The sequence below is a fragment of the Methylobacterium ajmalii genome (genome assembly GCF_036448855.1).
Classification (GTDB): domain Bacteria; phylum Pseudomonadota; class Alphaproteobacteria; order Rhizobiales; family Beijerinckiaceae; genus Methylobacterium; species Methylobacterium ajmalii.
In genome coordinates this window covers 1-56,212 of the sequence record NZ_JAZFXT010000063.1, presented here as the reverse complement: position 1 = coordinate 56,212, position 56,212 = coordinate 1, and the positions used below count along the sequence as shown (strand labels likewise).

Sequence of the window (56,212 nt, the reverse complement as noted above, 5' to 3'; positions counted from 1 at the left end):
GATGAGCTGACGCATGAGGTTCCCTCCAACGGACGTCGTTCGCGACGGACCTAGGGCATATGGCCCAGCCTGCTGTTTGGACCAGTTAAAAACGCCGGCCCCTCGCTTCGGCTCCCGTGCGGCGAAAAGAAGCTCTGCCGCGGCAAAGCGCAATCGGACCAAGGTGCGAGGGATGACGACGTCTGGGCGTCGCGATGCCCCTCCGGTAGGGTGGCGGCGAATGACGGCCCGCGAGACAGGCGCCGACCCGAGCCGAGAGGACACGCCATGACCATCGCCTTCCCGCTCCCCGATCCCGCGATCCTCGCCCGCCGCGACGCGATCGTGGACGGCCTGCGCGGCCTGGTGGCGCCGGAGGCCCTGGTGACCAGCGAGGACGAGCGCCGCGCCTTCGAGACCGACGGGCTCACCGCCTACCGCAAGATGCCGCTCGCCGTGGTGCTGCCCTCGACGACCGAGGAGGTCTCGGCGGTGATGCGCTACTGCCACGAGCAGGGCGTGAAGGTGGTGCCCCGCGGCGCCGGCACCTCGCTCGCCGGCGGCGCCATCGCGCAGGAGGACGCGGTGATCCTCGGTGTGGCCAAGATGACCCGGGTGCTCGACGTCGATTTCGGGAACCGCGCCGCCCGGGTCCAGGCCGGCATCACCAACCTCGCCATCAGCGCCGCGGTCGCGCACGAGGGCTTCTTCTACGCCCCCGACCCGTCGAGCCAGCTCGCCTGCACCATCGCGGGCAACATCGCGATGAACTCGGGCGGGGCCCACTGCCTGAAATACGGCGTCACCACCAACAACCTGATGGGCGTGACCCTGGTCATGGTCGACGGCACGGTGGTGGAGATCGGCGGCGACCATCTCGATTCCGCCGGCTACGACCTCTTGGGCCTCGTCTGCGGCTCGGAAGGCCAGCTCGGCATCGTCACCGAGGCGACGGTCAGGATCCTGCGCGCAGCCGAGGGCGCACGCCCGGCCCTGATGGGCTTCGGCACGGTCGAGGATGCCGGCGCCTGCACGGCGGCGATCATCGGGGCGGGCATCATCCCGGTGGCGATCGAGTACATGGACCGCGAGGCGATCACGATCTGCGAGGCCTTCGCGCATGCCGGCTACCCGCTCGACGCCGAGGCGATGCTGATCATCGAGGTCGAGGGCTGCAAGGAGGAGTGCGACGCGATGCTTGACCGCATCGTCGAGATCGCAAAGCCGTTCAACCCGACGAGCCTCAAGGTCTCGCAATCCGAGGCCGAGAGCGCCGCGATCTGGAAGGGCCGCAAGTCGGCCTTCGGCGCGACGGGCCGCATCTCGGACTACATCTGCATGGACGGCACCATCCCGACCGGGCAATTGCCGCGCGTGCTCGAGCGCATCGGCGAGATCACACAGTCCTACGGGCTGCGCTGCGCCAACGTCTTCCATGCCGGCGACGGCAACCTGCACCCCCTGATCCTGTTCGACATCAACACACCCGGCGAGATGGAGAAGGCCGAGGCCGCCGGCGAGGAGATGCTGAAGCTCTGCGTCGAGGTCGGCGGCTGCCTCACCGGCGAGCACGGCGTCGGCATCGAGAAGCGCGACCTGATGAGCTACCAGTACAACCCGGAGGACCTGCACCAGCAGATGCGGGTGCGGGCGGTGTTCGATCCGGCCTGGCTGATGAACCCCGCCAAGGTGTTCCCGCTGGAGGGGCGGATCGCCGCGTGAGGGGCAAGCGGGGCGGCCAGGCGGGCGCCGCGCCCACTCTGCCGGACGAGGCGACGATCAAGGCGCTCGCCGACCCGAAGGTGTTCGAGCGCGGCCGCGCGGTGCTGCGCTCGGGCGCCGTCTCCGCCCTCGTGCGGCGGGGCGAGGAACTCACCGCCGCGGTGGCGGGCAGCGAGGATGCGCCCTACCGGGTCGCGATCCGCCTGAAGGACGGCACCGTTGCCGATCATCGCTGCACCTGCCCTTACGAGTGGGGCGGCGCCTGCAAGCATGTCGTCGCCACCCTGCTCGCCGCCGCCGTGCCCGGCGCCGTGGCCGAGCGGCCGACCCTGCGCACCCTCCTCGGCGATCTGCCGCGCGAGGCCCTGGCGGATCTCCTGGTGCGCCGGGCCGCGGCCGATCCCGACCTCGCCGGCTGGATCGAGGTCGAGATGGCGACGGTCCCGGGCCGGGGCGCCGTCGATCCGGCGCCGGTCGCCGCACAGGCCCGCACCCTCCTCGCCCACCAGGCGCGGCGCGGCTACTGGGACGACTACGAGGCCCACGGCCCGGCCGACGCCCTGAAGGAGCTGGTCGGCAAGGCGGTGCCGTTCCTGGAGGCCGGCGACGGGCGCAACGCGCTCGCGATCCTGGTGTCGGTGGCCGAGCCGTTCGTCGAGCAGTGGCTCGGCGAGATGGCCGAGACCGACGAGGAGATGGACCTCCTGTTCGACGACCTCGGGCGGATGATGGCCGAGGCGGTGCTGACGAGCGATCTCTCGGAGGAGGAGCGCGACGACCTGTTCGAGACGGTCGAGGGCTGGCATGCCGAACTCGCCGAGTACGGGCCGGAAGGCTTCTCGATCGTCACCGCGGCGCTCGCCGCCGGCTGGGACGCGCCGTGGCTGCGCGCCGTGCTCGCGGGCGAGGCCGGAGCCGCGCCGCCGCGGGCCGAGCGGGAGTCGGGCCTCGTCGCGGTGCGCCTGAGGGTGCTGGCGGCGGCCGGCCGCACCGATGCCTACCTCGCCCTCGCCCGGGCCGCCGGGGACGAGGCGGCCTGCGCCGAGATGCTGGTGCGCCTCGGCCGGATCGACGAGGCGGTGGCCCACGCGGTCGAGCGCATCGCCGATCCCGACGCGGCCCTCGCCCTCGCCCGCCGCCTGCACGCCGCCGGGCATCCCGATCCGGCGCTCGACGTGGCGCAGGCGGCGTTGCGCCGGGCGGCAGCACCGCGCGGCGGCCCGGCCCTGTCCCTGGCGCGCTGGCTGCGCGACGAGGCCCATGCGCGCAAGCGCCGCGACCTCGCGCTCACGGCGGCCCGCGCCGCCTTCGCGCAGGGCCTTACCCTCGCCGATTACGAGGCCGCCCGGACGGTCGCCGGCAAGACGGGCTGGGACCCGGTCCGCGACGACCTCCTGGCCCTCCTCGCCGGGGCGGATCGCGCGCGCGACCGGATCGAGATCCTGCTGGAGGAGGGGCTGGTCGGCGACGCGATGGCGGCGGCCGAGGCCGGCCGCGACGGGCGGGGCGACGAGGCGGTGCTCCTGCGCCTCGCCGAGGCGGCGCTCGACCGCGACCCCGCCTGGGTCGTCGACTTCGCCGAGGCGCGGGCAAAGCCGCTCCTGACGGAGGGACCCGACACCTACGAGCGCGCCGCCGCCTGGCTCGCCCGTGCGAAGCGGGGCTACCTGGCGCAGGGCCGGCAGACGGCGTGGTCCGCGCGGATCGGCGACCTGGCCGCCGAGAACAAGCGGCGCCACAAGCTCAGGCCGCTCTTGGAGGCGCTGCGCTGAGCCTCAGGCCGGCGGCCCGAGCGCCGCGCAGCGGAAGGCGCCGTAGCCGCCCTGCGCCAGGCGCTCGGCGAGCGCCGGCAGGACGGCGTCGGCCTCCTCGCGCAGGGTCCAGGGCGGGTTGACCACGATGAGGCCGCTGCCGCTGAGCCGCGCCGGGTCGGGCCGGTGGACCAGGAGGTCGAGGCGCAGGGCGGGCCGGGGCAGGGCGGCATCGAGGGCGGCGGCCATCCGGTCGACCGCGGCGACGTCCTTGATCGGGTACCAGGCGAGGTAGGTGCCGGTCGCCCATTTCCCCACCGCCTTGAGGAGGTCGCGGCCCAGCCGCTCGATCTCGCCCGGCACCTCGTAGGGCGGGTCGATCAGGACGAGGCCGCGGCGCTCCTTCGGGGGGATCAGGGCGGGGAGCGCGGTCCAGCCGTCGAGGGCCAGCACCTTCGTGCGCGGGTCCTGGTTGTAGCGCCCGTGCAGCACCGCGCCGTCGGCCGGGTGCAGTTCGACGAACACTCCCTGGTCGCCCGGGCGCAGGAACTCGCGGATGATCGCGGGCGAGCCCGGATAGATCGTGTCGCCGTGGCGCGCCCGGACCGCCGCCACCGCCGCCCGGTAGGGGGCGAGCAGGGCCTCGACCGGGTCCGGGAAGGGCGCGTCGAGCCGGCCGATGCCGTCGTGCCACTCGCCGGTGCGGCCGGCCTCGTCGGCGGTCAGGTCGTAGAAGCCGAGGCCGGCATGGGTGTCGATCGCCCGGAACGGGGTCGCCTTGCGCTGGAGATGCGCCAGCACCCGCGTCAGCACCCAGTGCTTGAGCACGTCGGCGTGGTTGCCGGCGTGGAAGGCGTGGCGGTAGTTCACGGCGCTCGGGTCCTCGTCCCGCCGTCGCGGCGGTGCGCGTCCTTACCCCATCGCCCCGGCCGGGGGCGAGGGGGCGGGGCCGTAGCACCCCTCGCGCGATCTTCGATCGCGCCTCCCCCTCGGGTGAGGGGAGGCGCGCTTTGTTTCCGTTCGTGCGAGCCAGGCGGAGCCGGGGTCAACCCGCCGCCCTCCGCCCGTCCCGGATCGTCGGCCCGGTCTCGGCGAGGTCCCAGAACAGGCCGGCCATCAGCCCCAGTGCCTCACGGGTCGAGGGGCCCAGCAGGTGCTCGTCGGGGGCGTGCTGCGAGCAGGCCGGGTAGGAATGCGGCACCCACAGGGTCGGCAGGCCGAGGATCTCCGAGAAGGCGTCGTTCGGCAGCGAGCCGCCGAGATTCGGCAGCAGCGCCGGGCGCTTGCCGGTGCTGGCCTCGATCGAGGCGAGCGCCCAGCCCACCCAGGGGTCCTCGACCGGCAGCCGGGTGGCGCGAAACACCTCGGTGCGGGTCGCCCGCACCTCGACCATGGGGTAGCCCGCCGCGTCGAGGTGGCGGCGGATCGCCGGCACGACGCCCTCCCAGTCGGTGCCGACGACGAAGCGCAGCTGCATCGTCGCCTTGGCCGAGGGCGGCACGGCGTTCTGCGGGCCATCCGGATCGCCGCACTTGAAGGCCAGCACTTCGAGGGTGTTCCAGCCGAAGACCCGCTCGGCCGGGCTCAGGCCCGGCTCGCCCCAGCCCTCGTCGATCGCGGGCGCGTTCGGGTCGCCCCCGACGGTGATGTCGGCGAGCGCCGCGCGCACGCCGGCGGGGATCGGCGGCGGGCGCAGGGCGTCGAGGAGGATTTGTCCGCGCCCGTCGACGAGGCTCGCGATGGCGCTTGCCAGCACGGTGCCGGGGTTGCGCAGCAGCCCGCCCCAGTTGCCGGAATGGTGGCCGCCCTCGCGCAGGTCCGCGACGAGCTCGAAGGTGACGCCGCCGCGCGAGCCGAGGAACAGCGTCGGCCGCCCGGCCTCGATCCGCGGCCCGTCGGAGGCGATGAGGAGGTCGGCGGCGAGCGCGTCCTTCTCGGCGCGGCAGACCGCGTGCAGGCCCGGCGAGCCCGCCTCCTCGCCCATCTCGACCAGCAGCGTGACGTTAAAGCCGAGCTGTCCGCCGCGGGCCTGCATCACCGCCTCGAGGGCGGCGAGGTTGATCAGGTGCTGGCCCTTGTTGTCGGCGGTGCCGCGCCCGTACCAGCGCTCGCCCTCGACCACGACGTCGAGCGGGTGCAGGCCGGCGCGCCACTGCTCGGGGTAGTTCCGCACCGTGTCGCCGTGGCCGTAGGTCAGCACCGTCGGGAGGTCGTCGCCCTCGTGCCGGGTGGCGATCAGGAACGGGCCGCGGCCCGCCTGCGGGTTGTCGAGGAGGCGGGTCGCGAAGCCGAGCCGCGTCACCGCCGGGATCACGAACTGCGTGAGGTAGGCGGCGAGCGCCGGCCCCTGGTCCGGGGCTTGGCTCTCGGTCGGCAGGGCGACCGCCCGGCGGAGCACGGCGAGGAAGCCGCCGTCGTCGTAGTGCCGGTGGGCCAGCGCGATGGCGTCGCGTCGCGACATGGGAACTCTCTTTGGTTCTGAGCGGGCGGAGAGACGGCGCCCGCGCACCACCCACCCGCACGCGGCCGGTTTCGATCGTCCGTAGCGGCGTCGGGCCCGCCCGGTCGAGGGCTGCGTCCGTCCGCCTGGGCGCGTTGCCGCGACTTGCACCATGCCAGGATGTTGCGCAGATCCGGTCGCAGCAAGACGAATTCGGCGATGGCTCCGTTGCCGAGACGGCAAGGCACGGCGATGCCGACCACGGCGTTGCGCTGCGTCCCGACTGCGCGCGCGGCGGCGCTGCCGCCGGTCGGGGAGCGGGGAGCCACCCCGGACCGCGTCGAAGCTCTGGCCGCGGCGGGGCGGTCCTGCCTGCCGCGCGCCGTCGCGTGGCGGCCCGCATAGGCCGGACGTTCTAGTCTGTCCGTCGATCGAGCCATTTTTTTGAGCTTGGATTAGGCGGTATAAGGACTATATCCACGATCATTCCAAAACAAACATAGTTTCTTTGAGCAAATAAAAACAAAATTAATCTTCGTTCGACGATAGGTCGGGCCGATAGAGGAACTTATGCCTATTTTTGTCCCGGAGATGCGTCGGAAGCGGCGCCGGCCGGGCTTCTTGCGCCGCAACGGAGACCGATTCCCCATGCTCGCCCAGCTCCCGCACCTGCCCGCGATCTCCCTCGCCGTCCGCAGCGGCGCGATCGGGACCCTCGTCCTGGCGTCGGCGGTCGCCGTCCTTGCCGGGATCACGATGCAGGACGTGGAGGCGGAGATGCGGCATCAGGCGGCGAGCGCCCTCGACGGTGGCCTTCGGCTGCTGAAGCAGACTCTCGTCGACGAGGGCGGCTCGACCGTCTTCGCGGTGCGGGACGGAGCGCTGACGGTCGGCTCCCACGTCGTCGGGGCCGCCGAGCCCGCCGTCGACCGGGTGCGCGCGGTCCTGGGCGGCACCGCGACGGTGTTCCTCGGCGACATGCGGGTCGCCACCACCATCACCAATCCCGACGGTTCGCGGGCGGTCGGCACGCGGCTCGCGCCGGGGCCCGTCCACGAGGCAGTGCTTGGCCGGGGCGAGACCTATCGCGGCGAGGCCGCGATCCTCGGCGTCCCGCACCTCGCCGTCTACGAGCCGATCCGAGACGCCGGCGGGCGCGTCGTCGGCATCGTCTATGCCGGGGTGAAGAAGAGCGAGTACTACGCGCTGATCGACCGCATCCGGACGAAGTCCGCCGGGCTCGCCGCGGCGCTGGCCCTGGCCGGGGCCGGCATCCTCTGGCTCAGCCTCAGGCGGGCCGTGGCTCCGCTGCACGCACTCGACCGCGCCATGCGCCGGCTGGCGGCCGGGGACGTCGCGACCGCCATCCCGGGCGCGGGCCGGCGCGACGAGATCGGCACGATGGCCGCCGCCGTCCAGGTGTTCAAGGACGGCCTGGTCCACGCCCGGGCGCTGGAGGCGGAGACGGTGCGGACGCGCGCTTCGGCCGAGGCCGAGCGCCGGGCCGGCATGCGCCGGATGGCGGACGCCTTCGAGCAGGCGGTCGGCGGCATCGTCGGCCGGGTCTCGGCCTCGGCCACCGACCTCCAGGCCACCGCCCGGGCGATGTCCGCGACCGCGACGCAGACCGCCGCGCAATCGACCGCCGTCGCGGCGGCGGCCGAGGAAGCTTCGTCGAATGTCGGCACGGTGGCGGCGGCGGCCGAGGAGCTCGGCGCCTCGGTCCAGGAAATCGGCCGCCAGGTCGACGGCTCGGCCCGGCTCGCCCGGGTCGCCGTGGCGGAGGTCGGCGAGAGCGCGGCCCGGGTCCGCGCCCTGACCGAGGCGACCGCGCGCATCGGCGACGTGGTCGGGCTGATCGCCTCGATCGCCGCGCAAACGAACCTGCTCGCGCTCAACGCCACCATCGAGGCCGCCCGCGCCGGCGTGGCCGGCCGCGGCTTCGCGGTGGTCGCCGCGGAGGTGAAGGAACTCGCCGGCCAGACCGCCCGGGCGACGCAGGAGATCACCTCGCAGATCGCCGCGATCCAGGCCTCGACCGGCGAGGCGGCCGAGGCGATCGGCGGCATCACCGCGCGGATCGAGGAGATCGCGGGCGTCGCCACCTCGATCGCCGCGGCGGTCGAGGAGCAGGGCGCGGCGACCCAGGAGATCGTCCGCAACGTCTCCCAGGCGGCGGCCGGCACCGGCGAGGTCACCGGCACCATCGCGGGCGTGGCGGGCGCCGCCGAGGAGACCGGGGCGGCGGCCTCCCAGGTCCTCGCCTCGGCCTCGGCCCTGTCGCGCCAGTCCGAGCACCTCTCGGCCGAGGTGGCGCGCTTCCTCGCCACCGTCCGGGCGGCGTGAGGCGCGAGGCCCGGATCGGCGCGGAGCGCGACGGCGGCGATGCCGCAAAGATGTCTCGGGCGCGGGCGAGTCGTGCGCGATGTCGTCGTCGGCCCGGCGACGGCATCTCCGCCGCGGCGGAGTTGACGTGCCCCACCCGCTTGACGATGATCGGAGCCACGGGCCGCCGGGATGCTGGCGATGCGCCCGGCGAACCGGCGCCGCGTGCCGGGCTCGACTGGGCGGACGGTTTCCGCCCGGCGCGATCGACGGGGTTTCGCTTGGTCTCCCATCCGTTCGACGAGAGGCGCGCCGTACGGACGATCGCGCGCCGATGACCTCGATCGCCGGGCTGCCCGATTTTCTCGTCTATCTCGGCACGGCCGCGCTCCTGACCGGCCTCTATCTCGTCGTCTACACCTTCGCCACGGCGCATAACGAGCTGGCGCTGATCCGGCGGGACGTGACCGCGGCCTCCGTCTCCCTCGGGGGCAGCCTCGTCGGCTTCGCCCTGCCGCTGGCGGTGGCGATCTACAACGCCCGCTCGGTCCTCGACTGCCTGGTCTGGGGCCTCGTCGCCCTGGTGGTGCAGGTCGGGATCTACTGGCTGGTCCGCCTCGCCCTGCCGGACCTGTCGCGGCGGATCGAGGAGGACCGGATGGCCGCGGCGGTGCTGCTCGGCGCCGCGTCCCTGGCCGGCGGCGTCGTGAACGCCGCCTCGATGACCTATTGAGGCGCGCGATGGGCGACGCACCCGGCCGGGATCCCGGCAAGGACGCCGAGGCCGAGTCCGTCCGGCGCATGAAGCGCTCGGCGACGATCTCCCTGGTGCTGGTCGCAGGGGCGGGGGCGGCGGCCTTCGGGCTCGCCCGCCTCGATCCCTCGCAGCGCGAGGAGGACGCCCTGGTCTACGGCACAGTCGGTGCCTGCATCGCCGAGGGCCGGCGCAAGCCCGAGGATTGCACCGCCGCCGAGGCGGCGGCGCGCCGGGCCTACGCGGCGACCGCGCCGCGCTACGAGACCCTCGCCGATTGCGAGCGTCACCACGGGCGCGGCGGCTGCGTGCCGGGCGCGACGGTGACGGCGGAGGCGCAGGACCGCTCCCTGCCGGCGATGGCCGCCTTCATGCTGGGAGCGGAGGGGCAGGACCTGCTGGCCCAGCCGCTCTACGCCCACGCCCCCGAGGAGGAGCGGGAGGCGCAGGGTGGCGCCCATGGCGGCTCCCACGGCGGGCACGGGTTCGGCTACTGCACCGGCACGGGCGCCCGGATCGTGCCGGTCTCCGGCTCCTCGCGGGTCCACGTCCCGTCCACGGTCGCCCGCGCCCCGGCGACGGCCCCGCGGCTGATCGCCCGCGGCGGCTTCGGCGGCACCGGGCGGGCTGTGGCGGCCGCGGGCGGGCACGGGACCGGCCACGCCGGCGGGTCCGGCGGCTGATGCGCCGCGTGGCGACGCCCGAGCGGCCCGACTGGCGCACGCACGCGGCGCGTGCCGGCTTCCACTTCCACTCCTTCGACGGCGCGCCCTACTGGGACGAGAGCGCCTACTACGCCTTCGGCCTCGCCGAGATCGAGGAGGAGATCGAGGCGCCGAGCCGTGCGCTGCACGACCTCTGCCTCGCCTTCGCGGCCCGCGCGGTCGAGGACGAGCGCATCCTCGCCTCGCTGCGGATCCCCGAGCATGCCTGGGACGCGATCCGGGCGAGCTGGCGCCGGGGCGATCCGGCGCTCTACGGGCGGCTCGACCTCTCCTACGGCGGCACCGGACCGGCCAAGCTCCTCGAATACAACGCCGACACGCCGACCGCCCTCTACGAAAGCGCGGTGTTCCAGTGGCTCTGGCTCGAGGACGGGCTCGCCCGTGGCCGCCTGCCGGCGGGGTCCGACCAGTTCAACGCCCTGCACGAGCGGCTGGTCGCGCGGCTCGCCGCCATCGGGCGCCGGCTCGGCACGTCGAGCCTCGCCTTCACGTGCTTCGCCGACGCGCCCGAGGACCGCGGCACGGTGGCCTACCTGCAGGATTGCGCCCTCCAGGCGGGCCTCGCCGCCCCGTTCCTGCCGGTCGAGGCGATCGGGCTCGACGGGGACCGGTTCGTCGACGAGGCCGGAGCCCCGATCGACGCCCTGTTCAAGCTCTATCCGTGGGAATGGATCTTCGCCGATCCGTTCGGCCGGGCGGTCGGCGCCGCGCCGACCCGCTTCATCGAGCCGCCCTGGAAGGCGGTGCTCTCGAACAAGGGGCTGCTCGCCCATCTCTGGGCGATGGCGCCGGGCCACCCGAACCTGCTGCCGGCCTATTTCGAGGAGGACCCGGACAAGGCCGCCCTCGGCGCGAGCTTCGTGAAGAAGCCCCTTTATGCCCGGGAGGGCGCCAACGTGCTGATCGTCGAGGACGGCGCGGTGGCGGCCCGGGCCGAGGGGCCCTACGGCGCCGAGGGCTTCGTCCGCCAGGGCCTCGCGCCCCTGCCGCGCTTCGAGGGGCGCCACGTCCTCGTCGGCAGCTGGATCGTCGGCGACGAACCCGCCGGCCTTTGCCTGCGCGAGGCCGACGGGCTCATCACCACCGACCGCGCCCGCTTCGTGCCGCACGTCATCGACCCGTGATCCGGCCCGTGCCCGTACGCAACGCCCCTCGGGTGGGCGCCGCCGCCTCGGACTGGTCGACCCCTCTCTCGTTCTGATCCCGACGTCGTCACGCCCGCAATCATGGATTTTTCTCCGCTCAACGACGCGCCGTGATCGATGGGATCGTGTCTGGGTTGTTGGGAAAGACTTCCTGGTTTCGCATCGTGGCGCAATGACTGCCGGACCAGTTCCATTGGGTTCGGCAACGGCGATGAGGCTACGGCGATCAGGCTGCGCGCGGCTCCGCGGCGGTTCGATCGGTGCGGGTGATGGCGACCCCGGCTATCGCGCGCGTACTCCCGATCAGCGAATCGCACCAAAACCGGAACCGCCGCGCGAGATGCGGCGTCGAAATCGGCGTTCTTTTATATGATCCGATTGAAAATCAACGTCATAGAATATTTTATAAAAACTAATGTATCTTCTTAGATATCAATTACTCATGGAGCCTGTTCGACTTGCGACCACATAACCGCAAGGGGGGCTATCCCGCCTTCTACCTCATCCTGAGGTGCGAGCGCAGTGAGCCTCGAAGGAGGGCTCCAGTGGTCTCAGAGGCTTGCGGAGCCCTCCTTCGAGGTCAGTCGATCGATGATCGCGTGTGATCTCCGATCGCCAACACCTCGGGATGAATTTGCCGATGGGATAGACTACGTCGATCGGTCGAATGGGCTCATAATTCCTCGTCGATGGGATAAGTCTGTGTAAAAAAATCGAAAATCATCATTCGCAATCTAGAAAGGCCCTGAGACCCGGAAGCGCTGAGGTGAGCAAGAATCGCCCGATTGCGCCGTCACTCCCCCTCCAGTGCCTCGACCCGTGGCACCCCGCCGCCCGCCCGCATGAACGGGCTCGCCGGCGCCCGCGGCGCGAAGCGGAACAGGCCGGTCGGGGCCACCTCCTCCAATTCGCCCGCCTCCAGGTCGCGGGCGATCACCACCAGGAAGGCCGGTACGTCCTCGCCCGGCCGGCCGAAGGGGCGGGGACGCGAGAACAGCGTGCCGACGCTCTCGACCAGCAGCGGTCGGTCGGACTCGAGCGCCGGCACCAGGCCCTTGAGGCGAAGCAAGCGCTCGCCGAGGTGGCCCGCGAGGTTGTCGAGCCAGGCCGCCAGATCGTCGTAGGGGAGGGGGGCGGACGGCCGCGCGAGCCAGACCGCGACGCGCGGATGGGCACCGGCGGGTTCCGCCCGGAGCAGCGCCGGATCGAGACCGGCGCCGGGCAGCGGCGCGAAGGCGGCCGCCACCGCCGCGCTCCGGTCGGGATCGGCCACGATCGCGGCGAGCGGGTTGAGGCCCGCGACCGCGGCCCGGGCCTGCGTCACGCGGCCGGGCGGTGCCGCGTCGAGCTTCGTCACGACGATGCGGTGGGCGGCGGCCCATTGCGCGGCGGCCTCGGCGAAGGCCGCGGAATCGGGCCCGCGCAGGGCATCGTAGGTGGCGAGGACCGAGACCCGCATCGGAAAGCCGGCGAGGCCGGCCAACTGACGCAGGACCGGGCCCGGCTTCGACAGGCCGCTCGTCTCCAGCACGATGCGTCGCAGCGGCCCCGACGCCTCCGGCCGCTCGGCGGCGAGCAAAGCCTCGACGGTGCGGGCGAGGTCGCTGGTCATCTGGCAGCAGACACAGCCATTCGCCAGCATCGTCATCGGCACGTCCCCCCCGCTCTCGCGCAGGATCAGCCCGTCGAGCCCGATCTCGCCGGCCTCGTTGACGATGATCGCGGTATCGGCCGCCTCGGGACGAGCCAGGCAGTCGCGCAGCAGCGTCGTCTTCCCCGAGCCGAGGAAGCCGGTGAGGACGACGAAGTCGAGGACGTCGCTCACGGCGCCGCCTGCGGCGAGGTCGCGTATTGCGCCGGCACCGCCTCGTCCCAGGTCGCCTTCACGAGCGCGCGCACGTCGGCGAGCAGCTCGGCGGTGTCGTAGATCACCCCGTCCTTGATCGTGTACTTCAGTCCCCGGTGCCAGGTGGCGCCGTTCGTCGCCTCGTCGAGGCGCAAAGCTCCGGTGCCGTAGAGCAGCTTGAAGTCGGTGAGCGGGTTGTGGTCGTGGACCAGGAGGTCGGCGCGCTTGCCGACCTCGACGGTGCCGATCTCGTCCTCGAGCCCGCACAGGGCGGCTCCTTGGGAGGTCGCGGCGCGCACCACTTCGAGCGGGTGGAAGCCGGCCTCCTGCAGCAGTTCCAGCTCGCGAATGTAGCCGAAACCGAAGATCTGGTAGATGAAGCCCGAATCCGAGCCGGCGCAGACCCGGCCGCCGCGGTTCTTGTACTCGTTGATGAACGCCATCCAGAGCCGGTAGTTCTCCTTCCACTCGATCTCGTTCTGGGTCGACCAGCGATACCAGTACGAGCCGTGGCCGCCGCGCTGCGGCGTGAAGTAGTCCCACATCGACTTCCAGGTATACTCCTTGTGCCAGTCGGCCTGGCGCGCCCGCATCAGGTCGCGGTTGGCATCGTAGATCGTGAAGGTCGGCACGAAGGTGAAGCCGAGCTCCAGGAACCGCTCCAGGGTCTCGTTCCATTTCTTCGATCCCGGCTCGGCGCCCTGGCGGAACATCTGGCCGGAGACCGAGAAGCGGAAATACTCGTCGTTGTAGTCGTAGTCGAGCGGGAAGTTCTGGACGACCCGGTCCTCGAACAAAGCCTCGGGCAGGCCGTAATAATGCTCGGCGCTGGTCAGCCCCCACCCGGCGGTGGTGAGCGCGTTCATCCGCGTCACCGCCATCTGGGCGTGGTGGCAGCCCGACTTCAGCCCGAGCTTCGCGCATTCGTCCAGCGCCGCCTCCATGATGGCGGGGGGCGCCCCGAAGAACTTCACCCCGTCGGCGCCGCGCTCCTTGAGCTTGCGCAGCCACACCCGCCCCTCCTCGGGGGTGTGGATCAGCTTCAGCATGTCGTTCACGGCCGGGAAGTAGCTGTAGGCCAGGAGCCGCGGCGCCGCGATCTCGTTGGCCTCCGCGCGCGTCTTCTGGTCGAGCATCCAGTCGAGCCCGTTGAACGAACCCATCTCGCGCACCGTCGTCACGCCGTGGGCGAGCCAGAGCTTGTAGACGTACTCGACCGGCGGCACCCAGCCGTTGGCGGCGTGGTAGGCGACGCCGGCATGGGCATGGCAATCGACGAAGCCGGGCGTCACCCACTTGCCGCGGCAATCGATCTCGTGGTCGCCGGGCGCGGGCCGGTTGGCGCTGTTGGCGAGGTTGCCCGCGACCTTCTTCAACTGCACGATGCGGCCGTTCTCGACCACGATGTCGGTCGGGCCGATCGGCGGCGCGCCGGTGCCGTCGATGACGGTGGCGGCCCGCAGCACCAGGCGCTTGTGCGGCCCGATCCCGCGGTCGCGGGAGGTCGAGGGCACCAAGGGCGGCTGGCCGGCCCTGGCCCGCTCGGCGGCGAGCTCGTTGCCGGCGAGAATCGGGGCGTCGCTCATGGTGTCCTCCCGCGTCGTCGTTGGATCTATCGGGCGTAGCGGCGGCCGAGCAGCGCGGTGCCGAGCACCGTCAGCACCAGGGTCGCGGCGAGCAGGATGAAGGCCAGCGCCGCGCCGAACGGCCAGTTCATGCCCTTCGAGAACTGGTCGTAGACGGCGGGCGCCATCATCTTGAACTGCGAACCCCCGAGCAGCACCGCGGTCGCGTAGGTGTTCATGCACAGGATGAAGACGAGGACGCAGCCCGCCACCGTGCCGGGGAGCGCCAGCGGCCACACCACCCGGCGAAACACCGTGAAGGCGCTGGCGCCGAGATTGGCCGCCGCCTCCTCGACCGCCCGCGGGATGCTCTCGATCACCGAGGACAGGGTCAGGATCATGTAGGGCAGGACCACGGCGATCGTCCCAATGGCGACCGCGCCCGGCGTGTAGATCAGCGGCAAGGGGCCCGCGGTGAGGTGCAGGCCCCGCAAGGTGGCGTTGATGAGCCCGTCATTGCCGAGGAGCCCGAGCCAGCCCGCCGCCCGCACGACGTTGCCGACCAATAGCGGGATCAGGGTCAGCACGGTGACGAGGCTCTTCCAGCGGCTCTCCATCCGGGCGAGCCGGTAGGCCGCGGGAAAGCCGAGCGCCAGGGTCAGCGCCGTGCAGGTGAAGGCCATGACGAGCGTCGTGCCCATCACGCCGCGGTAATACGGGTCGGCGACGGCGTTGAGGTAGTTCTGCGCCGTCGCCGCCTCGACCATCAGCTGCGTCGGGCTGTATTCGTTGAGCGAGATACGCGCCAGCAGCACCATCGGGCCGACCAGGAGCGCGGCGACGACGAGGAAGGCCGGCAGGATGAGAGCGAACACGGGCGGAAGTCTCGATCTGAACTGTTCGGCTGAGTTCCATCTCATCCCATCCGCGACCTCGTCCCGAGGTGCCGGCGATCAGAGATCGCGAGTGAAACGAGCTGCGAACGAGGGCTCCAGAGACCACCGGGACTTCTGGAGCCCTCCTTCGAGGTCAGCCGATCTTCGATCGGCCGACACCTCAGGATGATGTCGTGGAGTGGATGAAGCGGGGTGTCGGCGAGGCCGCGCGGCCGATCCGATAGCCTACCCCTTGAATTCCTTGTTCCAGAAATCCGAGAACGCCGCCTGCTGCGCCTGCATCGTCGCGTAGTCGAGCGGGCGGAGCTTGGCCTGCTGGGCCTCCGTCAGGCTGATCTGCTTGGCGAGATCATCCGGGAGCTTGGCGTCCTTGACGGTCGGCACGTAACCCATCTTCTGCGCGAAGGCGACCTGGGCCTTCGCATCGAGCATCGCGTTCAGGTACTTGAAGCCGCTGTCCTTGGCCCGCGAGTTCTTCGGCACGCCCGCCTCGAACAGGATCGGCAGGGCGCCCTCCTCGGGGATCGCCATCTCGACCGGGATGCCGGCCTGCTTCCACATGAAGCCGCGGGCGAGCCACATCAGCGAGATCCACACCTCCTCGGACTTCAGCGCCGCGGCCAGCGTCTCGTTCGACGGGTAGACCTTCGGCGAGAGCGCCTTCAGGTCCATCAGCGCCGTCTTGCCCTTGGTGAAGTCGGTCGGGGTGCCGCCGGCCCCGATATTGGCGCCGGCCATGTTGAAGTTCCAGAGGATGTCGGAAAATCCGACCCGGCCCTTGTACTTAGGGTCGAAGATGTCGGCGTAGCGGGTCGGCGGGATCGTGACCTTGCTCGGATTGTAGAGGATGACCATGGCCGAGTAGATGTGCGGGATCGAGTGCGGCTTCTTGAACACGTCGATCACCTGCGACAGGCGCGGCACCTCGGCGGCCGGCACGGTCTCCAGCACGCCGAGCTGGCTCAGCATGTAGCTGTCGATGTCGTTGATGCAGGCGACGTCCATGCTGCCGCGGCGGCTGGTACGCTCGGCGATCAGCTTGGTGCGGCGCGGGTCCTGGTTGGCGATGTCCTGCGACACCTCGATGCCCTGCGGCTTCATCAGCGGGACGTCGATGTTCTGCTGCAGCAGCGCGCCGTAATCGCCGCCCCAGGTGCCGACGACGATCGGGGCGGACTGGGCCCGGGCGGGCAGCGTGCCGGACAGGCCGAGGGCGGCGCTGCCGGCCATCAGGGTGCGACGGGTGATCATCGGGCGGGGCTCTCTGCTGCGGGGATGACGCGGGCGGCGTCGGGAATCCAGGTGATGCGGACGGGATCGCCGGCCGCGAGGCGGCGGCGGGGGTCGTCGGGCAGCGGCGTCGGGCTCACCGCGACGATCGCCTCGCCGGCGAGATCCAGGTGGTACTCGGTGCGCGCGCCGAGATAGGTCACGGCCCGCAGCCGCCCGGTGCCGGCGGGATCGGGCGCGACGGCGATCCGCTCGGGCCGGATCGCCAGCTTGCCGCCCGCCGCCGCCGCGTCGGGCGCGCACGGCACCGCGGCGCCGCTCGCCAGGCGAAACACGTCGGCGCCCTCGCGCGTGCCGTCGAGGAGGTTGCAGCGGCCGACGAAGCCGGCGACGAAGGTGTTGGCCGGGCGCTCGTAGAGGTCTTCCGCACTGCCGACCTGGAGCACGCGGCCGTGCTCCATCACCACCAGCCGGTCGGCCATCGCCAAGGCCTCGTCCTGGTCGTGGGTGACCATCAGGGTCGTGAGGCCGAGGCGCTTCTGCAGTTCGCGGATCTCCAGCCCCACCTCGGAGCGGAGCTTGGCGTCCAGGTTCGACAGCGGCTCGTCGAGGAGGAACACCGCCGGGCTCACCACCAGGGCGCGAGCGAGCGCGACGCGCTGCTGCTGGCCGCCCGAGAGCTGGCGCGGCAGCCGGTCGGCGAGCGCGTCGAGGCGCACCAGCCGCAGCGCCTCGGCGATGCGCCGGTCGCGCTCGGCCTTGCCCACCTTCCGCATCTCCAGGCCGAAGCCGACATTGTCGGCGACGCTCATGTGCGGGAACAGCGCGTAGGACTGGAACACCATGCCGGTGTCGCGGGCATGGGGCGGCAGCCGCGTCACGTCGCGCCCGCCGATCACGACGCGGCCGGCGCTCGGCTCGATGAAGCCCGCGACCATGCGCAGCGTCGTGGTCTTGCCGCAGCCCGACGGTCCGAGCAGTGCCACCAGCTCGCCCTGGCGGATGTCGAGGTCGACGCCGGCGACGGCGGTGGCCTCGCCGTAGCGCTTGGTGAGGCCGTCGAGGAGAAGCGTGCCCATCAGACGATCCGCGAGAGCTTCACGAAGCGGTCGGTGACCAGCATCAGGATCGTCACCATCAGGATCTGTGCGGTCGCGACGGCGGCCAGGGTCGGGTCCATTCGGAATTCGAGGTAGCTCAGCATGGCGACGGGCAGGGTGGTGCGCCCCGGGCCGACGAGGAGGAGGTTGAGTTCGAGGTTCTCGAAGCTCGCCACGAAGGAGAACAGGGCGGCGGCGACGATGCCGGGCCGCAGCATCGGGAGCGTGATGCGGCGGAAGACCGTAAAGGGCCGCGCCCCGAGATTGGCCGCCGCCTCCTCCGCCGCGCGGTCGAGGCCCGCCAAGCTCGCGGTGACGAGGCGCACCGTCCAGGGGATGGTGATCAGCACGTTGGCGGCGACGAGGCCGCCCAGCGTCGCCTTGATGTCCATGTCGAGCCAGTCCTCGGCCCGCAGGGTGAACATGTAGAGGGCCGAGCCGGCGACGATCGCCGGCACCGCCAGCGGCGCGAGCAGGAAGGTGCCGAGGAGGCCGCGCCCCGGAACGGTCGAGCGCACCAGGGCCAGCGCGGCCGCCGTGCCGAGCGGCACGCCGATCGCGGTGGCGGCGAGCGCGATCTGGAGCGAGGTGAGGAAGCCGCGCGCGAAATCGCGCTGCGCCCAGGCGTTGAGGTACCAGCGCCAGGTCAGGCCCTCGGGCGGGAAGGTCACGATCTCCTGGTCGAAGAACGAGGTCGCGATCACCGTCACGATCGGCGCGAACACGATCGCGTAGGCGAGGACGACCGCCGCCAGGAAGGCGAGGCGGCCGAGACGGGCCGACGGGCCGGGAGAGAGGGAGGCGACGCTCATGCGGTTCACGGGTTCGAGGGCGACGGCGTCCGGATCATAGCTGACCTATTTGTAAGACAGGTGTTCGGCCTTGTGGCAAGATGGGTGCCAGGCCGCAATCCGCGCTGCGCGCCCGTCACGCCACCGCCTCGCGGAAGCGGGCCCCGGCGAAGGCGGCGTCGCCCGCCGGTCCCGCGATCAGGAGCGGCAGCACCGCCTTCCAGGTCTCGATCAGGTCGCGATAGTAGTCGGGATCGGGCCGCAGCACGGTCTGCACGCCCATGCCGCGCATCAGGTTCACCGTCAGGTTGAGGATGATCCGGGCTTCGCGCGGCGGCCGGGCGTCGGAATCGCAGAACTCGACCCAGATCGCGTCGAGGGCGGCGTGGAAGCGCTGCACCACCGGGATCAGGCACTGGCGCAGCTCCGCGTCGGTGCGCGACTCGTTGATCAGCTCCATCGAGAGATGGAAGAACCGGCCCGAGAAGAGCGGCCACAGGAACTCGACGAAGTCGCCGAGCGGCAGCGCCCCCGAGCGCACGTCCTGCGAGACCGCCTTGATCTCGGCCGTGCCGTCGGCGAGCACCGTCTCGAGCGCGGCCAGCACGAGGTCGGCCCGGGTCGGGAAGTGGTGCAGCAGCGCCCCGCGGGAGACCTGCGCGCGCTCGGCGATCTGTTGCGTCGTCGCGGCGTGGTAGCCGACGGCGTAGATCTCGTCGATCGTCGCGCGCACCAGCCGCTCGCGAGTCGCGAGGCTGCGCGCCTGGGGCTGCCGTCCGGTCTGCGCCACCGATCCTCCCGGGCCTGAACGCCTGAATAAAAAACAAGCTTGCCTGTTTTTTTCTCGCTGTCCAGTGTGCCGCCACGCCCGCGCGCCCTGATCCCCGGGCCGCCTCGCACGACAAAGGGACTGCCCGCATGAGCGCCGACCTCGTCCTGTTCCGCAACGCCCGGGTCCTCGACGGCACCCACGACACCGCGCTCGACGGCCACGACGTGCTGGTCGAGGGCGGCACGATCCGGGAGGTGTCGGACAAGCCGCTGAAAGCGGCCTCGGCCCGCGTGATCGACCTCGCCGGCCGCACCCTGATGCCGGGCCTGATCGACTGCCACGTCCACGTCATCGCGACGATCCCCGACCTCGGCGCCAATGCCGAGCTGCCGGATTCGCTGGTGGCGCTGCGCACCGCCAAGATCATGCGCGGGATGCTGATGCGCGGCTTCACCACCGTGCGCGATCTCGGGGGCGCCGATCACGGGCTGGTCATGGCGGTGCGCGAAGGGCTGATCGACGGCCCGCGCCTGGTGATCTGCGGCAAGGCCCTTTCGCAGACCGGCGGTCACACCGACTATCGCGGCCGCTATCACGCCCGCGATGTCGGCCATTACGGCACCAAGCTCGGCGCCATGGGCCGGGTCTGCGACGGGGTCGACGCCGTGCGCCGCGTCGCCCGCGAGGAGATCAAGGCCGGGGCCGACTTCATCAAGATCATGGCCAATGGCGGCGTCTCCTCGCCGACCGACCCGATCGCGTTCCTGGGCTACTCGGTGGACGAGCTGCGGGCGATCGTCGAGGAGGCGGAGAACGCCCAGACCTACGTCGCCGCCCATCTCTACACCGACGCGGCGATCCGCCGGGCGGTCGAGTGCGGGGTGATCTCGGTCGAGCACGGCAACCTCGTGACGCCAGAGACCGCGCGGCTGATCCGCGACAAGGGCGCCTACGTGGTGCCGACCAACGTCACCTTCGACGCTCTCGCGAAGGAGGGCGCGTCCCTGGGCCTGCCGCCGGCCTCGGTCGCCAAGATCGAGGACGTGCGCGAGGCGGGTCTCCACGCCCTCGAGACCCTGCGCGACGCCGGCGTGATGATGGCCTACGGCACCGACCTCCTGGGCGAGATGCACCGCCACCAGTCGGAGGAGTTCGTGATCCGCGGCCGCTGCCTGCCGGCGATCGAGGTGATCCGCTCGGCGACGATCAACGCCGCCAAGGTCGTGCGCCTGGAGGGCAAGGCCGGCGTGGTGGCGCCGGGCGCCTTCGCCGACCTGATCGTGGTCGACGGCGATCCGCTGGCCGACCTGTCGCTGCTGACCGGCCAGGGCCGGCACATGCCGGCGATCATGATCGACGGGCGCTTCGTCAAGGACGCGCTGGCGGCCTGAGACGCCGTCCGGGCGGCCGCGCTCCGAGACCATGCGCCGACGGGGCCCCGGCGGAGGCCGGGCCCCGTCGGCGTCCGGCGCGGTTCAGCAAACCCGCGACTTGGCGCTGCCGCAGGTCGGGGCCCGCGGCGGGCAGGCCGGAGCCGGCGGGGGGCACGGCGTCGGGCAGGCGGGCAGGCAGCAGCCGCCGGCGACGGTGCCGAGGGACTTGGCGTCGAGCTTCTTCATGATGCCGTTCTCTGGTGTTTGCAGCCTTGTCGGTCGGCTGCGAATTCAAATTGAACCCTGCTTCGAATGCTGTCCATTGCCATGGATATATTGTTACATTGAGAAAAAATCGAGAAACATGAGATTTATTTTCTCCGCAATGACTTGAATTGTTAGATCATAGATTGCGTACGTATTCTTGAGCCGGGATCCGGCCGGCCGGATCGGCGAGGCCGGGCGTTCCCGTCCGCGAATGGCGGCCGCGTCGAGGCGGGCAGGTCGGGATCGGCTGCCGCAAGACGGCGGCCCGTCAAGATCGGGGACCGGCGCGGCGACGACAGCCATCCGTCCCGCCCGGCGATGTATCCGGCCGCAAGGTGAGCGGATTTCTCTCGTGGCACCGGCCCGGATCGTCAGAAACGGCGAGATGGGCCGGCCGCATCGACCGCTGCCCGGCAATCCCGTCGGCGCGCCAAAAAGGCTCGGCCACCCAGGAGATCGCCCGCAACGTCGCCGAGGCCGCGACCGGAACCGGCGCGGTCACCGGCACCGTCGCGACCCTGGCCGAGGCCGCCGGGGAGACCGGAGCGGTCGCAGCCCAGGTGGTCGGCGCCGCCTCCGAGATGCCGCGCCGGTCCGAGCACCTCTCCGTGGAGGTCGCGCGCTTCCGGGCGACGGTGCGGGCCGCCTGAACCGGTGGTCCGGGGCTGTCTATCCCGCCGCCCGCACCACGCGCGCCCCGGCGCCCTCCGCGTCCGCGCATTGCGCGTCCGTGACGCCCGCGTCAGTCACCAGCGTCCAGCGGCCGGGCAGGGGCGCCCAGGCGCCCTGCGTCGCGCGGCCGAGCTTGGAGGAATCCATCAGCACCACCACCTCGGCCGCCTGCTCCATCATCAGCGACTTGAGCGAGACCTGCTCGAGGGCCGCCTCGCACAGGCCGCGGCCGGCCACGAACCCGTCGCCGCTCACCACCGCCTTGTCGGCGGTGAGGCGGCGCAGGGCCGCCTCGGCGAGGGGGCCGAGCGTACTCATGCTGCCGGGCCGCACCGCCCCGCCGAGCACCGTGAGGGTGAGGCCGGGCGCGCCGGCGAGCACGCCGACCAGCGGCAGGTTGTTGGTGACGATCGCGTGGCGCCGCCCGGCGAGGCCGGCCCCGAAGGCCGCTACCGTCGAGCCGCCGTCGAGGATCAGGATGTCGTCGTCGGTAAGCAGCGAGAGGGCGGCGCGCGCGATGGCGGCCTTCTCGGGCCGTGCCTGCGCCTCGCGCTCCGGCAGGCTCGTCTCGGGGAGCGGATGGGCGATCACCGCGCCGCCATAGGTGCGGGTGATCGTCTTCTCGCTCGCCAGCCGTTGCAGGTCGCGCCGGATCGTCGAGGCGGAGACGCCGAAGCGCTCCGCCAGCTCCTCGACCACGACCTCGCCGGCCTGGAGCGCCTCCAGAAGCAGCGGGTGACGGTGCCGGCCGCGGGTCATGGCCGTCAGACCGCCTGGCGCGGGGCCAGATCGACGGCCTGGCGCAGGGCCTCGACCAGCGAGCCCTCGTCGGCGATGCCCTTGCCGGCGATGTCGAAGGCGGTGCCGTGATCGACCGAGGTACGGATCACCGGCAGGCCGACGGTGATGTTCACCCCCGCCTCGAGGCCGAGAACCTTGATCGGGCCGTGGCCCTGGTCGTGGTACATCGCCACCACGAGGTCGTAGTCGCCCCGGCCCGCCAGGAAGAACAGCGTGTCGGCCGGCAGCGGCCCCTCGACCCGCCAGCCCTTCGCCCGGCAGGCTTGAACCGCCGGCGTGATCTTCTCCGCCTCCTCGCCGCGGCCGAACAGGCCGTTCTCGCCGGCATGCGGGTTGATCGCGCAGACGCCGATCCGCGGATTCGCGAGTCCCGCCTTGACCAGGGTGTCGTGGCCGCGGGCGATCACCCGCTCGACGAGGCCCGGCTCGATCCGCGCGATGGCGTCGATCAGCCCGATATGGGTCGTGACGTGGATCACCCGGAGCTTGGGCGAGACCAGCATCATCGAGACCTCCGGCGTGCCGGTGAGGGCGGCCAGAAGCTCGGTATGGCCCGGATACTTGTGGCCGGCGGCGTGCAGCGCCTCCTTGCTCAGGGGCGCGGTGCAGATCGCCGCGGCCTCGCCGGCCTGGACCACCCGGACGGCGCGCTCGATGTAGCGGAACGCCGCCTCGCCGGAGACCGGCGAGACGCGCCCGAACGGATGGTCCTTCGGGATCAGCCCGAGATCGACGCAGGCCACGGTGCCGGGCGCGTCGGTCGCTTCACGGGGCGAGGCGACGGCCTGCACCGTCAGGTCTTTCCCGACGATGCGGCCGGCCTCGCGCAGGCGCTCGGCGTCGCCGATCACGACCGGCCGGCAGAGCGCCGCGATGTCGGGCCGGGCGAGCGCCTTCATGATGATCTCGGGGCCGATGCCGGAGGCATCGCCCATGGTGATCGCGACGGTCGGTCGGCTCATGTCGGAGACCCTTCGTGTCTGATGGCCCGGAGGTGGTGGACGGCGCGCAGGAGCGTGTCCTCGCTGCCGAAGGCTCCGGCCTTGGTGACGATCGGCACGCGGAGGCGGCCCCGCGTCACGCCGAGGGAGACGCCGGGCTCGATCTCGTCGACCAGCGCCAGGCCGTCGACCCCGAACCGCGCCAGGAGCGCCGCCGCGGTCTCGCCGCCGGTCGCCACCAGGGCGCCGAGATGGGGCGCGGCCGGGGCGAGGAGCGCGCCGAGCGCGGTCGCGAGGCGAGACCCGATGGCGAGATCGGGCGCCTCGCCCATCGCGACCTCGACCAGCACGTCGTCCCCGACGGCGAGGCGCGCCGCGATCGCTTCGCACCAGCGCCGCCGCTCGGCCTCGCCCGCCTCGATGAGCCAGTCGGGCGCCACCGGGACGTGGCGCATCCGCGGCTCGGCCGCCAGCTTGCGGGCCGCGGCGCGGGAGACCGCCGCGAGGCTTCCCACCACCACGAGCGTGCCGCCCGGGCCGCTCGCGACCGCCCGGGCGGGGGCGGGCGAGGGAGCGTCCGCCGCCGCCAGGGCGTGGGCGAGGCCGGCGCTGCCGACCCAGGCGAGGCCGGCCGCGTCGAGGGCGAGGCCCGCCCGCGCGATCCGGGCGAGGTCGTCGTCGTCCACCGCGTCGAGCACGGCGACGGCGAAAGCCTGCGAGGCGGCGTGAAGCGCCGCGCGCAGGGCCTCGCCGCCGGCCCGCACGGTGGCGAGCGGGATCGTCGCGCTGGTGAGCCCGGCCCCGTCCAGCATCGCGGGAAGCGCGTCGGCCGGGTAGGTGTGGTCCCGGCGCCAGAGCTCGGTCTCCGCGAGCGGCCGGCCCGCGACCCGGATCCGCCCGTCCTCGGTGGTGCGGCCGGTCGCCGGGAAGGCCGGCGCCAGGATCGCGAAGGCCCCGCCCGTGCGCCGGCGCAGGACCGCGAGGGTGGCGGCGAGCTCGGCCGCCGGCTGCCCGCGCAGGGTCGAGTCGATCTTCTTGAACACGGCCCGGTCCGGGTCGTGCAGCCGCTCCGCCAGGGCGGCGTGGCGGGCGGCCGCGGCATCCGGGCCGAGCTGGCGGCTGTCGGCATCGTGCGACAGGACCGCCTCGTCGGCCCCGGGTCCCGCCTCGCCCCATTGCACGCAGGCCGTGGCCCCGCGCCGGGCGAAGGCGATGGCGCAATCGGCCGCGCCCGTGAGGTCGTCGGCGAGGATGAGCCAGCGGCGCGCCATGGCTCAGGCGCGCTCCGGCACGGGCGCGGCCTCGGCGGGCTCGGCCGCGCCGTCCGCCGGTTCGCCGAAATGCTTGGCGGTCCAGGCGGTGGCGAGCGGCGTCAGGATCGCGGTCACCACCACGGTCGCGGCGACCAGCACCGTCGCGGGGGCGGCGGCGTCGGCATAGGCCGGGTTGGCGGCGGCGATGATCGCCGGGACCGCGGCGGCGTTGCCGGCGGTCGAGGAGGCGGCCACGCCCGCCACCCCGCTGCCGCCGGTGAGCCGGTCGGCGAAGAAGAGCGGGATACCGGTGAGCACCGTCACGGCGACGCCCAGCCCGAGGCCGAGCAGACCCGCCTGCCAGATCTTGGTCAGGTCGAGCCCGGTGCCGAGCGCGAAGGCGAAGAACGGGATCATCACCGGCACGGCGCGGCCCAGGAAGGCGCGCATCTCGCGGTCGAGGTTGCCCAGCAGCATGCCGACGAGCAGCGGCAGGATGCTGCCGACCATCGTCTGCCAGGGGAACGCCGACAGGCCGGCGACGCCGAGCGTCACCATGGTGAGGAAGGGGCCGGATTCGAGGCACATGATCGTGTAGGCGCCGACGTCCCGCGGGCGGCCGTACTGCCCCATCAAGGCCATGTAGAGCCCGCCATTGGTGTCGTTCATGGCCGCCACGATCGCCAGCGTCGAGAGGCCGGCGAAGAGCCCGGCCCCGATCGGCGCCTCGCCGAGCAGGCGGCCGAACACCACCCCCAGGATCATCGCGATGCCGACCTTCACGACGAGCAGCGTGCCGCCCTTCTTGACGATGTAGGGCGTCGCCCGGAAGTCGATGCTCGCGCCCATGCAGACGTAGAACACCGCCAGGATCGGCAGCGCGCCGGTGAACAGCGCGCCGGTGAACGAGCCGAACACCTTCGGGGTCGTCGGAAATAGGGTGGCGATCACGGCTCCGACGAGAAGCGGCACCACCATCATCCCGCCCGGCACGCGCTCGATCGCCCGCTTGATGCGGATTCCGCCCAGGTTCTTGTCCGATTCCATCGCCATGCGCTTCTCCCCCGCGGGGATCGCGCATCGAATAGCGCGACTGCCCGCTTGTTATTGCTTGAAGAGCGCAGAATGGTGGGGGAGTCAATCGCCGTATTGCGTGATATGCGCAGAACGGGCGAACGGAGTGCGCGGGACGGGCGGGATCGGAGCTCGGGTAGCTGACGACGCCGTCATTCCCCGCCGTCGTTCCACCGGGACAAGGTGCCGTCAGTCCCAAGCGCGGGATCCCCTCTCCCTGCGGGCGGGGAGAGAGGATCCCGGGCCTTGTTCTTCCGACCAGCCCTATGCGGGCAGGAAGAGGGCGAAACCTCGCGCTCGACGTCGAAGCGATGGTGCCCCGCCGGCTTGCGGCCGGCGGGGAGACCGGCCTCGCCTCAGGCCGCCTTGCCGGTCGGCACCGCGACCGCTGCGGGGGCCTCGGCCGTCTCGTCGGTGCCCTCCTGCATCTCGCCCTGCCAGCGGGCGACCGCGGCGGTGGCGAGCCCGTTGCCCAGCACGTTGGTGACGGTGCGGCCCATGTCGAGGATCTGGTCGACGCCCATGATCAGCAGGATGCCGGCGGCGGGCAGGCCGAACATCGGCACGGTGGCGGCCACCACCACCAGCGAGGCGCGCGGCACGCCGGCGATGCCCTTGCTGGTCACCATCATGACGAGCAGCATGGTCAGCTGCTCGGTGACGCCGAGATGGATGCCGAAGGCCTGGGCGATGAACAGCGAGGCCAAAGCCTGGTACATCATCGAGCCGTCGAGGTTGAACGAGTAGCCGAGCGGCAGCACGAAGCCGGTGACGCGGGGCCGCACGCCGAATTTTTCCAGCACCTCGACGGTGCGCGGGAAGGCGGCCTCGCTGCTCGCGGTCGAGAAGGCGACGATCATCGGGGTGCGCAGCAGGCGCAGCAGCCGCACGACGCTGTGGCCGAGCACGAGCCAGCCGGCGCCGATCAGCAGCGCCCACAGGACGGCCAGCCCGAGGTAGAACACGGCGATGAACTTGCCGTAATCGATCAGCACGCCGAGGCCCTGGATGGTGACGACGGAGGCCATGGCGGCGAAGACCGCGAGCGGGGCGACCTTCATCACCGCGTCGGTGACCTTGAACATCACCGCGGCCAGCCCGTTCAGCATGTGGACCATCGGGTCGGCGTAGCGCCGGTCGATCGCGCTGAGGCCGAAGCCGAAGAACACCGAGAAGACCAGGATCTGCAGCACCTCGTTCGTCGCCATCGCCGACACGATGCTGGTCGGGAAGACGTGGGTGATGAACTCGCGCAGGTTGATCGAGGCCGCCTTCAGGCCGGTCTGGGCCGCGGCGTCCGGCAGCGGCAGGCCGAGGCTGGCGCCGGGCTGGAAGATGTTGGCGACGAGAAAGCCGAGCGACAGCGAGACGATCGAGGCGGTGAGGAACCAGCCCATGGCGAAGCCCGCGACGCGGCCGACCGTCTTGGTGTCGCCGAAGCTCGCGATGCCCGACACGATGGTGGCGAAGACGAGCGGCGCGATGATCATCTTGATCAGCCGCAGGAAGATGTCGGTGCCGATGGTGAAGTAGCCGGCGATCTCCTTGGCCTCGGCCGGGCTGCCGGCCACGCCGTGCAGCACCGCGCCGACCGCGACGCCGAGCGCCAGGCCGATGCCGGTATAGAGGGTCAGCCGGCTCGACGAGCGTCCGGTCGATTCGACGTGGGCCATGGTTTCGTGTTCCTCCCAAGGGTGAACGGATGTGCGAAAAGACCCCGGGCGCGATCTGGCGCCCCCGGGTTCGTCCGCGAATGTCTGGCGTTTCCGTCCGGTGCATGCCGGCGATCCGGACGACCGCGGCGCGTTCGGGCCACGGCGATCGCGGGATCGCGGCGATCTGTTAGATCGCCGTGAGGGCCTGCGGGCGCGTCAGCCGGTCGGGCTGGAGCACCCTGTCGAGCTGGTCCCGGGCCATCAATTGCTTCTCGAGCACGAGGTCGTAGACGCCCCGGCCCGTGGCGTGCGCCTCCATAGCGACGGCGGTGGCGTTGCGATAGCCGATATACGGGTTGAGGGCGGTCACGATGCCGATGGAGTTCTCGACGCTGGCGCGCAGGCGCTCGCGGTTCGCCGTGATGCCGCGCACGCAGTTCACGTCGAGGGTGCGGCAGGCCGCCTCCAGGTGGGCGAGGCTGCGAAACAGGCTGTAGGCGATCACCGGCTCGAAGGCGTTGAGCTGCAGCTGGCCGGCCTCCGCCGCGAAGGAGATCGTCACGTCGTTGCCGATCACCTCGAAGGCGACCTGGTTGACGACCTCCGGGATCACCGGGTTGACCTTGCCGGGCATGATCGAGGATCCCGCCTGGCGCGCCGGCAGGTTGATCTCGTTAAAGCCCGCCCGCGGCCCGCTCGAGAGCAGGCGCAGGTCGTTGCAGGTTTTCGACAGCTTGACGGCGACGCGCTTGAGCACGCCCGAGACCTGCACGAAGGCACCGCAATCCTGGGTGGCCTCGACCAGGTCCTCGGCGGTGATCAGCGGGATCTCGGTAATGGTCGAGAGCCGCTCGCGCACCAAGCCGGCATAGAGCGGGTGGGCGGTGATGCCGGTGCCGATCGCGGTGGCGCCGAGGTTGATCTCGCGGATCAGCAGCTCGGCCTCGCCCAGCCGCGCCTCGTCCTCGGCGAGCATCCGGGCGTAGGTGCCGAATTCCTGGCCGAGCGTCATCGGCACCGCGTCCTGGAGCTGGGTGCGGCCCATCTTGAGGACGTCGTGGAATTCCTCCGCCTTGGCCGCGAAGCTGCCCCGCAGGGCCGCCATGGCGTCGACGAGGCGCCGGATCGCGCCGATCCCGGCGATCTTGAGCGCCGTCGGGTACACGTCGTTGGTGCTCTGCCCCATGTTGACGTGCTCGTTGGGATGGAGCCGGCCGTAATCGCCCCGCGTGGCGCCCAGCAGTTCGAGCGCCCGGTTGGCGATCACCTCGTTGGCGTTCATGTTGGTCGAGGTGCCGGCCCCGCCCTGGATCTGGTCGACCACGAACTGGTCGTGGAGCGCACCGGCCCGGATCTCGATGCAGGCCGCCACGATGGCGTCGCAGCGCGCGGCGTCGAGCAGGCCGAGCTCGTGGTTGGCGAGCGCCGCCGCCTGCTTGATCGCGGCGAGCGCCCGGATCAGGTCGGGGCAGGTGGCGAGCGTGGTGCCGGTGATCGGAAAGTTCTCGACGGCGCGCAGGGTGTGGATGCCGTAATAGGCGGCCTGCGGCACCTCCCGGTCGCCGAGTAGGTCGTGCTCGATGCGGGTTGCGATGGCGGTCAAGGGAAGGCTCCTCGCGCGCGGCCGCGTTCCGGCGCGCCCGAAGGCGTGCCGGGGCTCGAGCCCGCGTCGGATGGATGGATCGAGGCCGGGATCGGGCGGGGCGGTTCGAGGTGAACCGCGGCGCCGTCAGCGGATGGCGGCGGAATAATCCCGCAGGCGCGGCCCGGCCAATGCTATGTTTGCCATGAACTATTCCGCATCCGAATAGTTTGGCGGGTCCTCCGCCGCGACGGCCCAGACCTCGTCGAGGAAGGAGCGGTGGCGCTCGGCGCTGCGGTAGAGCCGGATGTCCATCGGCATCTCGCGGCCGAGCACCGTCAGCGCGCCGGCCCGGATCTCGGGGGCCACCAGGCTGCGCGGCAGCCAGGCGATGCCGTGGCCGCCGAGCGCCATCGAGCGCAGCGCCTCGGCCATCGAGTTCTCGTTGGTGTGGACCGGGTAGGTCGCCGGCGCGTCGTCACCGCCCTGCGCGATGCCGGCCAGGCGGCCGAGGAACGAGCCGCGGGAATATTGCAGCAAGGGCAGGCGGCCGCGGGCATCCGGCACCAGCCCGCGGGGCGCGGCCACCGCCGCCAGGCTGTCGCGGCCGACGATCCGGCAGGGATAGCGCTCGGGATCGAGGGGGATCGGGATGCCCGGGTGGTGGTAGGTCAGGAGCAGGTCGTAGCCGCCCTCGACCAGCGCCTGGACGCAGATGTTGAAGTTGTCCGGCAGCACCCGGCTCGCCACCGGCCCGAGCGCGTCGCGGATGCGCCCGAGCCAGCGCGGCAGGAACGACAGGCAGAGCGAGTGCAGCGCCGTGATCGTCACCACCGGCAGCCCGGCGCCGTCGCTGCGGGCGCGGAAATCCGCCCGGCTCAGGGTGAGGAGCCGCACCACCTCCTCGGCGGTCTCCAGGAACTGGCGGCCGTCGGCGGTGAGCGTGATCGGGTAGGTGCTGCGGTCGAGGAGCGCGGTGCCGAGCCAGACCTCAAGCGAGCGGATGCGCCGGCTGAACGCCGACTGGGTGACGGCGCGCGATTCCGCCGAGCGCGAGAAGCTGCGGGTCTCGGCGAGGCTCAGGAAGTCCTCGATCCACTTGAGTTCCATCGCGCTCGTCCGGGTGGGCGGGGAGGAGCGGGCTCCCCGTGCCGCGTCAGTCGCTGCACCTTACGGGAAGCGGCCGGGCAAGGCAGCCGGCCGCGTTTCCGGCGCCGTCACGCCTCCCGCAAGCCGGGTTTCAGCCCGGGCTCGAAGGTGAACGCCACCCCGGACGCCTCGAGCGCGCGCCGCACCGCCAGGAGCGTGTCGGCGCGCGGCCGCACCGCCGAGCCGGGCGCCTCGAGCCGGTTGACGGTCGAGACCGAGACGTTCGCGAGTGCGGCGAGTTCCTCCTTCGACAAGCCCGCCATGGCGCGGGCGCCCCGGACCTGGGCGGGGGTGAGCGTCTCGTCGGCGGCCGGCGCGGCGCGGGGCGCCGCGGCCGGCGCCTCGGACGGGGCGGCGCCGTAGCGGGTCCGGCCCGGGACGCTGAGGCAGACCCCGACCCATTCCCGCACCGAGCCGTCGCGGTCGAGGACCGGGGCGCCGCGGGCGTTGAACCAGCGGTAGATCCCGTCCGCGCACAGGACGCGGTAATCCGTGTTGTAGGGCGCCGTGTGCTCGACCGCCGTGGTCCAGGCCGCGAGCGTCCGGGGACGGTCCTCGGGATGCACGGCGTCGAGCCAGCCGAAGCCCTGCATCTGCGCGTGGGTCTGGCCGGTCAGGGCCATCCATTGCGGCATCTCGCTGGGCTCGCCGTTGGCCTTGTTGACCCAGAACACCGAGGCCGTGGCGGCGATCAGGGCGTTCAGCCGGTCGTGACGCTGCAGCAGCGCCCGCAGGGCGTCGTGCTGGGCCGTCACGTCGAACACCACGCCCATGCCCTGGCACGGCACGCCGTCCGGGCCCAGGATCGCCTCGGCCTGGTGCAGGATCCAGCGCTGGGTCCGGTCCGGCCGGACGATGCGGAACTCGCGGCTGACCGACTGGCCGGAGCGGAGCACCGCGATCTGGTCGCGGTGCGTCGCCTGGTCTTCGGGATGGATCATGTCGAGCCCGAAGCCGAAGGTCAGCTCCATGGCCGGGTCGAGCCCCAGGATCCGGTACAGGCCGAGCGAGGCGCTCAGCCGCTCGGTGCGCAGGTCGGCCGACCAGAACCCGACCTTGCCGGTCTCCTCGATGAGCTTGAGGAAGTGGCGGGACGAGAACGCGTACGGCACGGCGTTCGCCTCGGGCGTCGCGGGCGGTCGCATCAGGGCATGCGTCGGCATGCGTCGTCCTCGCCATGGTCGATTCGATCGGTGGACGGTTTTATCCCATTCGATCGGTTAACCGGGCATTCCATGAGCCGATGACCATCATGGGCGACGCCGCCGCCCGCCCGCCTGGACCGGCGGCGCCGCGGCGGCGATCGTGCCCTATGACACGAAACCGTTCATGGCGGGGCGCCCTTCTCTCCGGGATCGGGGAGATGGCATGAAATCGCCGTCGAGGATGGTGGCATACGCTTGCTTTCGCCGGCCCCCGTTGAGGGCGTGGCAGTCCTGCGGTTCCATCCTGTAAGACGATGGCGCCATGCCGCCATCCGGGGACGAGAGCGCCGAAGCGCCGCGTTCCCGGGATGACGGGGCGAACGCCCCGCTCGACGATGGAGGGCGACGATGCTGCTGGGACACAACGCATTCAAGGCCAGGCTGGCCGCGCTGGACGCGTCGCAGGCCCTGATCGAGTTCGACCTCGACGGCACCGTCGTCACGGCCAACGCCAGGTTCCTCGCCGCCCTGGGCTACCGCCTGGAGGAGATCCGGGGACGGCACCACTCCATGTTCGTCGATCCCGCCGAGCGCGACGGCGAGGCCTACCGGGCGTTCTGGGAGGCCTTGCGCCGGGGCGAGTTCCAGCAGGCCGAGTACAAGCGCCTCGGCAAGGGCGGGCGCGAGGTCTGGATTCAGGCGAGCTACAACCCGATCCTCGGGCGCAACGGCAGGCCCTGCGGCGTGTTCAAATGCGCGGTCGACGTCACCGCCCAGAAGCTGCGCAATGCCGATTGCGAGGGCAAGCTGAACGCCCTCGACCGTGCGCAGGGCATCATCGAGTTCGACCTCGACGGGATCGTCCTCACCGCCAACGCCAACTTCCTGGCGGTGGTCGGCTACGCGCTCGACGAGGTGCGAGGCCGGCACCACCGGATGTTCGTCGATGCGGCGGAGCAGGACGCCGGCTACGCGCGCTTCTGGGAGGCCCTGCGCCGGGGCGAGTTCCAGCAGGCCGAGTACAAGCGCCTCGGCAAGGGCGGGCGCGAGGTCTGGATCCAGGCGACCTACAATCCCGTCTTCGACGCCTCCGGCCGGCTCCTGAAGGTGGTCAAGTTCGCCGTCGACGTCACCGCGTCGGTAACGCGGCGGCGGCGGCGGGAGGAACTCCACCACGGCATCGACCGCGACCTCGACGGCATCGCGGCCTCGGTCTCCGAGACCTCGCAGCAGGCGGTGAGCGCGGCGAGCGCCGCCGAGCAGGCCACCGGCAACACCCAGAGCGTCGCCGCCGGCGCCGAGGAGCTCGCCGCCTCCGTCGGGGCGATCAGCCACCAGGTCGTCCGCTCCCTCGAGGTGACGCGGCACGCCGTGGCGCAGGCCGACGCGACCTCGGCGGTGGTGGCCGGCCTCGCGGCCGCGGCCCAGCGCATCGGCGAGGTCGTGGAGACGATCGACCAGATCGCCGGCCAGACCAACCTGCTGGCGCTCAACGCGACGATCGAGGCGGCCCGCGCCGGCGAGTCCGGCCGCGGCTTCGCGGTCGTCGCCGCCGAGGTAAAGAGCCTCGCGGCCCAGACCAGCCGGGCCACCGAGACCATCGGCCGTCAGATCGCCGAGACGCAGGCCGCCGCCAACCAAGCCGCCGCCGCCATCGCGGGCATCGGCGCCACCGTCGGCCAGGTCGACGAGATCTCCTCGTCGATCGCGTCCGCGGTCGAGCAGCAGGCGGCGGTCGCGCGGGAGATGTCGTCCAGCATGCAGGCGATGACGGAGGCGGTCGGCGCGATCAGCCGCAATCTCGGCGTCGTCGCGTCCTCGACCCGGCAGATCGACGCCGCGGCCCGCCTGGTCCGCGACGCCTCCCGCAGGATGGCCGGCTGAGGCGGTCCGCGAGAGACGCACCCCCGATCCTCCGGCCCGGGCGGGACCGTCCGGGGAAGGGAGCCGGGACCGAACGCCTGTCGTCGGAGCGCCCGGGCTTCCGGGCGAGCCGCCGGGGTCTCGGCGTGGCGCCCGGAGGAACCGACGCTCCGCTTCCGACGCGGGGGCGCCGGCCTCAGGCCGAGCGGCGCAGCGGGTAGGACGGCATCGGGACCTCCACCGGCGTCCGGTCCTGGGCCACGATCACGTCCGGCACGCCGGCCGCCTCGGCGGTGTCGAACAGGCCGACCAGGCGCGGGTCGTCGGCCTCCGCGTTCGAGGCGATCACCACCGCGTCCATCCAGGCCGCCACCGCGCTCACCAGCGTCCGGGTCTCGGCCGAGAAGCCGTCGCCGACCGAGGCGATCACCCAGTCGTAGGCCTCGCCGAGGGCGTCGAAGGTCAGCCCGAGGGCCTCGCCCCCGGCGGCCAGGGTGCGGGTCTCGCCGCGGCCGCGGCCGATCAGGTTCAGGCGCGGGCCGGCCTCGCGCCGGATCGCAGCGGTGAAGTCGGCCCGGCCGGCGACGAGGTCGGTGAGGCCCGGATGCGCGTCCGCCGGGCCGTCGAGGCGCACCAGCAGGGCGCGGCCGTGCAGGGCGGCGGCACGGCCGAGGCTGCGGGCGAGGTCGTCGAGATCGGTGCCCTCGCCGGTGCCGACGAGGAGCACCCGCCGGCCGGCCCCGGCGGTCTCGACCGCGTCGAGCCGCGCCACCAGGACGTCGAGGTCGTAGCGCGGCTCGGCCGGCGCCTTCGCGGCGGGGGCCGGCGCGGCCTGCACGGGCGGGGTCTGGGCGAGCGGGATCTGGGCTGGCGGGATTGGGGCGGTCGGGACCTGTGCGGACGAGGCGGCGACGGGCCGGGCCGGATCCGTCGCCGCGACGGCCGGATGCGCGGTGGGGGCCGGGTCCGCCGCGACGACCGGGGCGGGCATCGCCTCGCCGTCCGGCTCCGCCGCGAGGGCGGCCGCGGCCTGGGGTATCGGCACGGCGCTCGGCGCCGCGACGGGGGCATCGGCCTCCGTCTCGTGGCGGCGCAGCGGCGGGCGGCCGCGGCCCCGGCCGGGCGGATCGCCGGCGAGGAGCGCCTTGGCGACGATGCCGCCGACGGCGAACAGGAAGGCGATCACCGTCGCGAACAGGACGATCGGCAGCTTCTTGGGGAAGGACGGCAGGTCGGGCACCACCGCGCGGGAGACCACCCGGGCATCCGCCGGGGCGGCGCTCGCCTCGTCGCGGGCGGCGGCCTCGCGGAAGCGGCCGAGGTAGGATTCGAGCTGCTCGCGCTGGGCCTTGGCCTCGCGCTCCAGCGCCCGCAGCGCGACCTCGTCGCCGTTCGCCTTGGCGACGATGGTGCGCTGGGCGTCCACCGCCGCCTGCAGGCTCTCGACCCGGCTGCCGGCGATGCGGGCATCGTTCTCGAGCGTGCGCACCGCGCGGTCGGCGGCGGCGCGGATCTGCGTCTCCAGGCCCTCGAGCTGGGCGCCGAGCTCCTTCATCCGCGGGTGCTGGGGCAGCAGCGTGCGGGTTTCCAGCGCCAGCTGCGCCTTGAGGCCGATGCGCTGCTCGACGAGGCGGCGGATCAGCTCGTTGTTGGCGACGTCCGGGATCTCGAAGCTGCGGCCGTCCTTGAGCAGCTCGCGGATCAGCTTGGCCTTGGCGCCGGCATCGGCCTGGGCGGCGCGGGCCTGGGTCAGCTGGGTCGAGATCTCGGCGAGCTGCTGGGCGGCGAGCGGCTGGTTGGCGGTGCCGCCGCTGCCGATCAGGCCGTTGCGGGCCCGGAACGCCTCGACCTTGCCCTCGGCCTCGGCGACGCGGCTGCGCAGGGCCTCGATGTTGGAGCCGAGCCAGGTCGAGGCGTAGCGCGCGGTGTCGACCTTGGCGGCGGCGAGCGACGAGAGATAGAGATCCGAGATCGTGTTGGCGGCCTTCGCGGCCAGCTCGGGATCCTTCGAGCGGAACTCGATCGTCAGGATGCGCGACTTGCCGGCCGGGTAGACCAGCAGCCGCTCGAAGTATTTTTCCAGCACCCGGTCGACCGGCTCGCGGTCGAGGGGGTTCTGGGCGAGGCCGAGCATCACCAGCACCTGCTGGAGGCCGCCGACGCCCTTCACCATCGGGTCGAATTCGGAGTTGCCGACGAGGCCGAGGCTCTTGATCGCCTCGCGGGCGATGTCGCGCGACATCACCACCTGGACCTGGCTCGCCACCGCCTGCTCGTCGATCGGCTGGGGCAGCTCGCCCCGGTCCTGCTGCAGCCGCGTCAGCGCGCTGTCGCGGCTCTCGAGCAGGAGCTTGGTCTCCGCGGTGTAGCGCGGCGTCACCACCTGGACGAAGACGACGGCGAGCCCGAAGGCCGCGAGCGTCGGCAGCAGGATCACCAGCCAGCGCCGCCGCAGCAGGCGGCCGACATCGGCGAGGGTCAGGCCGTCCGGGGATCCGCTCTCGGTCTCGTCCCGGGGCGGAAGGTCGGGGCGGGATTCGTCCTGGCCGTTGCGGCTGCGCCCGGCCAGGCGGTCGGGCAGGCGGGCACGCGACCGCTCGGCGAAGGGGAAGACGCGGGGCATGGCGGACCGTCTGTCAGGACGCGGGGAGAGACGGCCCTGGTCCGGGCCGCGGCCCGATAACACCCGATTAAGGTTGCCGACGAGTTAAGGCGCTGGCGGGGCGGGCGATCCGCTTGCGCACGTCTCGCCCGACCTCGCGCCCGGGTGAGACTTCATTAACCATGCCGCCCTAGACCTCGGTGCATCAGACCCCGCCGACACGATCTGGACTGGCCGGAAGCGATGAACCGACGCGCCCTCCTCACCGGCATGGCGACCACCGTGGCGACCACCATCGCGCTCGGGGGCTGCCTGCGACCGGAATACCGGACTGCCCTGCTCGACGAGACTGGAACGGGCTCGGTCGGCGCCGCCTATTCCCTGGCGGCCGGCGACAAGCTCCGGGTGATCGTCTTCGGGCAGGACAATCTCTCGAACATCTACGCGGTGGACGGGGCCGGGCGCATCGCCCTGCCGCTGATCGGCCCGGTCAAGGTCGCGGGCGGCTCGACCGCCCAGGCCGCCCGCGCCATCGAGGCGCGCCTGCGCGACGGCTACGTCCGCGAGCCCCACGTCACGGTCGAGGTCGAGGTCTACCGGCCGTTCTTCATCCTGGGCGAGGTCACGACCTCGGGCCAGTATCCCTATGTCAGCGGCATGACGGTCGAGACCGCGGTGGCGATCGCGGCGGGCTTCGGGCCCCGCGCCGCCCGCGACTACGCCGTCGTCACCCGCGAGGGGCCGACCGGCCTCGTCTCGGGCATCGTGCCGATGACCTACCCGGTCCGCCCCGGCGACACGATCGTCGTCAAGGAGCGCTGGTTCTGAGCGTCCCGCCGGCCGACCTTCTCCCGTCCCGCGCGGCGCAGGTCTCGGTCCTGGCGGGCGGTCCCACGGGCCTCGACTTCCACCGAGACTTCCACTGACCTCCGGTTAACCACACGCCCGTCGATCCGGGTACGGACTCAACTTTCGACCGGACTTTAACCGGCCGGGTACGGGCCCGGGGCGAGATGGAGGCTGCCGCGCGCCGCGGCGCCGTCATCGAGCCTGAGGACACGCCCGTGGCCGCCTCCCCACTCCGCCTCGTCGCCGATCCCGCTCCGCGGGACGCCGCGCCCGTCGCCGCCGCCGCGCCGCGGGAGCGGATCGTGCACGTCTTCCGGGCCCCGGTCGGCGGCCTGTTCCGCCACGTCGTCGACGTCGCCCGGCTCCAGGCCGCGGCCGGCCACGACGTCGGCCTGTTCTGCGACGCCAGCACCGGCGGCGCCCGGGCCGAGGCGGCCCTCGCCGCTCTCGCCCCGCACCTGACGCTCGGCGTCACCCGCCTGCCGATGCGCCGCAACCCGCATCCGAGCGACCTCTCGGCGCTCGCCGCCCTGTCGCGCCTCGTGCGCCGCGCCGCGCCGACCGTGCTGCACGGGCACGGCTCGAAGGGCGGCCTGTTCGCCCGCCTGGTCCCGGTCGGGCCGGCCTTGCGCCCGGTGCGGGCCTACACGCCGCATGGCGGCAGCTTCAACTACCGTCCAGGCTCCGCGCTTCACCGCCTCTACATGCAGGCCGAGCGCGTGCTCACCGCCCGCACCGACGTCTTCCTGTTCGAGAGCGACTTCATCGCCGGGCGCTACCGGGCCTATGTCGGTCCGACGAGCCGGCTGGTGCGGATCGTCCACAACGGCATCGCCACCGAGGAATTCGCCCCGATTACCCGGGCGCCGGACGCCCTCGACCTCGTCTATATCGGCGAGTTGCGCGAGGCGAAGGGCGTCCCGGTGCTGTTCGAGGCGCTGGCGCGCCTGCGGCGCGAGCACGGACGGCGCCTGACCCTGCTGGTGGTCGGCTCGGGACCGGACGAGAACACCCTGCGCACGCGGGTCGCGGCGCTCGGCCTCGCCGAGGACGTGCGGTTCGAGCCGCCCCAGCCGATCCGTGCCGCGCTGAGCCGCGCCCGCGTGATGGTGGTGCCCTCCCTCGCCGAATCGCTGCCCTACGTGATCCTGGAGGCGGCGGCCGCGGCCCAGCCGATGGTCTCGACCGATGTCGGGGGCATCCCGGAGATCTTCGGGCCCGCCGCCCCCGCCCTGGTGCCGCCGAACGACGCCGCGGCCCTCGCGGGCGCGATCCTGCGCAAGGTCGACCAGGATCCCGAGGCGCGTCGCGACGAGGCGGCGGGCCTGAGCGCCTTCATCCGCTGCCGGTTCTCGATGGACCAGATGGCCGAGGACGGCCTCGCCGGCTACGCCGCCGCCCGCCGACGGATCGCCGGGGGCTGAGACGGGCCGGGTCCCGCCCGGCCCCGACTCGCTCGATTTTTAGCGATTCGATCGTGGGCTTCTTAATCCTTCCGTCAGTGCCGACGGGCGACATTCCCCTTTCCACCTAGATCGATGCGGGGGCCCTCTCCGCGAGCCGTGACCGGAACCGTGCCATGAGTGCGTTCGACGTCCGCGACATCCTCAAGACCGTGGCAGCCGACCAGGGCGGCCCGCTCGGCCGGCCCGGCCACGAGCGCGAGGCCGTGCCTCCCGCCGAGACCGTGGCGCCGGTACGGCCGGACCCGGCGGTGTCGCCGGTGGTGTTCACCGGCTGCGTGCGGGCGGTCGAGTTCGTCCTCGTGGCGCTCGCCGGCCTGTGCGCCCAGCGCGGGCTCCTCGCCGGCGTGGTGCCGCTGCATCTCGGCTACGTCGCGGCGATCCTGGGGCTCGCCGGCCTCAACGTCCTGGTGCTGCAGGCGCTCGGCGCCTACGGCATCCGGGCGTTCCGGGCCTTCTTCAGCGTCGGCGCCCGGGTGGTGCTCGGCTGGTCGCTGGTGATGCTGCTCGCCGCCACGGTGCTGTTCTTCGCCAAGCTCGGCGACAACTACTCGCGCCTGTGGCTCGGCACCGTCTACGGCGGCGGGCTGGCGCTCCTGGTCGTCGGGCGGCTGGTCCTGTCCCTGGTGGTGAGCGCGCAGATGCGCCGCGGGCGCTTCGACCGGCGCGTCGCCGTCGTCGGCGGGGGCGAGCCGGCCGAGGCGCTGATCCGGGCGATCGAGGCGCAGGGCGATTCCGGCCTCAAGGTCGTCGGCCTGTTCGACGACCGCACCGACGGCCGCTCGGCCGACGTCGTCGCCGGCTACCCCAAGCTCGGCACCGTGAGCGACCTCGTGACCTTCGCCCGGCGCACCAAGGTCGACCTGATCGTGTTCACCCTGCCGATCTCGGCCGAGGCGCGCATCCTGCAGATGCTGGCCAAGCTCTGGGTGCTGCCGGTCGACATCCGCCTCTCGGCCCACGCCTCGAAGCTCCGCCTGCGCCCGCGCAGCTACTCCTATCTCGGCTCCGTGCCGGTGCTCGACGTCTTCGACCGGCCGATCGCCGACTGGGACGTGGTGGTCAAGGGCGTGTTCGACCGGGTGGTCGGCGCCGTGCTGCTGATCCTGCTCTCGCCAGTGATGCTCGGCGTCGGGCTCGCCGTGAAGCTCACCTCGCACGGCCCGGTCTTCTTCCGGCAGAAGCGCCACGGCTTCAACAACGAGATCATCGACGTCTACAAGTTCCGGTCGATGTACACCGACCAGTGCGATTACACGGCGAGCAAGATCGTCACCAAGGGCGATCCGCGGGTGACCCCGGTCGGCCGCTTCATCCGCAAGAGCTCGCTCGACGAGCTGCCCCAGCTCATCAACGTGGTGAAGGGCGACCTGTCGCTGGTCGGGCCGCGCCCGCACGCCCTCCAGGCCAAGGCGGCCAACACCCTCTACGACCAGGTCGTCGACGGCTACTTCGCCCGACACAAGGTCAAGCCCGGCATCACCGGCTGGGCCCAGATCAACGGCTGGCGCGGCGAGACCGACACCAACGAGAAGATCCAGCGCCGCGTCGAGCACGACCTGTACTACATCGAGAACTGGTCGGTGTTCTTCGACCTACAGATCCTGGCGATGACGCCGCTGGCGCTGTTCAAGACCGAGAACGCATACTGACGGAAGACGACGGTGTGCGGCAGGGGCGGGGCCGGGGAGAGGGCAGACCTCTCTCTCCGGCCCCGTCCGTTTTGCAGCGTCACTCCGCCGTCGCGGTCACGGTCAGGCGGTCGAAGATCTTCCCCGGGCTCGGCGCGGTGCTGAAGTCGATCAGGCCGAGCCCGGCCGGGTCCTTGGCGGCGGCGCTGACCGAGAGACGGCCGGGCTTGACCACGAAGCGCGACACCGCCTGGCCGAGCGCCTTGGCCGACGGCGAGCCGCCGAGCACGGCGGGGATCCCCAGCATCGCGGCGGTGCCGTATTCGCGCTGCAGCTCCTCGGGCTTCAGGCTCTGGGCCTTGGCCTGCTGGTCGACGAAGCGCTGGAACAGGCCGCCATTCTCGAGCGTGAGCGCCAGCGACTTGGCGCTGGCGCCGAGCAGCGCCAGGGACGAGACCATCGGCTCGGGATCGAACACCTCCTTGCCGATCCCCCCGATCGTGCCGGTGATCCGGGCGGTGCCCATGTCCTTTCCGGTCAGCGTCACGTCCTTGAAGGTCAGCTCGCGGGCGGCCTCGTCCCAGCGGGCGTCCACGGTGCCGGAGAGGTCCAGGCCGGTATAGCCGAGGCCGGCGAGGTCGGAGAGGAGCGGCGCCGTGGTGTCGGGCGGCACCGCGCCGGTCAGCCCGTCGATGGTCAGCCGCGAGGCGGTCGGCACCCCGTCGCGCACCTCGCTCATGGCGAGGCTCCCGCCGCGCAGGGCGAAGCGCAGCGGCCCCGAGGCCTGCCGGAGCGGGTCCGCCCCCGGGCCCTGGGCCGGCGACCCAGGGGTCGGTGAACCTTGAACCGGCGAACCTTGGGCCGGCGAACCTTGGGCCGGCAGGTCGACGTCGAGGCTTTCCACCGCGATGCGGGCGAGCGCCGGGGCGTAGCGGCGCATCTCGGCCGGGTCGAGCGGCCCGGCGGCGGCCCGGCGCAGGCCCTCCAGCACCGGCTTGAGCGACAGCCCCGACAGGGTCAGCCCCTTGAGCGCGACGCGGCCGGCCGGTGCCTCGACGGCCAGCCCCTCGGCCCGCATCTCGCCGAGGCCGGGCTGGCCGGCTGCGGTATTGCCGGCTCCGGGTTTGGCCTCGCCCTCGGGCCCGTAGGTCAGCCGCGCCAGGCTGGCCAGGACCGGCTTCGCGCCGGGTCCCGCGGCCGGCCCGCCGGGCGACGCCAGGGTCAGTCCGCTGATCTCGAGGCCGCCGATCCCGAGGCCGTCGATCAGGTCGGCGGCGAGGCCCGCCATGCGGGAGCGCTCCGGCGCGTCCTTCCGGCCGGCACCCTCCGCGAGCGCCCGGACGGTCTCGCCCCACGGGATCGTGGTCGGCCGCCCGGTGAGGTCGCGGGCATCGATGCGAGCGATGCGGAACGCCGCCCCGTCGGGGCCGGTCAGCGCGATGTCCTCGGCGGTGACGCCGGCATAGACTCGGATCGGCGCCGCATCGGGCCCGCCGGGCTCGGTGAGGAGGCGCGCGAGGCCCGGCAGGTCGAGCTCGCGGGCGCTCAGGCGGCCGTAGGCGCCGGCCGCGTCGGGGCCCGGCCCCTCGACCGTCAGGGTGGCGCCGCCGGCCTCCAGGATGCCGATCCGGCCCGCCGTCACGTCCCGGGCGACGACGTCGTGGTAGACCGCGACCTGCACCCGGCCGCCCGCGGGCTGCTCGACCCGCAGGACCGGGATCACGATCTCGCGGGCGCTCAGGCGCTCGAGCCGCGTGCGCCACGGGGCCGGCCCGGCCGGGTCCAGGATCGCCCGCGCTTCGTCCCGCGACAGGGCGGTGCCGCGCAGCTCGAGCGTCGGCGCCTTGAGGGTGACGGGGCCGAGCGGCAGCACCACCGCATCGAGGGCGACCGTGGCGGTGGGGGCAGGGGGCTGCTGCGCGAGCGCCGGGCCGGCGAGGAGGGGCACGGCCGCCGGCAGGGCGGCGGCCAGCGTCGCGCAGGCGACGACACCGAGCGCGGCCCGGGCCACGCCCGTTGTCAGAGAGCGGGTCATGGCGGAACGTCCCGGAAGGATGGCTGGCGAGATTACAGGGAGAACGAGGTGCCGCAGCCGCAGGAGGCGGTGGCCTGCGGGTTCTCGATCTTGAACGACTGGCCGATCAGGTCGTTGACGAAGTCGATCGTGGCGCCCTCCATGTACGGGAGGGAGGTCGGATCGACCAGGACGGTCGCGCCGTCGCGCTCCACCGCGAGGTCGTCGTCGGTGCGATCCTTCGCGATGTCGAAGGCGTACTGGAACCCGGAGCAGCCGCCGCCATTCACGCTGATGCGCAGCATCGAGCCCGGGGGCTCGGCGCCCATGATCTCGTTGATGCGGCGGGCGGCGCGGGACGTCAGGGTGATCGGGGTCATCGACGGCTTCTCGGGTGGGGGTCCGGCGTGCGATGGCAACATAAGAACGGCGGCCCCGGGCCGCAACTGCGGCGCGCGGGCGGATGAGGGGGCACGGGACGTGAGACGGACAGGCGAGCGCTGGCGGGCCCCCTACGGCAGCGATCCTGCCGCGTCGCGCGGGCGGCTGATCGCGGAACCCGGCTCGCCGACCCGCAGCGACTTCCAGCGCGACCGCGACCGGATCGTGCACTCGGCCGCCTTCCGGCGGCTCAAGCACAAGACGCAGGTGTTCGTCCATCACGAGGGCGACCATTACCGCACCCGCCTGACCCACACCCTGGAGGTGAGCCAGATCGCCCGGGCGCTCGCCCGCGCGCTCGGCCTCGACGAGGACCTGGCCGAGGCGCTGGCGCTGGCCCACGACCTCGGCCACACCTGCTTCGGCCATACCGGCGAGGACGCGCTGCATGCCTGCATGGCCGAGCATGGCGGCTTCGACCACAACGCCCAGGCCCTGCGGCTGGTGACCCGGCTCGAGTGCCGCTACGCCACCTTCGACGGGCTCAACCTGACCTGGGAGACCCTGGAGGGGCTGGTCAAGCACAACGGCCCGCTCCTGACCCGCGACGGGCGGCCGACGCCGCATTACGCGACGGGCGGCATCCCGGTGGCGATCACCGAGTACAACGCGATCAACGACCTCGAGCTCGCGACCTTCGCCGGGCCCGAGGCCCAGGTGGCGGCGCTCGCCGACGACATCGCGTACGACGCCCACGACCTCGACGACGGCCTGCGCGCCGACCTGTTCGGCCTCGACGACCTGAACGAGGTGCCGTTCCTCGCCGGCCTCCTCGACGAGATCCGGACCGCCTATCCGGGCCTCGAGCGCTCGCGGGTGGTGCATGAGCTCGCCCGCCGGGTCATCACCCGCTTCGTCGAGGACGTGATCGCCGAGGCCGAGCGGCGCCTCGCCGCCCTGCAGCCGGCGAATGCCGCCGCGATCCGCCACGCCGCCGCCCCGGTGGTCGCCTTCTCGGAGCCGATGGCGGCGGCCGACCGGGACATCAAGACCTTCCTGTTCGCCCGGATGTACCGCCATCCCGGCGTGATGGCGGTGCGCCGCCGCGCCGCCGCGATCGTCGAGGACCTGTTCTCGACGTTCCGCCGCGACCCGACCCGGATGCCCGAGGAATGGAGCGCGGGCCTCTCCGGTCCCGACGACCCCCGCACGCCCCGCCGCGTCGCCGACTTCATCGCCGGCATGACCGACAACTATGCGGTGAGCCAGCACCGCCGGCTCTTCGCCGAGACGCCGGACCTGCACTGGGTGATCTGGCCGGGGCGGGAGGGGGGAGGGGCGTAGCCGGGCGCGACGGGCCTCACGCCGGCGCGATCACCCGCTGCAGGCAGACGGCGTTCGTGTCGCGGTAGCCGAGATGGTCGTAGAACCCGAGGACGCCGTCGTTCTCCCGCCGGACCAGGAGCTGCACCTTCCAGACGCCGCGCGCGGCGAGCCACGCCTCCGCCGCCTCGACCATGACGCGCCCGAGCCCGCCGCCCCGACGCTCGGGCGCCACCGCCACGTAGTAGAGCCAGCCGCGGTGCCCGTCCTCGCCGGCCATCGCGGTGGCGGCGACCGACCCCTCGATCTCCGCCACCAGCACGGTGCCGTGCGGCCCCCGCCGGGCGAAGGCGATGTCGGTGGCCGGGTCGTTCCAGGGTCGCGCCACGCCGGCCGCGTGCCAAAGGGCGATCACCGCCGGTATGTCGGCATCCTCGATCGGGCGGATCGTCGGCGTCATCGGGGTTCCTTGTTCCATGGTCTCGTCTCGGGGGCGTGTGCCGGAGTTTCCTTGCCCGAGTTCCCTTGCTCGAGTTCCCTTGCCAGGATCGTGCGACGGGAGGATGCAGGTCGCCCGACCCGCGCAGGAGCCCCCGGAATGCCCCGATTGATCGACCTCTCGATCGCGATCGAGAACGACGTTCCGGCCGACCCGCCGTTCCAGCGGCCGACCGTGACCTACATGGACCACGCGGCCTCGGCTCCGATGGTCGCCGCGCTGTTTCCGGGCTTGAAGCCCGAGGACCTGCCGGACGGCCAGGGCTGGGCGGTCGAGAGCGTGCAGCTCACGACCCATAACGGCACCCATCTCGACGCGCCCTGGCACTACCACCCGACCATGGACGGCGGCGCCCGGGCGATCACCATCGACGAGGTGCCCCTCGACTGGTGCTACCGGCCCGGCGTGAAGCTCGATTTCCGCCACCTGCCCGACGGCCACGTCGTGATGCCCGACGAGATCGACCGCGAGCTCGCCCGCATCGGCCATGTCCTGAAGCCCTTCGACATCGTTCTGGTGAACACGGGCGCCGGCGCCCGTTTCGGGCAGGCCGACTACGTCGATTCCGGCTGCGGCATGGGCCGGGCCGCGACCCTGCACCTGACCGGGCAGGGCGTGCGCGTCGTCGGCACCGATGCCTGGAGCTGGGACGCGCCGTTCTCCCACACCGCCCGCCGCTACGCGGCGACCGGCGATGCGGGCCTGATCTGGGAGGGCCACAAGGCCGGGCGCGAGGCCGGCTACTGCCAGATCGAGAAGCTCGCCAACCTGGAGGCCCTGCCGGCGACCGGGTTCACGGTCGCGTGCTTCCCGGTGAAGATCAAGGGCGCCTCGGCGGGCTGGACCCGGGCGGTGGCGATCCTGGGGGAGTAGGGTCGGGCCCTGCGCCACCCCCGGGACCGCCTCAGCCCCCCGGTGCGAACAGGTCCCGCTCCGCCTCGACCACCGCGTAGATGTGCTCGGCCACCGCCCGGATGCGGGCGAGGTCGCGGCTGTCGGCGTGCATCATCAGCCAGAAGCTGCGGGTGAGCGACACCGCGTCCGGCAGCACGCAGGCGAGGTCCGGGCGCCGGGCGGCCATGAAGCAGGGCAGCACCGCGACGCCGAGGCCCGCCACCGTCGCCTGGAGCTGGGCGTTGAGGTTGGCGCTGCGAAGCCGCGCCCCGGCCCCGGGGGCGACCTGGTGCAGGTAGTCGAGTTCCGGCGAGTAGAGCAGCTCGTCGATGTAGCCGACGAAGCGGTGGCCCTGAAGGTCGCGCCGCTCCCGGATCGGCGGATGCCGGGAGAGGTAGGCGGGGGCGGCGTAGAGCTTGAGCGCGTAGTCGGTGAGCTTGCGCCCGACGATGCGGCCCTCCGGCGGCAGGCTCAGGCCGATGGCGATGTCGGCCTCGCGCTTCGAGAGGCTGAACAGCCGGGCCGTCGCCACGAGCTCGATGTCGAGCTGAGGGTGGCGCTCGATCAGGCCGGTCAGGCGGGGGGCCAGGAAGGCGCTGCCGAAGCCGTCCGGCGCGCCGATCCGCACCGTGCCGACGAGCTGCGAGGCCGCCCGGCCGATCGCCGCCTCGCCGTGGATGATCGCCGATTCGATCCCGTCGGCGGTAACGACCAGCGCCAGCCCGGCCTGCGTCGCGGTGTAGCCCGAGGCGCGGCGGTGGAAGAGCTTCTCGGAGAGCCGCCGCTCCAGCCGGTCGATCCGCCGGATCACCGTCGCGTGGTCGACCCCGAGCCGGCGCGCCGCCGCCGAGACCGTGCCGGCCCGGTGCACCGCCAGCACGAAGCGGTAATCGTCCCACACGTCGCCCCGCGTCCCGTCGCTGCTCCTGGCCCCATCGCTCCTGGCCCCGTCGCCCCGTATCCCGTCGTCCTCGGCCCCGTCCGGTTCCCGCATCCGCGCACACCCGTTCCGCTCTCCTGCCCCTTCCGTCATGCGGATCGCCAGGGCAAGGTGCGTCCAAGACATCTGATCCAGGGAGGATCCCTCATGGCGCGCGAAGTCGGGCACTTCATCGGCGGCGAGCACGTTTCCGGCCGCTCGGGCCGCTTCTCGGACCTCTACCAGCCGATGACCGGCGAGGTGATCGGGCGCCTGGCGCTCGCGAGCCGGGACGAGATGCGCGCGGCCATCGAGAACGCCGCCAAGGCGCAGGTGGCTTGGGCCGCCACCAACCCGCAGCGCCGCGCCCGGGTGATGATGCGCTTCCTCGACCTCGTCGCCCGCGAGATGGACAGCCTCGCCGACCTTCTCGCCCGCGAGCACGGCAAGACGATTCCCGACGCCAAGGGCGACATCCAGCGCGGCGTCGAGGTGGTGGAGTTCGCCTGCGGCATCCCGCACCTGCAGAAGGGCGAGTACACGGAAGGGGCGGGTCCCGGCATCGACATCTACTCGATGCGCCAGCCGCTCGGCGTGGTCGCCGGCATCACGCCGTTCAACTTCCCCGCCATGATCCCGATGTGGAAGTTCGCCCCCGCCATCGCCTGCGGCAACGCCTTCATCCTCAAGCCCTCGGAGCGCGATCCGGGCGTGCCGATGCGCCTCGCCGAGCTGATGATCGAGGCCGGGCTGCCGGCCGGCATCCTCAACGTCGTCAACGGCGACAAGGAGGCGGTCGACGCGATCCTCGACGACGACATCATCCAGGCGGTCGGCTTCGTCGGTTCCTCCGACATCGCCCAGTACGTCTATGCCCGGGCGACCGCGACGGGCAAGCGCGCCCAGTGCTTCGGCGGCGCCAAGAACCACATGATCATCATGCCGGATGCCGACATGGACCAGGCCGTCGACGCCCTGATGGGCGCCGGCTTCGGCTCGGCTGGCGAGCGCTGTATGGCGGTCTCGGTGGCGGTGCCGGTCGGCGAGAAGACCGCCGACGCCCTGATGAGCAAGCTGATCCCGCGGGTCGAGAGCCTGAAGATCGGCCCGTCCACCGACCCGAGCGCCGATTACGGCCCGCTGGTGACCAAGGCGGCGCTGGAGCGGGTGCGCAACTACGTGGAGATCGGCGTGAACGAGGGCGCCAAGCTCGCGGTCGACGGCCGGGGCTTCAAGATGCAGGGCTACGAGAACGGCTTCTACATGGGCGGCTGCCTGTTCGACCACGTCACGCCGGAGATGCGCATCTACAAGGAGGAGATCTTCGGCCCCGTGCTGTCGGTGGTGCGGGCCAAGGACTACGCCGAGGCCCTGCGGCTCCCCAACGAGCACGAATACGGCAACGGCGTCGCGATCTTCACCCGCGACGGCGACGCGGCCCGCGACTTCGCCGCCAAGGTCCAGGTCGGCATGGTCGGCATCAACGTGCCGATCCCGGTGCCGCTGGCCTACTACACCTTCGGCGGCTGGAAGCGCTCGGGCTTCGGCGACCTCAACCAGCACGGGCCCGACGCGGTGCGCTTCTACACCAAGACCAAGACGGTCACCCAGCGCTGGCCGTCGGGGGTGAAGGAGGGCGCGCAGTTCTCGATGCCGGTGATGCAGTAACGCCTGTCAGGCGTGCGGGAGCCATCCGGGCTTTACGCGAGTGGCACGGGTTTCCCCTCTCCCCGCGGGCGGGGAGAGGCCTTCACCCCCCTTGTCGGGGGTGAAGGGAGCCCACAGGGCGAGGGTGAGGGGGTGGTGCCGGAAGAGTTTCATCCGGAAACACCCCCTCACCCTCGCTCCGGCTAAGCCTCCGCTTGCTGCGTCTCCTGAACGGAGACACAGCCCTCTCCCCGCCCGCGGGGAGAGGAGAAACCCGCCCCATTCCAAGGCCGGGCACAGACAATAGTCGACACAGAACGGGAGGAACCGCCGCCATGACCCTGTTCACCCTCCCCGAGGACCAGGTCGCGATCCGCGACATGGCGCGCAGCTTCGCGGCCGAGCGGATCGCGCCGCACGCCCTCGACTGGGACGAGCGCAAGCATTTCCCTCTCGACGTGCTGCGGGAAGCCGCCGCCCTCGGCATGGGCGGCATCTATGTTTCCGAGGAGCATGGCGGCTCGGGGCTGACCCGGCTCGACGCCGCCCTGATCTTCGAGGCGCTGAGCCTCGGCTGCCCGACGGTTGCGGCCTTCCTGTCGATCCACAACATGGCCGCCTGGATGATCGACCGGTTCGGGTCGGAGGGCCAGCGCGCGCGCTTCCTGCCGGGCTTGTGCCGGATGGATCAGGTCGCCGCCTATTGCCTGACCGAGCCGGGCTCGGGCTCGGATGCCGCGTCGCTGCGCACCACCGCGCGCCGCGACGGCGACCATTACGTCCTCGACGGCGCCAAGCAGTTCATCTCGGGCGCCGGCGCGGCGGATTTCTACGTGACGATGGTGCGTACCGGCGAGGCGGGACCGAAGGGCATCTCGACCCTGGTGGTGCCCGCCGACGCGCCCGGCCTGTCCTTCGGCCCGAACGAGCGCAAGATGGGCTGGAACGCCCAGCCGACCCGGGCGGTGATCTTCGAAGGGTGCCGGGTGCCGGTCGAGAACCGCCTCGGCGAGGAGGGGATCGGCTTTCGCATCGCCATGGCGGGACTCGACGGCGGCCGGCTCAACATCGGCGCCTGCTCGCTCGGCGGCGCGCAGGCCGCCCTCGACAAGAGCTTGGCGTACATGGCCGAGCGCAAGGCCTTCGGGAAGCGCCTCGACGAATTCCAGGCGCTGCAGTTCCGCCTCGCCGACATGGCGACGGAGCTGGAAGCCGCCCGCGCGCTCCTCTACGGCGCGGCGGCGGCCCTCGACCGCAAGGATCCCGACGCCACCCAGCGCTCGGCGATGGCCAAGCGCTTCGCCACCGATACCGGCTTCCGGGTCGCCAACGAGGCGCTCCAGCTCCACGGCGGCTACGGCTACCTGTCGGAATACGGGGTGGAGAAGATCGTCCGCGACCTGCGGGTGCACCAGATCCTGGAGGGCACCAACGAGATCATGCGGGTGATCGTGGCGCGGGGCCTGGTGGGGAGCTGAGGCATGACCGCGTCAGACGGGGCGCGCCGCGAGGGCCCGACTGACCCCCTCGGGATCGTGCGCGATGACCGTCAGGTAGGCCTGGGCGGGCTGATCCGGAACCGTGCGGCCCTGCTCCCAGTCCCGCAGGGTGCCGAGCGGGATGTGATAGCGCGCTGCGAATTCTTCCTGGGTCAGCGCGAGGGCCCGCCGCAGCGTGCGGATTCGGGGCAGGCGCCGGGCGCTGGCCGCGCTCTCCGGGCTCGTCGGGCGCGCGTCGGGATCCGCCGCCGCTGCGCGCGCGACCTCCTCATCGCTCATCGGCCGCAGCGGTGCCGGTGCGAACGGCGTCTCGCTCCCATCCGGGTGGCACCGCACCACGCTGCCGTCAGGCCGAATTCTCGCGGAAATAACGGTCTCGCTCATGTCGCTCTGCCCGTCGCGCGGAGATCAGGCGGATCTCCTCCCCGCGTTCCGTATAGGTCACGAACAGGATGACGCCGTCACACATGCCGAGCATGTTGATGCGCTCCTCGCCGTAATCCCCCCTGTCGTCGATCTGCTCCACGGCGAAGGGATCCCGGAATGCCATCAGGGCGATCTCGAACGCAACGCCGTGCCGGCGAAGGTTCGAAGCCGCCTTCCGTTCATCCCAGGTGAACCGGTTCGCCATGGATGTACGGATTCTCCGTAGTCGCTTCAATCAACCACACGGCAAGACGGAAGACAACGATGACGCAGATCGCATTCCTGGGCCTCGGCAACATGGGCGGGCCGATGGCCGCCAACCTTGTCGCGGCGGGCCACGCCGTGACCGGCTTCGACCTGATGCCCGACGCCCTCGACGTCGCCCGCGCGGCCGGCGTGACGGTGGCCGAGAGCGCCGAGGCCGCGGTGACGGGGGCCGAGATCGTCGTCACCATGCTGCCGGCGGGGCGTCACGTCCTGGCGGTCTACGATGCGGTGCTGCCCCATGTGGCGGCGGGTGCGCTCTTGATCGACTGCTCGACCATCGACGTGGCGAGCGCTCGCGCCGCGCACGAGAAGGCGCAGGGACGCGGGCTCGCCGGCCTCGACGCCCCGGTCTCCGGCGGTGTCGGCGGCGCCAAGGCCGCGACCCTGACCTTCATGGCGGGCGGCTCGGCCGACGCCTTCGCCCGGGCCGAGCCGATCCTCGCGAAGATGGGCCGCAAGGTCGTGCATTGCGGCGAGGCCGGCGCCGGCCAGGCGGCCAAGATCTGCAACAACATGATCCTCGGCATCTCGATGATCGGCGTCGCCGAGGCCTTCGTGCTGGCGGAAAAGCTCGGCCTGTCGCATCAGGCCCTGTTCGACGTCGCCTCGACCTCGTCGGGCCAGTGCTGGTCGCTCACCACCTACTGCCCGGTGCCGGGCCCGGTTCCGGCCTCGCCGGCCAACGCCGACTACAAGCCGGGCTTCGCCGCCGCCCTGATGCTGAAGGACCTGCGCCTGTCGCAGGAGGCCGCCGCGGGCGCCGGCGCCGCGACGCCCCTCGGCGCCCATGCCGAGGCGATCTACGCCGCCTTCGAGGCGGCGGGGCAGGGGGGCACGGACTTCTCGGGCATCATCCGCCACCTGCGCGAGGCGGGGCGGGAGTAGAGGGTCGCGCGCCTCAGCGCACGGCCGCCGCGATCAGGGCGGTCGAGGCGATCGGCAGGACGGAGCGTCCCTCCGCCATGCGGCGCGCCTCGGCGATCACCGCCGCCTTGTCCGCGTCGTCGAGGCTCGTCCAGTCGGGCGATAGGCCGAACACGGTGTCGGGGGTGTCGAGACGCGCGACGTCGAGATCGTAGTCGAATACGACAGGGGTGATCTCCGGCGCGCGATACCCGGCCGCGACCATCTCCCGGGCCAGCCGGTCCGGGTCGCCCAGGATCCCCACGCCGTCGGGCATCGCCATTGCGGCGCGGTCGGGAAACAGCCTCTCGCGGATCCGGCGCAGCAGCAGGAAGCTGGCCGCGCCCTGCTCCCGCCAGGCCGCCACCACGCCGTGGCCGCCGGGCTTCGTCACCCGGGCCATCTCGGCGAGCCCCCGGCGCCAGTCGGGAAACAGGATCACGCCGAAGATCGAGAACACGGCGTCGAAGCCGGCATCCGGCAGGGCGAGGGCCTGCCCGTCCATCACCCGCGCCTCGATATCGGGCTGGGCCGAGGCCGCCACGCGGGCGACCATGGCGGGCGAGAAATCGACGGCCAGGACCTGCGCGCCCGTTCGCGCCGCAGCGTGCGCGAGGGCGCCCGTCCCCGTCGCCACGTCGAGGACGCGGCTGCCCGGGATCAGCGGCACCCGCGCGAGCGCCGCCTCGGCGAAGCGCGCGGTGAACGGATGCGCGGTCTCTTCGTAATGCTCCGCCACCTTGTCCCACCGGGCGGGATCCTCGAACTCGCGCATCGCCGACGCTCCTCCGCTTCGTGATCTCGAATCACGTAACTTCAAAAGTATCGTAAGTCGGACTGCTTGCCAATCCGGCCGTCCCGTGGAGGATGGCGCCGTGCGCACCGACAGCCGCCTTTCCCGGACCCTCCACGTCCTCCTGCACATGGCCCGCCACGACGGGCCGATGACCTCCGAGGCGATCGGGCGGATGCTCGGCACCAATCCGGTCGTCGTCCGCCGCACGATGGCGGGCTTGCGCGAGGCCGGTTACGTCCGGTCCGACAAGGGACATGGCGGCGGCTGGACCCTCGCGGCGAATCTCGACGGGGTCTCGCTGCTCGACGTCCATCGCGCGGTCGGCGGTCCCCATCTCTTCGCGATCGGCAGCGACCATCCGAACCCGGCCTGCGCCGTCGAGCGGGTGGTCAACGAGGCGGTGGAGGGCACGCTGCGCGAGGCCGAGGCGCTGCTCGTCGCGCGGCTGGCCGCGGTCAGCCTCGGCGAACTGGCCCGCAGCTTCGATGCACGCTGTCGCGTGGACGGGGTCGAGGCTGCGACCGGTTGCGGCTGAAGGCGGCGCCCGGCCGGCACCTTCCGGCCCGTCGGTCGCGTCGCCTACCGGGCGGCGCCCGGACCGGTGCGCTCGGGCACGAGCGAGCGGGCGAACCCCGGGCCTCCGGGCGGCCGGTCGGCGAATCCCGGCATCCGATCGTACGATTGCGCGCGTTGGTGTCGGGATGGATCCCCACGACGAGGCGGACGCACCCCTGGGCTCTCGCTTCCGCCTCGGCCGCCCGGATCAGCGTTCGGCCGATGCCGGCGCAGCGCGCGCCCGGGGCGACGAAGAGATGGTGCAGGTTCATGACCCGCGTCGCCTCCTGGGCGCGTTACAGGCCGACGAGGCTCGTCCCATCCTCGGCGACCAGGGCGGTCGCCCAGGGCGATGGGCCGAACAGGTCGGCCCGCAGGGCCGCCGCATCGGTCGTCGCCTGGTCGCCGTGATGCGCGGCGAGCTGCCCGATCAGGTCGGCGAGTGCCGGTGCGTCGTCCGGAACGGCGCGACGGAGGAGGACCCCGGCAGGTGCGTCATCCATGGGCGGCTCCGTCGACAACAAAAACGGCCGCCGGGCGATTGGCCCCGCGGCCGTGAAGACGGGCGGGCCCGAATAGGCCCGCCGATGCGGCTCAGCCGATCCGTGCGGATCAGAGGCCGTTGAACTTGTAGCTGAAGCCGGCGCGCACGAGGTTGCCCTCGGTGTGGAAGCGCGAGGTGTAGGAGCCGCGCGGCTGGGCGCCGACGCCGTTGTTCACCGCGAGGCCGGTGTTGTTCACCAGCACGTTGCGGCTGCCGAGGTCGTAGTGCAGGTACTCGGCCTTCACCGTCACCGCCTCGGACTTCACGCCGATCAGGCTGAGGACGCTGAAGCGCGAGAAGATCGAGTCGGTCGGCAGGGCGTACTCGATGCCGCCGCCATAGGCGTAGCCGGTCTCGAGGTCGTTGTAGCGGCCGGTATAGGCCAGCGCGAGCGGCGGGTTGGCGCCGGCGGTGGTGTAGAAGTTGGCGCGGTAGTCGACGCCGCCATAGGCGAAGCCGCCCATGCCGTAGACGAAGACGCGGTCGAAGGCGTAGCCGACGCGGCCGACGACGGTGCCGAGCCAGGACAGCTCCTGACGGAAGGCGCTCGGGTCCGAGAAGCCGTTGTTCGCGGCGAGCTGCGGGCCGAGGTAGAAGGTGTTCTTGTGGATGTCGTTCCAGGCCCAGTCGGCCTGGACGCCGACCACGAAGCCCGAGCCCGGCGTGAACTGGTAGTTGTAGCCGAAGCCGCCGCCGATGTTGGCGAGGCCGTCCTGCTCGTTGCGCACCGACGGCGGGCGGCGCAGGGTCGCGACGTTGCCGATCGTGTTGGTCGGGGTCAGGTCGTTGCCGAGCGTGGTGATGCGCTGGCGGTCGGTGAAGGTGTAGTCGGTGTGCAGGCCGCCGTAGAAGCCGGTCCAGGTGAAGACCGGGACGGGGGTGAATACCGGCGGCGGGGCGACGCGGCGCGGCAGGTCGGCGGCGGTGGCGGCACCGGCGAGGAGGGTCGCGGCGACGCCGGCGAGCAGGAAGGACTTGAACACTGGACGGCGCCTCGGTTGGACGGATATGTGGCGCCACGCTAGCTTGAGCGTGGCCGAACGCCTATGACCGCCGCGCCACACCGGCCGCGGCACCGTCGAGGTTTGCTGAATTTTTTCCGGCCCGCGCCGCAGCGGCGCGGCCGGGTCACCCGGAGCAGCCATGCGCGTGGGGAAGCGGCGGAGTGCCGGAGGCGCCGCGTGACCGCCCGGGCCCTGATGATCCAGGGCACCGGCTCGGATGTCGGCAAGTCGCTGATCGTCGCCGGGCTCGCCCGCCTCTACGCCCGCCGGGGCCTCAGGGTCAGGCCGTTCAAGCCGCAGAACATGTCGAACAACGCCGCCGTCACGGCCGATGGCGGCGAGATCGGCCGCGCCCAGGCGCTCCAGGCCCGGGCCGCGGGCGTGGCGCCCTCGGTGCACATGAACCCGGTGCTGTTGAAGCCCCAGAGCGAGATCGGCTCGCAGGTGGTGGTGCAGGGCCGCATGGTCGGCACGGCCCGGGCCCGCGAATACCAGGACTGGAAGCCGCGCCTGCTCGCGGCGGTCGTCGAGAGCTTCGGGCGCCTGCGGGCGGAATCCGACCTCGTCCTCGTCGAGGGCGCGGGCTCGGCCTCCGAGGTCAACCTGCGCCGGGGCGACATCGCCAATATGGGGTTTGCCCGCGCCACCGGCACGCCGGTGATCCTCCTTGGCGACATCGACCGCGGCGGGGTGATCGCGAGCCTCGTCGGCACCAAGGCGGTGATCGATCCGGAGGATGCCGCGATGGTCCGCGGCTTCCTCGTCAACCGCTTCCGCGGCGACCCCGCGCTGTTCGCCGACGGGATGGAGCTGATCGCCGCCCGCACCGGCTGGGAATCGCTCGGGCTGATCCCGCATTTTCCCGACGCGGCGTGGCTGCCGGCCGAGGACGTCTTGGGCCTCAGGGGCGCCGAGCGGCCCGGCGGCAAGGTCGTGGCGGTGCCCGTCCTGCCGCGCATCGCCAATTTCGACGACCTCGACCCCCTGCGGGCCGAGCCCGGGGTGAGCGTGGTGCTGGTCGAGCCCGGCCGGCCGATCCCCGCCTCGGCCGACCTCGTGCTGCTGCCGGGCTCGAAGACCACCATCCCCGACCTCGCCTTCCTGCGCGCGCAGGGCTGGGACGTCGACATCCTGGCCCATCGCCGCCGCGGCGGGCGGGTGCTCGGCCTGTGCGGCGGCTACCAGATGCTCGGCACCTCCCTGAGCGACCCGCACGGCATCGAGGGCCCGCCCGGCACGGTGGCGGGCCTCGGCCTCCTCGACGTCGCGACGGTGCTCACGCCCGAGAAGCGGCTGGCGGCGGCCCGCGGCGTCAGCCTGCCGGACGAGACCCCGTTCACCGGCTACGAGATGCATGTGGGGGAGACCGCCGGCCCCGACGCGGCGCGCCCGCTCGTGCGCCTCGCCGACGGCCGCCCCGACGGCGCCGTCTCGGCCGACGGGCTCGTCTGCGGCACCTACGTGCACGGCCTCTTCGCCGACGAGGGCCAGCGCGCCCTGTGGCTCTCCCGCCTCGGCGCCGCGCCGGGGCCGGAGGCCTACGAGGCGGTGATCGAGCGCGTGCTCGACCGGCTGGCCGACCATCTCGCGGCCCATGTCGACGCCGACCGGCTGCTCGCGCTCGCGGGGTAGGGCCGGCTCCAACGCCTCAGCGGCGCACCTCCGTCGCCATCCGCACCGCGAGCGCGGCCAGCACCGTTCCCATCACCCAGCGCTGGACGACCGCGAAGGAGGGCCGCCGGGTCAGAAATACCGCGCTCGATCCGGCCGAGACCGCGATCGCCGCGTTGACGAGGACGCTGATCGCGATCTGCGCTGCACCAAGCGCGACTGGCGCTCGATGAGCTTGAATCGGTTGACCTGGCCTTCCGCTGGCCGCTACTCCGTGGCTCCGTGAGAGCAGCCCGGACGGCCGCGATATCCGCCTCCAATCCCGAGGCGAACGTCGCGATGGCAGAAGCGTCGCAGCTCCGTGCTCGCGTGATCCAGGCGGCGATGTCCGCTGCGGCGTCCGCATCCTGATCATTAGTGACGGTCCTGCCCTTCCCTGCGGCCCGCACCATGGCTGCATCGCTCGCATCCCGCTCTGAGGGGGGCTGGGCGAGCAATCGCGCCATTTGCCCTGCGGGCGGCACTGGAGCTTCCGTGCCGGGCCGCTGGGATGCACGCTGGCCCTCGCCCAGAGGGGGCGGCCTGATCGGACCAGCCTCGTCCGGCGCTCGGCGACGAGGCGGTGGCCCTGCCGGCTCGTCCCGGGATCGCCCCGTTCCCGGATCTCGCGCCACAGGGCCATCGCGTTCTCGCAGCCCTCGTCGATCCGCCCCGCCAGGTACGCGGCGTGCGGATCAAGCAGGCTCGGACCGGCACCGTGAGGTAGCCGCGCCGGGAACGCTTCGACGCTCGCATATTTGCGCACCGTCGCACGCGCCAGCCCAGGGCACGGGCGATCGCGAGCAGGGGCTCCCCGCCGGCATGCCGCCGGCGGACTTCGTCGTAGACAGCCTGTCATCCTTTCGAGGACGCCCGCCGCGTCTCGCGCCCGAGCGGGTCGCGGGTGAACGCCAGCGGTGCGTGGTCGTCGATGGTCAGCGAGGCCAGGGCCCCGAGGGGATCGCGCCCGATCCGCACCAGGCTCGCGCCCGGCTGACCCGCCTTGATCCGCCGCTCGATCCGCCGCCCGAGCCCGTCGAGCCGGCTCTCGACCCGGCGCCCGTTGGTCGTCTCGGCCACGATCCGGCCGTTGCCGTCCCGCTCCAGCACCACCCGCGCCGCCCGGCTCGACGCCTCGACCAGCAGCCCGCGGCCGTCGTAGCGCAGATGCGTCTCGTCCCGCGGGCGCGCCCCCTCCGGGTCGTCGGCGGCAAACGTGCGGATCGCAGTGAGCCGGTCGGAGCGGTCGTAGGTGTAGACGAGCCGCGACCCGTCGGGCTTGCGCGTCTGCGTCACCCGCCCGGCCGGATCGCGGGTGTACTCCGTGCGCCGGCCGTCGAAATCCTCCTCGGCCACCACCCGGCCCTCGCCGTCGTGGGTCAGGGAGAGGCGCCTGCCGCGGGGATGTGATTAGGCGTGGAATAAGGACCCCGTTTCCGGGGTGATCGGCGTCCAAACGGGACCCCCAGGATACTTCATCCAGACTGCCTCCCGCATTCGGAACGGGAGGCTCGCGGAGGATGTTGGTCG

General features: G+C 72.2%; 49 protein-coding genes and 2 pseudogenes (1 of these 51 cut by a window edge). 19 read left to right on the top strand and 32 right to left on the bottom strand.

Annotated elements, in window-relative coordinates; genetic code table 11:
• A protein-coding gene (locus V3T34_RS25550; protein ID WP_060850765.1) for a c-type cytochrome crosses the window boundary here: on the bottom strand, positions 1-15 show its beginning. Its footprint begins 342 nt before the window's first position; only the first 15 of its 357 coding nucleotides appear in the window; it begins with the start codon at positions 13-15; the stop codon falls past the left edge of the window.
• Positions 16-267: 252 nt separating this feature from the next.
• Here V3T34_RS25550 and V3T34_RS25545 point away from each other — a divergent pair, with 252 nt between their 5' ends.
• The gene (locus V3T34_RS25545) at positions 268-1,701 is read left to right on the top strand and encodes an FAD-linked oxidase C-terminal domain-containing protein (protein ID WP_060850764.1); all 1,434 of its coding nucleotides are present in this window, start codon (positions 268-270) and stop codon (positions 1,699-1,701) included.
• Positions 1,698-3,473 (top strand): SWIM zinc finger family protein, encoded by a 1,776-nt coding sequence (locus V3T34_RS25540; protein WP_305076836.1) that lies wholly within the window; start codon positions 1,698-1,700, stop codon positions 3,471-3,473. Before V3T34_RS25545 ends, V3T34_RS25540 begins: the two co-directional genes overlap by 4 nt.
• Positions 3,474-3,476: 3 nt before the next feature.
• Here the strand turns inward: V3T34_RS25540 and V3T34_RS25535 are convergent, their stop codons facing one another.
• Positions 3,477-4,322 (bottom strand): 23S rRNA (adenine(2030)-N(6))-methyltransferase RlmJ, encoded by an 846-nt coding sequence (locus V3T34_RS25535; RefSeq protein ID WP_305076835.1) that lies wholly within the window; start codon positions 4,320-4,322, stop codon positions 3,477-3,479.
• Between the two features lie 175 nt (positions 4,323-4,497).
• Entirely contained in the window at positions 4,498-5,913 is a 1,416-nt protein-coding gene (locus tag V3T34_RS25530) for a M20 family metallopeptidase (protein ID WP_305076834.1), read from the bottom strand.
• A gap of 627 nt (positions 5,914-6,540) precedes the next feature.
• Between V3T34_RS25530 and V3T34_RS25525 the strand changes: the two genes are divergently transcribed.
• From V3T34_RS25525 to V3T34_RS25510, 4 genes are all read left to right on the top strand, one after another.
• Positions 6,541-8,238: a methyl-accepting chemotaxis protein gene (locus V3T34_RS25525; protein WP_305076833.1), complete on the top strand. Its 1,698-nt coding sequence runs from the start codon at positions 6,541-6,543 to the stop codon at positions 8,236-8,238.
• Positions 8,239-8,551: 313 nt separating this feature from the next.
• Positions 8,552-8,950: a DUF350 domain-containing protein gene (locus V3T34_RS25520; RefSeq protein WP_060850759.1), complete on the top strand. Its 399-nt coding sequence runs from the start codon at positions 8,552-8,554 to the stop codon at positions 8,948-8,950.
• An 8-nt stretch (positions 8,951-8,958) separates the two neighbouring features.
• Positions 8,959-9,654 carry a DUF1190 domain-containing protein gene (locus V3T34_RS25515; RefSeq protein WP_305076832.1) on the top strand — a complete coding sequence of 232 codons (696 nt, stop codon included), beginning with the start codon at positions 8,959-8,961 and terminating at the stop codon, positions 9,652-9,654.
• Positions 9,654-10,820, top strand: coding sequence for a glutathionylspermidine synthase family protein (locus V3T34_RS25510; protein ID WP_305076831.1), 1,167 nt, complete (start codon positions 9,654-9,656; stop codon positions 10,818-10,820). The genes V3T34_RS25515 and V3T34_RS25510 overlap by 1 nt, the downstream gene beginning before the upstream one ends.
• A gap of 814 nt (positions 10,821-11,634) precedes the next feature.
• Here the strand turns inward: V3T34_RS25510 and V3T34_RS25505 are convergent.
• The 7 genes from V3T34_RS25505 to V3T34_RS25475 form a co-directional block, all read right to left on the bottom strand.
• The gene (locus V3T34_RS25505; RefSeq protein WP_305076830.1) at positions 11,635-12,666 is read right to left on the bottom strand and encodes a CobW family GTP-binding protein; all 1,032 of its coding nucleotides are present in this window, start codon (positions 12,664-12,666) and stop codon (positions 11,635-11,637) included.
• A complete protein-coding gene (locus V3T34_RS25500) occupies positions 12,663-14,273 on the bottom strand; it encodes an amidohydrolase family protein (protein ID WP_305076829.1) in 1,611 nt (536 codons plus the stop codon). The genes V3T34_RS25505 and V3T34_RS25500 overlap by 4 nt, the downstream gene beginning before the upstream one ends.
• 26 nt (positions 14,274-14,299) lie before the next feature.
• Positions 14,300-15,127, bottom strand: a complete 828-nt coding sequence (locus tag V3T34_RS25495) for an ABC transporter permease (RefSeq protein ID WP_305076828.1) — start codon at positions 15,125-15,127, stop codon at positions 14,300-14,302.
• A 246-nt stretch (positions 15,128-15,373) separates the two neighbouring features.
• Positions 15,374-16,399, bottom strand: a complete 1,026-nt coding sequence (locus V3T34_RS25490) for an extracellular solute-binding protein (RefSeq protein ID WP_305076827.1) — start codon at positions 16,397-16,399, stop codon at positions 15,374-15,376.
• Positions 16,396-17,457, bottom strand: a complete 1,062-nt coding sequence (locus V3T34_RS25485) for an ABC transporter ATP-binding protein (protein ID WP_060850752.1) — start codon at positions 17,455-17,457, stop codon at positions 16,396-16,398. The genes V3T34_RS25490 and V3T34_RS25485 overlap by 4 nt, the downstream gene beginning before the upstream one ends.
• Positions 17,457-18,290 carry an ABC transporter permease gene (locus tag V3T34_RS25480; protein WP_060850751.1) on the bottom strand — a complete coding sequence of 278 codons (834 nt, stop codon included), beginning with the start codon at positions 18,288-18,290 and terminating at the stop codon, positions 17,457-17,459. The genes V3T34_RS25485 and V3T34_RS25480 overlap by 1 nt, the downstream gene beginning before the upstream one ends.
• Before the next feature lie 115 nt (positions 18,291-18,405).
• Positions 18,406-19,059, bottom strand: a complete 654-nt coding sequence (locus V3T34_RS25475) for a TetR/AcrR family transcriptional regulator (protein ID WP_060850750.1) — start codon at positions 19,057-19,059, stop codon at positions 18,406-18,408.
• Positions 19,060-19,187: 128 nt separating this feature from the next.
• Between V3T34_RS25475 and V3T34_RS25470 the strand changes: the two genes are divergently transcribed.
• On the top strand, positions 19,188-20,432 hold the full coding sequence (locus V3T34_RS25470; RefSeq protein WP_060850749.1) for a metal-dependent hydrolase family protein: 1,245 nt from the start codon (positions 19,188-19,190) through the stop codon (positions 20,430-20,432).
• 84 nt (positions 20,433-20,516) lie between these two features.
• Here the strand turns inward: V3T34_RS25470 and V3T34_RS25465 are convergent, their stop codons facing one another.
• Positions 20,517-20,660, bottom strand: a complete 144-nt coding sequence (locus tag V3T34_RS25465) for a hypothetical protein (protein WP_305076825.1) — start codon at positions 20,658-20,660, stop codon at positions 20,517-20,519.
• 452 nt (positions 20,661-21,112) lie between these two features.
• Here V3T34_RS25465 and V3T34_RS25460 point away from each other — a divergent pair.
• Positions 21,113-21,331, top strand: a pseudogene (locus tag V3T34_RS25460) (methyl-accepting chemotaxis protein); the annotation flags it as partial.
• Between the two features lie 19 nt (positions 21,332-21,350).
• On the opposite strand, the gene V3T34_RS25455 reads toward V3T34_RS25460, so the two are convergent.
• The 8 genes from V3T34_RS25455 to V3T34_RS25420 form a co-directional block, all read right to left on the bottom strand.
• Positions 21,351-22,112 carry a DeoR/GlpR family DNA-binding transcription regulator gene (locus V3T34_RS25455; RefSeq protein ID WP_305076824.1) on the bottom strand — a complete coding sequence of 254 codons (762 nt, stop codon included), beginning with the start codon at positions 22,110-22,112 and terminating at the stop codon, positions 21,351-21,353.
• A gap of 5 nt (positions 22,113-22,117) precedes the next feature.
• Positions 22,118-23,116, bottom strand: coding sequence for a 4-hydroxythreonine-4-phosphate dehydrogenase PdxA (gene pdxA / locus V3T34_RS25450; RefSeq protein ID WP_305076823.1), 999 nt, complete (start codon positions 23,114-23,116; stop codon positions 22,118-22,120).
• Positions 23,113-24,366: a four-carbon acid sugar kinase family protein gene (locus V3T34_RS25445; RefSeq protein ID WP_305076822.1), complete on the bottom strand. Its 1,254-nt coding sequence runs from the start codon at positions 24,364-24,366 to the stop codon at positions 23,113-23,115. Before V3T34_RS25445 ends, pdxA begins: the two co-directional genes overlap by 4 nt.
• Before the next feature lie 3 nt (positions 24,367-24,369).
• Positions 24,370-25,401 (bottom strand): 2-keto-3-deoxygluconate permease, encoded by a 1,032-nt coding sequence (locus V3T34_RS25440; protein ID WP_305076821.1) that lies wholly within the window; start codon positions 25,399-25,401, stop codon positions 24,370-24,372.
• A gap of 377 nt (positions 25,402-25,778) precedes the next feature.
• Complete coding sequence (locus V3T34_RS25435) at positions 25,779-27,095, bottom strand: dicarboxylate/amino acid:cation symporter (protein WP_305076820.1); 1,317 nt, start codon at positions 27,093-27,095, stop codon at positions 25,779-25,781.
• Positions 27,096-27,264: 169 nt separating this feature from the next.
• Entirely contained in the window at positions 27,265-28,680 is a 1,416-nt protein-coding gene (gene aspA / locus V3T34_RS25430; protein WP_305076819.1) for an aspartate ammonia-lyase, read from the bottom strand.
• A gap of 189 nt (positions 28,681-28,869) precedes the next feature.
• On the bottom strand, positions 28,870-29,769 hold the full coding sequence (locus V3T34_RS25425; RefSeq protein ID WP_060850744.1) for a LysR family transcriptional regulator: 900 nt from the start codon (positions 29,767-29,769) through the stop codon (positions 28,870-28,872).
• A gap of 107 nt (positions 29,770-29,876) precedes the next feature.
• Positions 29,877-30,971, bottom strand: a complete 1,095-nt coding sequence (locus V3T34_RS25420; protein ID WP_244533688.1) for a PAS domain-containing protein — start codon at positions 30,969-30,971, stop codon at positions 29,877-29,879.
• A gap of 390 nt (positions 30,972-31,361) precedes the next feature.
• Here V3T34_RS25420 and V3T34_RS25415 point away from each other — a divergent pair, with 390 nt between their 5' ends.
• Positions 31,362-32,837, top strand: coding sequence for a methyl-accepting chemotaxis protein (locus V3T34_RS25415; RefSeq protein ID WP_331369315.1), 1,476 nt, complete (start codon positions 31,362-31,364; stop codon positions 32,835-32,837).
• Positions 32,838-33,012: 175 nt separating this feature from the next.
• Here V3T34_RS25415 and V3T34_RS25410 read toward each other — a convergent pair whose 3' ends face one another.
• On the bottom strand, positions 33,013-35,439 hold the full coding sequence (locus tag V3T34_RS25410) for a GumC family protein (RefSeq protein WP_305076817.1): 2,427 nt from the start codon (positions 35,437-35,439) through the stop codon (positions 33,013-33,015).
• Between the two features lie 222 nt (positions 35,440-35,661).
• On the opposite strand from V3T34_RS25410, the gene V3T34_RS25405 reads away from it, so the two are divergent.
• The 3 genes from V3T34_RS25405 to V3T34_RS25395 all read left to right on the top strand — a co-directional run bounded on the left by V3T34_RS25405 (position 35,662) and on the right by V3T34_RS25395 (position 39,382).
• Positions 35,662-36,246, top strand: coding sequence for a polysaccharide biosynthesis/export family protein (locus V3T34_RS25405; protein WP_060850742.1), 585 nt, complete (start codon positions 35,662-35,664; stop codon positions 36,244-36,246).
• 185 nt (positions 36,247-36,431) lie between these two features.
• Positions 36,432-37,691 carry a glycosyltransferase family 4 protein gene (locus V3T34_RS25400; protein WP_060850741.1) on the top strand — a complete coding sequence of 420 codons (1,260 nt, stop codon included), beginning with the start codon at positions 36,432-36,434 and terminating at the stop codon, positions 37,689-37,691.
• A 155-nt stretch (positions 37,692-37,846) separates the two neighbouring features.
• Positions 37,847-39,382, top strand: coding sequence for an undecaprenyl-phosphate glucose phosphotransferase (locus V3T34_RS25395; RefSeq protein ID WP_305076816.1), 1,536 nt, complete (start codon positions 37,847-37,849; stop codon positions 39,380-39,382).
• A 79-nt stretch (positions 39,383-39,461) separates the two neighbouring features.
• Here V3T34_RS25395 and V3T34_RS25390 read toward each other — a convergent pair whose 3' ends face one another.
• Positions 39,462-41,396 carry a hypothetical protein gene (locus V3T34_RS25390; RefSeq protein ID WP_331369314.1) on the bottom strand — a complete coding sequence of 645 codons (1,935 nt, stop codon included), beginning with the start codon at positions 41,394-41,396 and terminating at the stop codon, positions 39,462-39,464.
• A gap of 32 nt (positions 41,397-41,428) precedes the next feature.
• Positions 41,429-41,755, bottom strand: a complete 327-nt coding sequence (erpA, locus tag V3T34_RS25385) for an iron-sulfur cluster insertion protein ErpA (protein ID WP_048429502.1) — start codon at positions 41,753-41,755, stop codon at positions 41,429-41,431.
• A gap of 100 nt (positions 41,756-41,855) precedes the next feature.
• On the opposite strand from erpA, the gene V3T34_RS25380 reads away from it, so the two are divergent.
• On the top strand, positions 41,856-43,100 hold the full coding sequence (locus V3T34_RS25380) for a deoxyguanosinetriphosphate triphosphohydrolase (protein WP_305076814.1): 1,245 nt from the start codon (positions 41,856-41,858) through the stop codon (positions 43,098-43,100).
• Positions 43,101-43,116: 16 nt separating this feature from the next.
• Here the strand turns inward: V3T34_RS25380 and V3T34_RS25375 are convergent, their stop codons facing one another.
• Positions 43,117-43,557, bottom strand: coding sequence for a GNAT family acetyltransferase (locus V3T34_RS25375; RefSeq protein ID WP_305076813.1), 441 nt, complete (start codon positions 43,555-43,557; stop codon positions 43,117-43,119).
• Between the two features lie 120 nt (positions 43,558-43,677).
• Here V3T34_RS25375 and V3T34_RS25370 point away from each other — a divergent pair, with 120 nt between their 5' ends.
• Positions 43,678-44,451: a cyclase family protein gene (locus V3T34_RS25370; RefSeq protein WP_305076812.1), complete on the top strand. Its 774-nt coding sequence runs from the start codon at positions 43,678-43,680 to the stop codon at positions 44,449-44,451.
• A gap of 31 nt (positions 44,452-44,482) precedes the next feature.
• On the opposite strand, the gene V3T34_RS25365 is transcribed toward V3T34_RS25370, so the two are convergent.
• Positions 44,483-45,373 (bottom strand): LysR family transcriptional regulator, encoded by an 891-nt coding sequence (locus tag V3T34_RS25365; protein ID WP_305076811.1) that lies wholly within the window; start codon positions 45,371-45,373, stop codon positions 44,483-44,485.
• Between the two features lie 186 nt (positions 45,374-45,559).
• On the opposite strand from V3T34_RS25365, the gene V3T34_RS25360 reads away from it, so the two are divergent.
• Positions 45,560-47,059 carry a CoA-acylating methylmalonate-semialdehyde dehydrogenase gene (locus tag V3T34_RS25360; protein ID WP_200601893.1) on the top strand — a complete coding sequence of 500 codons (1,500 nt, stop codon included), beginning with the start codon at positions 45,560-45,562 and terminating at the stop codon, positions 47,057-47,059.
• 314 nt (positions 47,060-47,373) lie between these two features.
• Entirely contained in the window at positions 47,374-48,516 is a 1,143-nt protein-coding gene (locus V3T34_RS25355) for an acyl-CoA dehydrogenase family protein (RefSeq protein WP_331369313.1), read from the top strand.
• A gap of 12 nt (positions 48,517-48,528) precedes the next feature.
• Here the strand turns inward: V3T34_RS25355 and V3T34_RS25350 are convergent, their stop codons facing one another.
• The gene (locus tag V3T34_RS25350) at positions 48,529-48,816 is read right to left on the bottom strand and encodes a helix-turn-helix domain-containing protein (protein ID WP_091885594.1); all 288 of its coding nucleotides are present in this window, start codon (positions 48,814-48,816) and stop codon (positions 48,529-48,531) included.
• A gap of 67 nt (positions 48,817-48,883) precedes the next feature.
• On the bottom strand, positions 48,884-49,168 hold the full coding sequence (locus V3T34_RS25345) for a BrnT family toxin (RefSeq protein WP_305076809.1): 285 nt from the start codon (positions 49,166-49,168) through the stop codon (positions 48,884-48,886).
• A 59-nt stretch (positions 49,169-49,227) separates the two neighbouring features.
• Between V3T34_RS25345 and mmsB the strand changes: the two genes are divergently transcribed.
• Positions 49,228-50,115, top strand: a complete 888-nt coding sequence (gene mmsB, locus V3T34_RS25340) for a 3-hydroxyisobutyrate dehydrogenase (RefSeq protein ID WP_305076808.1) — start codon at positions 49,228-49,230, stop codon at positions 50,113-50,115.
• Positions 50,116-50,128: 13 nt separating this feature from the next.
• Here the strand turns inward: mmsB and V3T34_RS25335 are convergent, their stop codons facing one another.
• Positions 50,129-50,908 (bottom strand): class I SAM-dependent methyltransferase, encoded by a 780-nt coding sequence (locus V3T34_RS25335; protein ID WP_305076807.1) that lies wholly within the window; start codon positions 50,906-50,908, stop codon positions 50,129-50,131.
• Between the two features lie 100 nt (positions 50,909-51,008).
• Here V3T34_RS25335 and V3T34_RS25330 point away from each other — a divergent pair, with 100 nt between their 5' ends.
• Entirely contained in the window at positions 51,009-51,464 is a 456-nt protein-coding gene (locus tag V3T34_RS25330) for an Rrf2 family transcriptional regulator (RefSeq protein ID WP_060850731.1), read from the top strand.
• On the opposite strand, the gene V3T34_RS28630 is transcribed toward V3T34_RS25330, so the two are convergent.
• From V3T34_RS28630 to V3T34_RS25320, 3 genes are all read right to left on the bottom strand, one after another.
• Complete coding sequence (locus tag V3T34_RS28630) at positions 51,385-51,756, bottom strand: GNAT family N-acetyltransferase (RefSeq protein ID WP_407942774.1); 372 nt, start codon at positions 51,754-51,756, stop codon at positions 51,385-51,387. The genes V3T34_RS25330 and V3T34_RS28630 overlap by 80 nt on opposite strands.
• A gap of 24 nt (positions 51,757-51,780) precedes the next feature.
• Complete coding sequence (locus tag V3T34_RS25325) at positions 51,781-51,987, bottom strand: GNAT family N-acetyltransferase (RefSeq protein ID WP_305076806.1); 207 nt, start codon at positions 51,985-51,987, stop codon at positions 51,781-51,783.
• Between the two features lie 109 nt (positions 51,988-52,096).
• A complete protein-coding gene (locus V3T34_RS25320; protein WP_091752607.1) occupies positions 52,097-53,011 on the bottom strand; it encodes an outer membrane protein in 915 nt (304 codons plus the stop codon).
• Positions 53,012-53,227: 216 nt separating this feature from the next.
• On the opposite strand from V3T34_RS25320, the gene V3T34_RS25315 reads away from it, so the two are divergent.
• Positions 53,228-54,664, top strand: a complete 1,437-nt coding sequence (locus V3T34_RS25315) for a cobyric acid synthase (RefSeq protein ID WP_305076900.1) — start codon at positions 53,228-53,230, stop codon at positions 54,662-54,664.
• 16 nt (positions 54,665-54,680) lie between these two features.
• Here the strand turns inward: V3T34_RS25315 and V3T34_RS25310 are convergent.
• Both V3T34_RS25310 and V3T34_RS28625 read right to left on the bottom strand, forming a co-directional pair.
• Positions 54,681-54,863 (bottom strand): annotated as a pseudogene (locus tag V3T34_RS25310) (LysE family translocator); the annotation flags it as partial.
• A gap of 674 nt (positions 54,864-55,537) precedes the next feature.
• Positions 55,538-56,038, bottom strand: a complete 501-nt coding sequence (locus V3T34_RS28625) for a hypothetical protein (protein ID WP_407942773.1) — start codon at positions 56,036-56,038, stop codon at positions 55,538-55,540.
• Positions 56,039-56,212 lie beyond the last annotated feature (174 nt).

Bases quoted from the DNA above. Each gene is read 5' to 3' on its own strand.
- V3T34_RS25390 (WP_331369314.1), bottom strand. From the start codon at position 41,396: ATGACCCGCTCTCTGACAACGGGCGTGGCCCGGGCCGCGCTCGGTGTC.
- V3T34_RS25400 (WP_060850741.1), top strand. From the start codon at position 36,432: ATGGAGGCTGCCGCGCGCCGCGGCGCCGTCATCGAGCCTGAGGACACG.
- V3T34_RS25325 (WP_305076806.1), bottom strand. From the start codon at position 51,987: ATGGATGACGCACCTGCCGGGGTCCTCCTCCGTCGCGCCGTTCCGGAC.
- V3T34_RS25420 (WP_244533688.1), bottom strand. From the start codon at position 30,971: ATGCCGACGCATGCCCTGATGCGACCGCCCGCGACGCCCGAGGCGAAC.
- V3T34_RS25530 (WP_305076834.1), bottom strand. From the start codon at position 5,913: ATGTCGCGACGCGACGCCATCGCGCTGGCCCACCGGCACTACGACGAC.
- erpA (WP_048429502.1), bottom strand. From the start codon at position 41,755: ATGACCCCGATCACCCTGACGTCCCGCGCCGCCCGCCGCATCAACGAG.
- V3T34_RS25395 (WP_305076816.1), top strand. From the start codon at position 37,847: ATGAGTGCGTTCGACGTCCGCGACATCCTCAAGACCGTGGCAGCCGAC.
- V3T34_RS25360 (WP_200601893.1), top strand. From the start codon at position 45,560: ATGGCGCGCGAAGTCGGGCACTTCATCGGCGGCGAGCACGTTTCCGGC.
- V3T34_RS25315 (WP_305076900.1), top strand. From the start codon at position 53,228: ATGATCCAGGGCACCGGCTCGGATGTCGGCAAGTCGCTGATCGTCGCC.
- mmsB (WP_305076808.1), top strand. From the start codon at position 49,228: ATGACGCAGATCGCATTCCTGGGCCTCGGCAACATGGGCGGGCCGATG.
- V3T34_RS25410 (WP_305076817.1), bottom strand. From the start codon at position 35,439: ATGCCCCGCGTCTTCCCCTTCGCCGAGCGGTCGCGTGCCCGCCTGCCC.
- V3T34_RS25510 (WP_305076831.1), top strand. From the start codon at position 9,654: ATGCGCCGCGTGGCGACGCCCGAGCGGCCCGACTGGCGCACGCACGCG.
- V3T34_RS25445 (WP_305076822.1), bottom strand. From the start codon at position 24,366: ATGGCGCGCCGCTGGCTCATCCTCGCCGACGACCTCACGGGCGCGGCC.
- V3T34_RS25440 (WP_305076821.1), bottom strand. From the start codon at position 25,401: ATGGCGATGGAATCGGACAAGAACCTGGGCGGAATCCGCATCAAGCGG.
- V3T34_RS25455 (WP_305076824.1), bottom strand. From the start codon at position 22,112: ATGACCCGCGGCCGGCACCGTCACCCGCTGCTTCTGGAGGCGCTCCAG.
- V3T34_RS28630 (WP_407942774.1), bottom strand. From the start codon at position 51,756: ATGAACCTGCACCATCTCTTCGTCGCCCCGGGCGCGCGCTGCGCCGGC.
- V3T34_RS25470 (WP_060850749.1), top strand. From the start codon at position 19,188: ATGAGCGCCGACCTCGTCCTGTTCCGCAACGCCCGGGTCCTCGACGGC.
- V3T34_RS25520 (WP_060850759.1), top strand. From the start codon at position 8,552: ATGACCTCGATCGCCGGGCTGCCCGATTTTCTCGTCTATCTCGGCACG.
- V3T34_RS25500 (WP_305076829.1), bottom strand. From the start codon at position 14,273: ATGAGCGACGCCCCGATTCTCGCCGGCAACGAGCTCGCCGCCGAGCGG.
- V3T34_RS25415 (WP_331369315.1), top strand. From the start codon at position 31,362: ATGCTGCTGGGACACAACGCATTCAAGGCCAGGCTGGCCGCGCTGGAC.
- V3T34_RS25375 (WP_305076813.1), bottom strand. From the start codon at position 43,557: ATGGAACAAGGAACCCCGATGACGCCGACGATCCGCCCGATCGAGGAT.
- V3T34_RS25465 (WP_305076825.1), bottom strand. From the start codon at position 20,660: ATGAAGAAGCTCGACGCCAAGTCCCTCGGCACCGTCGCCGGCGGCTGC.
- pdxA (WP_305076823.1), bottom strand. From the start codon at position 23,116: ATGAGCCGACCGACCGTCGCGATCACCATGGGCGATGCCTCCGGCATC.
- V3T34_RS25480 (WP_060850751.1), bottom strand. From the start codon at position 18,290: ATGAGCGTCGCCTCCCTCTCTCCCGGCCCGTCGGCCCGTCTCGGCCGC.
- V3T34_RS25485 (WP_060850752.1), bottom strand. From the start codon at position 17,457: ATGGGCACGCTTCTCCTCGACGGCCTCACCAAGCGCTACGGCGAGGCC.
- V3T34_RS25335 (WP_305076807.1), bottom strand. From the start codon at position 50,908: ATGCGCGAGTTCGAGGATCCCGCCCGGTGGGACAAGGTGGCGGAGCAT.
- V3T34_RS25370 (WP_305076812.1), top strand. From the start codon at position 43,678: ATGCCCCGATTGATCGACCTCTCGATCGCGATCGAGAACGACGTTCCG.
- V3T34_RS25515 (WP_305076832.1), top strand. From the start codon at position 8,959: ATGGGCGACGCACCCGGCCGGGATCCCGGCAAGGACGCCGAGGCCGAG.
- V3T34_RS25345 (WP_305076809.1), bottom strand. From the start codon at position 49,168: ATGGCGAACCGGTTCACCTGGGATGAACGGAAGGCGGCTTCGAACCTT.
- V3T34_RS25425 (WP_060850744.1), bottom strand. From the start codon at position 29,769: ATGGAACTCAAGTGGATCGAGGACTTCCTGAGCCTCGCCGAGACCCGC.
- V3T34_RS25490 (WP_305076827.1), bottom strand. From the start codon at position 16,399: ATGATCACCCGTCGCACCCTGATGGCCGGCAGCGCCGCCCTCGGCCTG.
- V3T34_RS25405 (WP_060850742.1), top strand. From the start codon at position 35,662: ATGAACCGACGCGCCCTCCTCACCGGCATGGCGACCACCGTGGCGACC.
- V3T34_RS25435 (WP_305076820.1), bottom strand. From the start codon at position 27,095: ATGGCCCACGTCGAATCGACCGGACGCTCGTCGAGCCGGCTGACCCTC.
- V3T34_RS25355 (WP_331369313.1), top strand. From the start codon at position 47,374: ATGACCCTGTTCACCCTCCCCGAGGACCAGGTCGCGATCCGCGACATG.
- V3T34_RS25525 (WP_305076833.1), top strand. From the start codon at position 6,541: ATGCTCGCCCAGCTCCCGCACCTGCCCGCGATCTCCCTCGCCGTCCGC.
- V3T34_RS25350 (WP_091885594.1), bottom strand. From the start codon at position 48,816: ATGAGCGATGAGGAGGTCGCGCGCGCAGCGGCGGCGGATCCCGACGCG.
- V3T34_RS25545 (WP_060850764.1), top strand. From the start codon at position 268: ATGACCATCGCCTTCCCGCTCCCCGATCCCGCGATCCTCGCCCGCCGC.